Source organism: Lactiplantibacillus sp. 3062, assembly GCF_055413545.1.
This window is the reverse complement of sequence record NZ_JBVAYE010000013.1, coordinates 1-57671: the sequence shown is the minus strand read 5'-3', so window position 1 is coordinate 57671 and position 57671 is coordinate 1. Positions and strand designations below refer to the sequence as shown.

General features: G+C 45.9%; 54 protein-coding genes. 5 read left to right on the top strand and 49 right to left on the bottom strand.

The annotated features are described in order from the left end of the window. Positions 1-112: 112 nt before the first annotated feature. The 13 genes from ACWQAU_RS13770 to ccpA all read right to left on the bottom strand — a co-directional run bounded on the left by ACWQAU_RS13770 (position 113) and on the right by ccpA (position 10495). The gene (locus tag ACWQAU_RS13770) at positions 113-1306 is read right to left on the bottom strand and encodes an acetate/propionate family kinase (protein ID WP_003645437.1); all 1194 of its coding nucleotides are present in this window, start codon (positions 1304-1306) and stop codon (positions 113-115) included. An 11-nt stretch (positions 1307-1317) separates the two neighbouring features. Next, entirely contained in the window at positions 1318-2367 is a 1050-nt protein-coding gene (locus ACWQAU_RS13765) for a class I SAM-dependent methyltransferase (RefSeq protein ID WP_050482361.1), read from the bottom strand. Positions 2368-2539: 172 nt separating this feature from the next. Beyond that, the gene (locus ACWQAU_RS13760) at positions 2540-3028 is read right to left on the bottom strand and encodes a type II secretion system protein (RefSeq protein WP_003641552.1); all 489 of its coding nucleotides are present in this window, start codon (positions 3026-3028) and stop codon (positions 2540-2542) included. Next, positions 3021-3206 (bottom strand): hypothetical protein, encoded by a 186-nt coding sequence (locus ACWQAU_RS13755; protein ID WP_003641551.1) that lies wholly within the window; start codon positions 3204-3206, stop codon positions 3021-3023. Before ACWQAU_RS13755 ends, ACWQAU_RS13760 begins: the two co-directional genes overlap by 8 nt. Continuing rightward, on the bottom strand, positions 3199-3672 hold the full coding sequence (locus tag ACWQAU_RS13750; protein WP_003644628.1) for a type II secretion system protein: 474 nt from the start codon (positions 3670-3672) through the stop codon (positions 3199-3201). Before ACWQAU_RS13750 ends, ACWQAU_RS13755 begins: the two co-directional genes overlap by 8 nt. After that, positions 3662-4018 (bottom strand): competence type IV pilus major pilin ComGC, encoded by a 357-nt coding sequence (gene comGC / locus ACWQAU_RS13745; protein WP_003641549.1) that lies wholly within the window; start codon positions 4016-4018, stop codon positions 3662-3664. The genes ACWQAU_RS13750 and comGC overlap by 11 nt, the downstream gene beginning before the upstream one ends. Then, the gene (locus ACWQAU_RS13740; RefSeq protein ID WP_027821963.1) at positions 4015-5061 is read right to left on the bottom strand and encodes a type II secretion system F family protein; all 1047 of its coding nucleotides are present in this window, start codon (positions 5059-5061) and stop codon (positions 4015-4017) included. Before ACWQAU_RS13740 ends, comGC begins: the two co-directional genes overlap by 4 nt. Then, positions 5000-5974: a competence type IV pilus ATPase ComGA gene (gene comGA / locus ACWQAU_RS13735; RefSeq protein ID WP_011101696.1), complete on the bottom strand. Its 975-nt coding sequence runs from the start codon at positions 5972-5974 to the stop codon at positions 5000-5002. Before comGA ends, ACWQAU_RS13740 begins: the two co-directional genes overlap by 62 nt. 199 nt (positions 5975-6173) lie before the next feature. Further along, the gene (rbsK, locus tag ACWQAU_RS13730; protein WP_003641546.1) at positions 6174-7094 is read right to left on the bottom strand and encodes a ribokinase; all 921 of its coding nucleotides are present in this window, start codon (positions 7092-7094) and stop codon (positions 6174-6176) included. Between the two features lie 136 nt (positions 7095-7230). After that, positions 7231-7959, bottom strand: coding sequence for a YebC/PmpR family DNA-binding transcriptional regulator (locus ACWQAU_RS13725; protein ID WP_003641545.1), 729 nt, complete (start codon positions 7957-7959; stop codon positions 7231-7233). Positions 7960-8176: 217 nt separating this feature from the next. Further along, positions 8177-8497, bottom strand: a complete 321-nt coding sequence (locus ACWQAU_RS13720; protein ID WP_011101697.1) for a DsrE family protein — start codon at positions 8495-8497, stop codon at positions 8177-8179. Next, positions 8490-9362: a sugar phosphate isomerase/epimerase family protein gene (locus ACWQAU_RS13715; RefSeq protein WP_053338977.1), complete on the bottom strand. Its 873-nt coding sequence runs from the start codon at positions 9360-9362 to the stop codon at positions 8490-8492. The genes ACWQAU_RS13720 and ACWQAU_RS13715 overlap by 8 nt, the downstream gene beginning before the upstream one ends. Positions 9363-9484: 122 nt before the next feature. Next, the gene (gene ccpA / locus ACWQAU_RS13710; RefSeq protein WP_027821961.1) at positions 9485-10495 is read right to left on the bottom strand and encodes a catabolite control protein A; all 1011 of its coding nucleotides are present in this window, start codon (positions 10493-10495) and stop codon (positions 9485-9487) included. Positions 10496-10758: 263 nt separating this feature from the next. Here ccpA and ACWQAU_RS13705 point away from each other — a divergent pair, with 263 nt between their 5' ends. Beyond that, entirely contained in the window at positions 10759-11868 is a 1110-nt protein-coding gene (locus ACWQAU_RS13705) for a M24 family metallopeptidase (RefSeq protein WP_003644630.1), read from the top strand. An 85-nt stretch (positions 11869-11953) separates the two neighbouring features. Here the strand turns inward: ACWQAU_RS13705 and ACWQAU_RS13700 are convergent, their stop codons facing one another. The 3 genes from ACWQAU_RS13700 to ACWQAU_RS13690 all read right to left on the bottom strand — a co-directional run bounded on the left by ACWQAU_RS13700 (position 11954) and on the right by ACWQAU_RS13690 (position 13416). Then, positions 11954-12415: a MerR family transcriptional regulator gene (locus ACWQAU_RS13700; RefSeq protein WP_003641539.1), complete on the bottom strand. Its 462-nt coding sequence runs from the start codon at positions 12413-12415 to the stop codon at positions 11954-11956. Positions 12416-12484: 69 nt separating this feature from the next. Continuing rightward, positions 12485-12997: a YtxH domain-containing protein gene (locus tag ACWQAU_RS13695; RefSeq protein WP_003641538.1), complete on the bottom strand. Its 513-nt coding sequence runs from the start codon at positions 12995-12997 to the stop codon at positions 12485-12487. 2 nt (positions 12998-12999) lie between these two features. Beyond that, positions 13000-13416 (bottom strand): DUF948 domain-containing protein, encoded by a 417-nt coding sequence (locus ACWQAU_RS13690; RefSeq protein WP_003641537.1) that lies wholly within the window; start codon positions 13414-13416, stop codon positions 13000-13002. Between the two features lie 188 nt (positions 13417-13604). On the opposite strand from ACWQAU_RS13690, the gene ACWQAU_RS13685 reads away from it, so the two are divergent. Further along, positions 13605-14498: a mechanosensitive ion channel family protein gene (locus tag ACWQAU_RS13685; protein ID WP_003641536.1), complete on the top strand. Its 894-nt coding sequence runs from the start codon at positions 13605-13607 to the stop codon at positions 14496-14498. A 267-nt stretch (positions 14499-14765) separates the two neighbouring features. Here the strand turns inward: ACWQAU_RS13685 and ACWQAU_RS13680 are convergent, their stop codons facing one another. The 6 genes from ACWQAU_RS13680 to racE form a co-directional block, all read right to left on the bottom strand. Continuing rightward, positions 14766-15920 carry an N-acetyldiaminopimelate deacetylase gene (locus tag ACWQAU_RS13680; RefSeq protein ID WP_027821960.1) on the bottom strand — a complete coding sequence of 385 codons (1155 nt, stop codon included), beginning with the start codon at positions 15918-15920 and terminating at the stop codon, positions 14766-14768. A gap of 17 nt (positions 15921-15937) precedes the next feature. Next, positions 15938-16648, bottom strand: a complete 711-nt coding sequence (gene dapD, locus ACWQAU_RS13675; RefSeq protein WP_003641534.1) for a 2,3,4,5-tetrahydropyridine-2,6-dicarboxylate N-acetyltransferase — start codon at positions 16646-16648, stop codon at positions 15938-15940. Between the two features lie 18 nt (positions 16649-16666). Further along, complete coding sequence (gene cbpB, locus ACWQAU_RS13670) at positions 16667-17158, bottom strand: cyclic-di-AMP-binding protein CbpB (protein WP_003641533.1); 492 nt, start codon at positions 17156-17158, stop codon at positions 16667-16669. Positions 17159-17245: 87 nt separating this feature from the next. Next, positions 17246-17764, bottom strand: coding sequence for a metallophosphoesterase (locus tag ACWQAU_RS13665; protein ID WP_003645445.1), 519 nt, complete (start codon positions 17762-17764; stop codon positions 17246-17248). Further along, complete coding sequence (locus tag ACWQAU_RS13660) at positions 17761-18369, bottom strand: XTP/dITP diphosphatase (RefSeq protein WP_003641531.1); 609 nt, start codon at positions 18367-18369, stop codon at positions 17761-17763. The genes ACWQAU_RS13665 and ACWQAU_RS13660 overlap by 4 nt, the downstream gene beginning before the upstream one ends. Continuing rightward, complete coding sequence (gene racE / locus ACWQAU_RS13655) at positions 18362-19183, bottom strand: glutamate racemase (RefSeq protein ID WP_003644631.1); 822 nt, start codon at positions 19181-19183, stop codon at positions 18362-18364. The genes ACWQAU_RS13660 and racE overlap by 8 nt, the downstream gene beginning before the upstream one ends. Before the next feature lie 199 nt (positions 19184-19382). Between racE and ACWQAU_RS13650 the strand changes: the two genes are divergently transcribed. Then, a complete protein-coding gene (locus ACWQAU_RS13650) occupies positions 19383-19904 on the top strand; it encodes a YslB family protein (protein WP_033099034.1) in 522 nt (173 codons plus the stop codon). 167 nt (positions 19905-20071) lie between these two features. Here ACWQAU_RS13650 and trxA read toward each other — a convergent pair whose 3' ends face one another. The 15 genes from trxA to ruvA form a co-directional block, all read right to left on the bottom strand. Continuing rightward, complete coding sequence (gene trxA / locus ACWQAU_RS13645; protein WP_003641528.1) at positions 20072-20383, bottom strand: thioredoxin; 312 nt, start codon at positions 20381-20383, stop codon at positions 20072-20074. Positions 20384-20538: 155 nt separating this feature from the next. Further along, on the bottom strand, positions 20539-22902 hold the full coding sequence (locus tag ACWQAU_RS13640; RefSeq protein WP_027821959.1) for an endonuclease MutS2: 2364 nt from the start codon (positions 22900-22902) through the stop codon (positions 20539-20541). A gap of 59 nt (positions 22903-22961) precedes the next feature. After that, positions 22962-23213: a cell division protein ZapA gene (locus ACWQAU_RS13635; protein ID WP_003645448.1), complete on the bottom strand. Its 252-nt coding sequence runs from the start codon at positions 23211-23213 to the stop codon at positions 22962-22964. Between the two features lie 131 nt (positions 23214-23344). After that, complete coding sequence (locus ACWQAU_RS13630) at positions 23345-23641, bottom strand: DUF1292 domain-containing protein (protein WP_003641525.1); 297 nt, start codon at positions 23639-23641, stop codon at positions 23345-23347. Positions 23642-23653: 12 nt separating this feature from the next. After that, positions 23654-24088, bottom strand: coding sequence for a Holliday junction resolvase RuvX (ruvX, locus tag ACWQAU_RS13625; RefSeq protein ID WP_003641524.1), 435 nt, complete (start codon positions 24086-24088; stop codon positions 23654-23656). Next, positions 24085-24354 (bottom strand): IreB family regulatory phosphoprotein, encoded by a 270-nt coding sequence (locus tag ACWQAU_RS13620; protein ID WP_003641523.1) that lies wholly within the window; start codon positions 24352-24354, stop codon positions 24085-24087. The genes ruvX and ACWQAU_RS13620 overlap by 4 nt, the downstream gene beginning before the upstream one ends. Before the next feature lie 386 nt (positions 24355-24740). Continuing rightward, positions 24741-27383, bottom strand: coding sequence for an alanine--tRNA ligase (alaS, locus tag ACWQAU_RS13615; RefSeq protein ID WP_003641521.1), 2643 nt, complete (start codon positions 27381-27383; stop codon positions 24741-24743). A 327-nt stretch (positions 27384-27710) separates the two neighbouring features. Then, the gene (locus ACWQAU_RS13610) at positions 27711-29054 is read right to left on the bottom strand and encodes a DEAD/DEAH box helicase (protein ID WP_003645450.1); all 1344 of its coding nucleotides are present in this window, start codon (positions 29052-29054) and stop codon (positions 27711-27713) included. A gap of 2 nt (positions 29055-29056) precedes the next feature. After that, positions 29057-30013: a DHH family phosphoesterase gene (locus tag ACWQAU_RS13605; protein ID WP_003641519.1), complete on the bottom strand. Its 957-nt coding sequence runs from the start codon at positions 30011-30013 to the stop codon at positions 29057-29059. Between the two features lie 92 nt (positions 30014-30105). Then, positions 30106-31239 (bottom strand): DNA polymerase IV, encoded by a 1134-nt coding sequence (dinB, locus tag ACWQAU_RS13600; protein WP_003641518.1) that lies wholly within the window; start codon positions 31237-31239, stop codon positions 30106-30108. 129 nt (positions 31240-31368) lie between these two features. Continuing rightward, positions 31369-31752, bottom strand: coding sequence for a preprotein translocase subunit YajC (gene yajC, locus ACWQAU_RS13595; protein WP_003645451.1), 384 nt, complete (start codon positions 31750-31752; stop codon positions 31369-31371). 77 nt (positions 31753-31829) lie between these two features. Continuing rightward, positions 31830-32972, bottom strand: coding sequence for a tRNA guanosine(34) transglycosylase Tgt (gene tgt / locus ACWQAU_RS13590; protein WP_003641516.1), 1143 nt, complete (start codon positions 32970-32972; stop codon positions 31830-31832). A gap of 309 nt (positions 32973-33281) precedes the next feature. After that, positions 33282-34316, bottom strand: a complete 1035-nt coding sequence (queA, locus tag ACWQAU_RS13585; RefSeq protein ID WP_003641515.1) for a tRNA preQ1(34) S-adenosylmethionine ribosyltransferase-isomerase QueA — start codon at positions 34314-34316, stop codon at positions 33282-33284. Between the two features lie 17 nt (positions 34317-34333). Next, positions 34334-35344, bottom strand: a complete 1011-nt coding sequence (ruvB, locus tag ACWQAU_RS13580; RefSeq protein ID WP_003641514.1) for a Holliday junction branch migration DNA helicase RuvB — start codon at positions 35342-35344, stop codon at positions 34334-34336. A 17-nt stretch (positions 35345-35361) separates the two neighbouring features. After that, positions 35362-35973 (bottom strand): Holliday junction branch migration protein RuvA, encoded by a 612-nt coding sequence (gene ruvA, locus ACWQAU_RS13575; protein ID WP_003644635.1) that lies wholly within the window; start codon positions 35971-35973, stop codon positions 35362-35364. Between the two features lie 200 nt (positions 35974-36173). Between ruvA and ACWQAU_RS13570 the strand changes: the two genes are divergently transcribed. After that, a complete protein-coding gene (locus tag ACWQAU_RS13570) occupies positions 36174-36695 on the top strand; it encodes a hypothetical protein (RefSeq protein ID WP_027821958.1) in 522 nt (173 codons plus the stop codon). A 129-nt stretch (positions 36696-36824) separates the two neighbouring features. Here ACWQAU_RS13570 and ACWQAU_RS13565 read toward each other — a convergent pair whose 3' ends face one another. From ACWQAU_RS13565 to yfmF, 12 genes are all read right to left on the bottom strand, one after another. Then, positions 36825-39893 carry a YfhO family protein gene (locus tag ACWQAU_RS13565; protein ID WP_027821957.1) on the bottom strand — a complete coding sequence of 1023 codons (3069 nt, stop codon included), beginning with the start codon at positions 39891-39893 and terminating at the stop codon, positions 36825-36827. Positions 39894-40046: 153 nt separating this feature from the next. Continuing rightward, the gene (locus ACWQAU_RS13560) at positions 40047-40445 is read right to left on the bottom strand and encodes a hypothetical protein (RefSeq protein WP_003641510.1); all 399 of its coding nucleotides are present in this window, start codon (positions 40443-40445) and stop codon (positions 40047-40049) included. Between the two features lie 1047 nt (positions 40446-41492). Further along, positions 41493-43529, bottom strand: a complete 2037-nt coding sequence (gene mutL / locus ACWQAU_RS13555; RefSeq protein ID WP_003644637.1) for a DNA mismatch repair endonuclease MutL — start codon at positions 43527-43529, stop codon at positions 41493-41495. Between the two features lie 167 nt (positions 43530-43696). Further along, the gene (gene mutS / locus ACWQAU_RS13550) at positions 43697-46387 is read right to left on the bottom strand and encodes a DNA mismatch repair protein MutS (RefSeq protein ID WP_003641507.1); all 2691 of its coding nucleotides are present in this window, start codon (positions 46385-46387) and stop codon (positions 43697-43699) included. A gap of 27 nt (positions 46388-46414) precedes the next feature. Continuing rightward, positions 46415-47221 (bottom strand): TIGR00282 family metallophosphoesterase, encoded by an 807-nt coding sequence (locus ACWQAU_RS13545; protein WP_003641506.1) that lies wholly within the window; start codon positions 47219-47221, stop codon positions 46415-46417. Positions 47222-47345: 124 nt separating this feature from the next. After that, a complete protein-coding gene (rny, locus tag ACWQAU_RS13540; RefSeq protein ID WP_003644638.1) occupies positions 47346-48905 on the bottom strand; it encodes a ribonuclease Y in 1560 nt (519 codons plus the stop codon). Positions 48906-49135: 230 nt separating this feature from the next. Then, positions 49136-50278 (bottom strand): recombinase RecA, encoded by a 1143-nt coding sequence (gene recA / locus ACWQAU_RS13535; RefSeq protein ID WP_003641504.1) that lies wholly within the window; start codon positions 50276-50278, stop codon positions 49136-49138. A gap of 91 nt (positions 50279-50369) precedes the next feature. Further along, entirely contained in the window at positions 50370-51632 is a 1263-nt protein-coding gene (locus ACWQAU_RS13530; protein ID WP_003646118.1) for a competence/damage-inducible protein A, read from the bottom strand. A 271-nt stretch (positions 51633-51903) separates the two neighbouring features. Continuing rightward, positions 51904-52488, bottom strand: a complete 585-nt coding sequence (pgsA, locus tag ACWQAU_RS13525) for a CDP-diacylglycerol--glycerol-3-phosphate 3-phosphatidyltransferase (protein WP_003641502.1) — start codon at positions 52486-52488, stop codon at positions 51904-51906. Positions 52489-52510: 22 nt separating this feature from the next. After that, positions 52511-53383 carry a helix-turn-helix domain-containing protein gene (locus ACWQAU_RS13520; RefSeq protein ID WP_003641501.1) on the bottom strand — a complete coding sequence of 291 codons (873 nt, stop codon included), beginning with the start codon at positions 53381-53383 and terminating at the stop codon, positions 52511-52513. Positions 53384-53486: 103 nt separating this feature from the next. Then, positions 53487-54788: an EF-P 5-aminopentanol modification-associated protein YfmH gene (gene yfmH / locus ACWQAU_RS13515; RefSeq protein WP_027821956.1), complete on the bottom strand. Its 1302-nt coding sequence runs from the start codon at positions 54786-54788 to the stop codon at positions 53487-53489. Beyond that, on the bottom strand, positions 54785-56050 hold the full coding sequence (yfmF, locus tag ACWQAU_RS13510; RefSeq protein WP_003644641.1) for an EF-P 5-aminopentanol modification-associated protein YfmF: 1266 nt from the start codon (positions 56048-56050) through the stop codon (positions 54785-54787). Before yfmF ends, yfmH begins: the two co-directional genes overlap by 4 nt. A gap of 209 nt (positions 56051-56259) precedes the next feature. On the opposite strand from yfmF, the gene ACWQAU_RS13505 reads away from it, so the two are divergent. Then, positions 56260-57612, top strand: coding sequence for an aspartate kinase (locus ACWQAU_RS13505; RefSeq protein ID WP_003646116.1), 1353 nt, complete (start codon positions 56260-56262; stop codon positions 57610-57612). Positions 57613-57671 lie beyond the last annotated feature (59 nt).

The following is a 57671-nucleotide window of genomic DNA, read 5'->3' as shown; positions in this document are numbered from 1 at the left end:
GTGAAGGCAACGCATACTAACATGAATAACTTTCACTTCAGCATCTAAAAAAGCACCCGGATTTTCATCCGCGTGCCTCTTTACAACCTTAATCATATTGAAACGATGCTGATCACTGATTCTGAGCCACGCGCTCAACATCGCGGGCAATCATAAGTTCTTCATCAGTAGGAATGAGTAACGTCCGAATCTTCGCATCGGTCGTACTCAGGTCCCGTTCGACACCACTGACTTGATTCTTAGTCGGGTCAATCGCGACGCCAAAGTAGGTCAACCGATCCGCGATTCGTTGTCGCATCCGTGCATCCCGTTCACCGATACCAGCCGTTATCACTAATGCATCCGCACCTTGTAGCTCAGCCAAATAAGCACCGACATACTTAACGATCCGATTGACAAAAATATCAATAGCTAACTGAGCCTGTGAGTCCTCATCATAACGTGCCTCGAGCTCCTGCATATCTGCAGAACCAGCTAGCCCCAGTAAGCCTGACTGCGTATTCAAAATCGTTAACATTTCATCAGGATCGCTAATATTAAGCTTTTTCATGAGATAAGCAACCAGCGACGGATCCACATCGCCCGAGCGCGTTGCCATTGTAATACCAGCTAACGGCGTAAATCCCATCGAGGTATCTAGTGACTGTCCATGATCAATCGCCGTAATCGAACTTCCCGCACCTAAATGCAACGTAATCAGCTTCAACGTTTCGAGCGGTCGGCCCAATAATTTAGCTGCTCGCACCGCGACGTAGCGATGGCTCGTTCCATGAGCGCCAAACTTGCGAGCACCATATCGTTGATAGTAATCATACGGTAACGAGTATAGATAGTTAACCGCCGGCATACTTGCATGAAACGCCGTATCAAAGACAGCGACCGCGGGCACATGTGGTAGTACCCGCTTGAAAGCACGAATACCGACCGCATTAGCCGGATTATGCAATGGCGCATATTCGGCCAGATCCGTAATCTGCTTAAGCACTTGGTCAGTGATTAAAACTGAATCATGGAATTGCTCGCCACCGGCAACGACCCGGTGACCGACCCCAGTAATTTCATCATATGAGTCAATAATTCGCAATTTAATTAACTCATCCAAAACGATATTCACGGCAGCCAAATGGTCCGCGACTACGGCTTTCTCTTGGTAATGATGATCAACGCCATAGCGAATATTGACCGGTGAAGTTTTGAATCCAATTCGTTCAACAGCGCCCTGTGCAATCACCCGTTCCTGTGGCATTTCAAATAACTTAAATTTCAACGTCGAACTACCAGCGTTGATGGCAATGGTCTTCCCCAAACGACACACTCCTAGCGAATAATATTCTGGTCGACCCACGCATCAATTTGAGCAGTAAACGCTTGAAAGGCACGTTGATCCTCAAATGATGGAAAGTCGCCTAGTAATACTTTACCTGCTTGGTGGGCCCGTTGTCCATGTTTCTGTAAAACAACAATTGATTTTCGTGATTTTTCATCAAGAAAAAGGTTAGTCGGCAAGTTCAACAGACCTTGAAGGTAAGCCGCAGTGCTCATCCATTTTAACAGTCCTTGAGACTCTTGCGACTGAAAAATCGTCGTTGGAACAAGGAAAACACCCCAGCCGCCCGGTAACAAATGAGCCATCGCTTGCTCCATCATCAAATGATGAATGTAAGAATGACCATTCGTCGCTTTCGTTTGAAAACCTTGAACACGGTCATCCAATGGGTAGTACCCCACTGGCAAATCACCAATTGCAACGGTCGTTTTCGGCATGACCAGGGGATCAATTGCGTCTTGATGAAACAACTCCACTGCTGATCGTTGGAGATCCATGCTCATCGCGGCGATTGCCAACTGATTATCATCATTATCGACTCCGTAGCCCTGAATCGGACGTGGCCGGTCCGTCTGCAACTGATTTATGATCGTAGTTAATAAGTTACCAGTCCCGACAGCAATATCCAAAATTGACAAATCAGTCGTCGATCCAACTAACTTAGCAATCAAGTATGCCGTTAACAGTCCAATCGAATCTGGTGTCATTTGATGGTTTGGATCAACATGATCATTATGAATCGCCTTTAGTAAGGCCAACTGAAGCGCACGCCGAATTGTTTCGGCGTCCAATTGTTTTAAGTCGATCGTTTGATAGAGCTTTGTTAAAGCTGCCGTCTGTTCCGGATTTGGCTTGCCATCCTCAACATGTACAGATTGGCTTAATAAATTATCGCCAGTCTCAATGAGCGCATCCACGTAAGAAACGGATAGTTGTTGCATCAAAACTTGAACTGATTGATCTAAGACCTGAAAAAGCGTCTCGGTTTCTGCTTGTGCCAGAATACTCACCCTCCCGCAAAATCTGTAATCCTTAACCATATTACTGATTTTACGCGTTAAGTTCAAGTCACGGGGTTCACTCACCAATCAAGGGAGCGAATTATGCTGATAAGGGTGCTCATAGGATTGTAAAATTAAGCGATATAACGTCTGGCGAGACTGAAAATTAACGTATCGTTGGGTTTCAAACGCCCCACCAATTAACAATAAGCTAATCACCGAAAGCAGGATCGTTCCGCGTCGCTTCCTCATCTACCATTGTCCTCCGATCTGGTAACAGTAATTGGGCTTGAAAATGAATCCCCTTATCAGTCGTCATCGTCAGGGTCAAATCATCGGCCACGTGAAATTGCCGAACGCCCTGCATCAGATTGATTTCACCACCACCATAGTGGCGCAATCCGATTCGATGTAGGATATGATAATAAGTCAATAAATACTGTTTGCCGGTGACCGTATTAACCAAATGAACGGCTTTTCCCGGCGTCAGACCACCCTCATCGGAAATATGGTCCACCACAAAATGGTGATCTGGATTTTCAAGCTCGTGAAGCATCAAATACCAATCCACTGTTGGCAAATCCACTTGGGTGCGCCGGGCCAAATTGCGCTGCCCCTGAAAAAGTGTCGTCAGCACTACGGCCACGATTGCTAACGACACAACGGCTTCAATTAACGTAAAACCGCGCCGCCTAATCATGTGCTTGCTCCGGTATCCTGGATAATAGCTGCTGACGTTGCCGGTCTTCATATTGTTTTCTGGCCGTCTGAATCGCCTGCAAGGTCTGGCGTTCATGTGACTGCATCATAATCTCTAAACTTTCAAACCCAATCAAACCACCCATCAATAGCCCCAGAGCGGTAATCGTTTCAATCATCAAAAAACCCATTCGCGTCTTTAACATGTGTGACTTTATAGGCCCCCCACCCCATCAAAGCATTCAGTTTGATTTTCTGCTTCGGCTGTAATTGCGACTTGAAAATAACCACTGCTAGCTGTGGATGCCCATTTTTCTGGATTTGAATATCACGACCGCGCTCTGTTTTTAATGTTGCAGGCAGTGGGAGATGCCACTGTGGGCCACTGATAGGCCGCCCCCGCTTGCCACCCCAAGTCACGACTTCCGTGCCACGAAAGCTCACGACCTGGGGCTGACCCGTCACACTAGCGGTTAAGGTCTGTTGCTGCCACATCGTTTGTAACTCCCGCCAGAAAGCCTGTTCCGCATTCTGTTGGCGTTGCCGTGTGGGAAAACGGTGCACAGCAATCACCGCCACACTAGCCACGATCGCCAAGACCGCTACCGTTTCGATTAAGGTAAATCCCTGTCGCTTAACCACCAACTACTTTTTGTGGTTGCGGCCGTACCGGACTAATGCCCTGTGACTTAGCCTGCTTATATTGACCATCGTTAATATATCCCTTGTTCCGAAGTTCTTCTAACATTGCGTCGTCATCCGTGACGGTCTTACCCGTATCATTCGCATACATTTCAGCCTGATTTTGAACAACTTCAGTCAGGGCTTCTTGTTGGCGACCAGCCGCCTGTTTACGTTGTTGATTCAAATTGGGCACCACGATCAACATCAAGAGACTGATGATCGCCAATACGATCACCATTTCAATTAAGGTAAAACCGCGCTGTGGTGCTGCCGTTTTTTTCATCAAGCGTTTCATTAATAATGTCATTTTAAAATCTCCCCCATTGATTGATACATCGGTAATAACAAACTCAAGTATGTGCCGACAACGACGAGTGCAATAATGCCAAACATGATGGGTTGAATCCAACCAATCATCCGGTTCAACTGTCGAATCAAGCGTTCGTACTGCAAAGTTGCAAAGTATAGTAATTCCTGACTTAACTGTTCTGCCGGACTCTCTTTGCCGACCAGTAGTGCTAACTCATCAGGTAATAATCGGTCCTCCTGGATAATTGTGACTAACGAAGTCCCAGTCAGTAACGCCTGTTCGATAACCTGCCCTTGCTGATAAATCAGCGCCTTAGTTTGAAAGTGCTGACTGACTTCACAAATGCCACGAATCCCTAAACCACCAATCAGCAGCATACCCGCATTAAGGCTTAAATAGTAACCACAGTAGTTTCTGATCAGGGGACCAATCAAGGGGACTTGAGCCAACCACTGATAGCGCCGCCGAATGGGTAATCGGCTAACTTGAAGGCCAACCAGCAATAAGCAAATCACCAAGGTAATGACCGTGATACCGCTAAACCATTGCCAATTCGCGATTGTCCCACTACCATTACCACCATGAGCAAGACTCGGTAAAATCGCAGCTTTGACCGTGCCTAAAGTTCCCAGCAGTAGAATTAACAGCAGACAAGGGTACTGTAACAACCGCCGAATTTGGCGTCCCTGTTCAGCACGCGCTCGCATTAATTGACCTGCCTGCATCAAGGTCCGGCGTAATTCACCATGAGTCTCAGCAATTAAGAACTGGTAATACAAGTCCACCGCAATGTATGGACGCAGCGCCATAGACAAATCATCACCCGCGGCTAAACGCCCCAGCGCGGGCTGCAAGGATTGAAAGGCCGGTCCTTCTACATCCAATGTAAATTGAAAGGCTTGCTGAAACGAGAAGCCGTTGCCTAGCAAGTCGGCTAGCGTTTCAAACAGCTTCGCCTGCATAGCAATCGGAAGCCGTTTACGCTTCCTTAAGTTGATTGGCCGTCGCATGATCGAGACGGCCCGCTGCCAATTGTTCATCAATTAACTCCGCCCACCTTTCAGTCATCATTTGCGACGTTTTGGGCATTGCATGCGGTAACACGACCGTATCGAAAATCGTCGCCACGCTGCCATCCGTCACTGGTACGAGGCGCTGATAGGACATTGCAGTTAAAGCCTGCTCCAAAACAGCGGCTTCCACTCCCAATTGCGTCAACCGGGGAATAATCCCGTAGACACCGCGCGCATGAATAGTACTTAAAACTAAGTGACCACTTAGCGCTGCCTGTACCGCAATCCGAGCCGTTTCGGCATCACGAATCTCACCAATAATAAAGACGTCGGGATGGTGGCGTAACCCAACCTTCAGTAAATCGCCATACGCCATCTGGGCCGGTGCGTTTACTTGTAGTTGTAAAAATTGTGGTTCATAAATTTCAACCGGATCTTCGATCGTCATGACTAGCCGTTGGCCACGAAGCTGCCGCACAAGATCATACATCGTGGAAGTTTTGCCAGAACCCATCGGCCCGGAAAATAAGATCAATCCCGTTCGTCGCATTAATTGACTCAATTGTTGCCGTTGCTGTGGGACCAAATAGCTCAATTTTCGGGCCGGACCTTCATACAATAACCGGACAACCAACGACTCACGGTCCAAAAAGTCGCCAACTGCCGAGATTCGCAAATTTAAAGTTTGCTCTGCCAATGTTAACGTCATCGCCCCTAATTGGGGCCGCCGATGATCACTAATCGCCATGTTACTACGGTATTTGATGTGATTCATCAATTGCTGGGCCAACTCAGTTGTAATCTGAGTAAGTGCCCGCAAACTGCCTGCTGCTTGCACTAACACCTGATACCCTTCTGCCGTGGGTAACCAATAAATATCACTGGCCCGCTGATTCACGGCTGCCTGAATGATTTCGTTCAACTCTGCTTCAATCACCATTTATCATGGTCACGCTCCTTTCAATCATTAGTTTCGTAACAACGACCACTTTCCACGAAAAAAATGACATTTATTTTGGCATCAAAAAAGCTGTTCCAGAAATAACAAATTATTTCCAGAACAGCTCGTCATCGCATATTTTCATTTGCAATCCTAACATACGGCGTTATAAGCGCCCCGATATAAACCAATTAAGGCGTTAGGCCCGCTCAGCCGCTTCAATGGCTTCCTTAGTTGGAATCGATGGTTGCGCACCCAATTTTTGAACAGCTATCGAAGATGCCCGGTTGGCAAACCGTACCGCAGCGGCCAAATTACTAAAGTCTGGCATTAAGACCGAACTGAGTGCACCAATAAAGGTGTCCCCAGCTGCAGTCGTGTCAACGGCCTCAACCTTATAAGCTGGGACGAAGCCGTGCTCAGCACCGCGCATCCAGAAAGCGCCTTTACTCCCAACGGTAATGATCACGTTAGCAACGCCCAGCGCCTGCAACTTCTGTGCGCCCTGAATCATCGATTGCTCATCAGTAATGTGCACGCCAGTCAAGGTTTCCGTCTCAGTTTCGTTAGGAACAATTAAGTCGGTCGTCGCTAGTAATTCTGCGGGCACCGTCGTCGTAGCTGGTGCCGGGTTTAAAATCGTTTTTTGCCCAGCGGCCTGAGCCAATTCAAACCCTCGAATCGTTGCTGCAATCGGCGTTTCAAACTGTGCAATCAAAAAAGTACTAGCGCTAATTGCGGGTTGGGCCCGTTCGACATCTTCGGCCGTAACCTGCTGATTAGTTCCACCATCGATTAAGATACGGTTCTCACTACTACTATCTAACAAGATGAAAGCTGAGCCGGTACTAGCCACATTGCTATGTTGAACATATTGGTCATTAACACCACTATTCGTCAACTGCTGCACCATAAAGGCCCCTTCCTGATCAGTACCAACTTTACCGATAAAAGTCGTTTGGGCACCAGCGCGCGCGGCTGCGATGGCTTGGTTAGCCCCTTTACCCCCACCAGCGACACTCTTACCAGTCAGCGGTAGCGTTTCACCAGGCTTAGGAAAACGCTTGAAACGCAAAATCGAATCAACATTCAAACTACCTAGTACGGTTACTTTATTCATGATTATTCGTCCCTTCAGTATTCAACTGCTCTAATTTTAGCAAACTGGCCTGTTCGACGCACTTGTTTTACTAATATTTTAAGCAATAAAAAACGTGGTTCTTGATTTATCATCAAAGAACCACGTCTTTTCATCATTAATCTGGGTAGTTAGCAGCTTCGTATACTTCTGATACGTCGTCGTTATCTTCCAATTCATCAATCATGTGTTGTAACTTTTCCACTTTATCAGCAGGAACGTCCGTTAGGTTTTCAGGAATCATGGTTAATTCAGCTGTTTCCAACTTGTAACCATTAGCTTCGAGGGCATCACGAACGGCAGCTAATTGTTTAGGATCAGTGTAAATTTCAAACGCTTCGTCGCTTGATTGTAAATCGTCGCCACCAGCATCTAAAACGTCCATCAACATCGTATCTTCGTCGGTATCTAAATCTTCGCGACTGATCACGATGTAACCCTTACGATCAAACATGTAACTAACCGCACCAGTTGCGGCTAAAGCCCCACCATGATGCGTGAACGCTGAACGAACCGCCGCAGCAGTCCGGTTTTTGTTATCAGTTAATGCGTGAACCAGAACGGCGATACCACCAGGGCCGTAGCCTTCGTAAGTAACTTCTTCGTAGTTCTCCGCACCGGAGCCACTACCTTTATCAACCGCCCGTTTAATATTGTCTTTAGGCATGTTGGCAGCTTTGGCCTTATCCATAACTAACCGCAATTGCGCGTTAGAATCTGGATCAGGACCCCCGGCTTTTACAGCCATATAAAGTTCACGGGAAATCTTTTGAAAGACTTTCCCACGTTTAGCATCTTGGGCGTTCTTGCGTCCTTGAATGTTATGCCATTTTGAATGTCCTGACATGTGTGACTCCTTCTTTCATATTTATTTTCAGTTTAGTAGATAAACATACGTAAAGTATGATAGCAAAAAAAGCGAGCGATTTCAAGCACTAGAACCAAGGGCGTCCAAGTTCTGCGATTTTTATTGCAAATCTAATGAACCAGTTTCGTTATTGGACTCTCTTTCAGATTTGAAATTTCAGTTTGCTAATGACAACCACAACCACGAAAAACTGGTGTTATGGCCGTAAATATGCGTAACCCACAGCTTGCAAGTCCACGATTCGCACCACACCAGCGGGAACGACCGTCACACTGGCAGGAAGTTGGGCCGCAGTCATTTGATGACTCACCATGGCATTATGGCAAGCATCAATCTCAACTTGCGGTAACGTCTGTTGTAATGGCTTCCAGGCACCAGTTGCCAGCGTCGTGATAGCGGGCCCGTTGACCACAACCACCACCGTACTAGTTGGCCGGGCTGCCAAAAAATTCTGCACATTGCTTATGGCCGTTGCGACCTTAGCCGGCTCGTCGACATGGACTACTAAGTTAGTCATTCGCTTGTCCTCCCTCGATCGACCGCAGTTCGAGTGCGCGTAGATAGTGATAGCTACTCAACATGTTAGCGCAGGTCGCATCCGTTTCATCCGGCACTTCATAAATCATGGTAGCGTGCGGGTTGAGGACTCGTAACACCCGCTGCCAGTCAATCAGTCCCTGTCCTAAAGGTAAACTATCGTGCCGCGTCCCCATCGAATCAACCAAATGATAATGTTGAATGAGTGGAGCCAGCCGCTTCAAAGCCAACATGGTCAATTCCATATCACCGTGCAGCGCAATGAAGACGTGGCTCAAATCACAAACCAGCGGATAATGATGCTGAATGATACGCTCATCTAACTGGGGATCACCATACATAAAACTTGCCGTTACCCCATTTTCAATCACGACATGTCCACTCGCCTGACGAACCAAATTATCCAACCGCTCAAAGACCACGTCACGTGCAACCTGCAAGGACTCATACTCATCGATCAAGCGCCCACTGTCGGTACCATAGCCACCGTGTACGAGCACCTTGACATCCAATTCCGTCGCCAACGCAAGTAACTGGGCCGTACTCGTTTGTAGGAATTGGTACGCCGCAGCTTCACGATGTGGATCAAGCAATTGATCAAGATGAACGCCTTGATAACTCATAGGGTGATGAATCACAATTTGCTCGGTGACAGTTGTCTTTACAAATTGGACAGCTGTTTTAAGTGTCTGAAATGCTTCCGGTTCAAAGTCCGTGGCACTCGTAAAAAATTCAAATACTTCGGGCCGGTATTGCAAACGATCCATTAATTGTGCGGGTGCTTGGGACGCCTTCAAGCCTAACTTAATTTTTCCGGGCCGTGGCCGCATTATTAGTTGTGTCATCCGTTTAACTCATCCTTTCACGCATTCCAAAACCAAAAAAGGCTTGGAATAAATATTCCAAACCTAGTATAACGCTATCGTTCTAAATTATGCCAACGTCACTAGCTGGCAGACAACCGAACTTAATCATCAGACTTGGTTGAGCCCCGCCGAACAATGCCGTATGGCAAGGTGACCGTCTTCTCGTCAAGTTCTTTATCGTTCATCAACTTAGTTAACATCCGCATGGCAACCGCACCAATATCATATAATGGTTGGGTAATCGAGGTAATGGCTGGACGCGTGATTTGGGTAATAATCGTATCATTACTCGTCACAACTTCCAAGTCATCTGGAACGTTGATCCCGGATTCCATACTTGCGTTGATAAGACCAGCCGCCATTTCGTCGTCCCCAACGAATACCGCAGTAGCGCCACTATCCGCAATGACTGGTTGTAACTTCCGCCCAGCATCATATGAGTAGCCCGCTTCATAAACGAGGGCGTCGTCAAACGGAATCTTAGCCTTGGTTAAGGCCCGTTTGTAACCCGTCAGTCGGTATTCAGCGTTGATTGATTGTGACAATGAGCCTAAAGCCAACGCGATCTTCTTGTGACCACGTGCAATTAAGTTAGTGACCACTTCTTCAACAGCTGCAGCGTAGTCGATATTAACGCTTGGCGTTTCATTGTTCGGATCAACCGTCCCAGCTAAAACAACTGGTGCCTTGGCCCGTTTGAATTCAGCCCGGAGCTTGTCATCAATATGGTTACCCATAAAGATGACCCCGTCAACTTGCTTAGCCATCAACGTATTCAACACGTTGACTTCTTGTTCACCCGCATCATCGGAGTTCGTTAAAATGATATTGTACTTGTACATCATCGCAATATCATCAATCCCGCGTGCTAACGCCGCAAAATAAATGTTGGTCACGTCCGGGATGATTACCCCGACCGTAGTTGAACGCTTACTTGCTAACCCTCGTGCAACTGCGTTAGGCCGGTAATCTAACCGTTCAATGACAGCTAGTACCTTTTTACGCGTTGCGGGTTTAACGTTGGGATTACCATTGACGACTCGTGAAACTGTGGCCATTGAAACCGCCGCTTCGCGTGCCACATCATAAATTGTTACTGTTTGTTTTTCCATATAAAAATAGCCCTTTCTTGCTTGGTATCATATGTTTTCATCCGTTTTCATGCAACATCAACCAATATAGCAAAATTACGCTTCCAATGCAACTTAAGATTGTTATTGAAATCGCTTTCATGAAAATAATACCGTACTTGTTTTCAAAATGCAAGATTTACCACACGAAGATTGTTATTTTGGGCTCATTATTCTCAGCTTTTTATCATCAACAGCGCTATACTAGTATTATTATCTATTATTTTATCTAAGGAGTGTTTGAATTGACAGATTATACGAAACTGCAACAAGTCCGTCAATGGACCCAAGACAATCACGTTGACGTGACCTACATCAGTAACTTTCACACAATTTCATATTTGACTGGTTTTGAGAGCAACCCCTACGAACGGACGCTAGCACTGTTTGTTTTCGCGGATGCGGAACCATTTCTCTTTGCACCCGCTCTCGAAGTTGAAGCAATCAAGGAGATGGGCTGGCCTTACAAAGTTTTCGGCTACCTCGACCATGAAGATCCATACGCGCTAATTGCTGATCACATTCACGCACAATTGACTGATCCTAAAGTTTGGGCCCTTGAAACTGGGAACTTGACGTTAGACCGCTTTACCGCGCTCAAACAGCAATTTCCAGCTGCCCACTTCGATAAGGATCTATCACCTTATATTCAGCAATTACGGCTGGTCAAAACAGCTGATGAACTTGAAAAACTAAACATTGCCGGTAAATGGGCCGACTTTGCTTTTGAACAAGGATTTGCTGCTGTCAAGGCGGGTCGCACCGAACAACAGATTGCTGCCGAATTACAGTATGCCTTAATGAAAAAGGGAATTATGGAAATGAGTTTCGACACTTTAGTCCAAGCTGGTGAACATGCCGCCAACCCCCATGGTGCAACTAACGAAACCCAAGTCAAGCCAAATGAATTAGTGCTATTCGACCTCGGCGTCATGTATGAAGGCTATGCTTCTGATGCTTCCCGGACAATTGCTTATGGCCAACCGAGTGCCAAGCAAAAGGAAATCTTTGACGTCTGTCTGGAAGCCAACTTGACTGCTCAAGCGGCCATTAAACCAGGCATGGCAGCCGAAGATGTCGATAAAATCGCACGCGATATCATCACCAAAGCGGGCTATGGCGAATACTTCATTCACCGGTTAGGTCACGGAATCGGCCAAACTGACCACGAATTTCCTTCGATTATGGCTGGTAACCACATGCCACTCGTTGAAGGCATGTGCTTCTCAGTAGAACCTGGGATCTACATTCCCGGCGTAGCTGGTGTTCGAATCGAAGACTGTGGGGTCGTTACTAAGGAAGGCTTTAAGCCATTTACCCATACGCCAAAAGAATTAAAAGTATTAGATCTTTAATTAAAAACGTCAAGAGGGCCGTCACGACATAATCCGTGACGGCCCTCTTTTTTTACCTAGCGTTGACTGGTACTTGCTTTTAGTGTTATTCCGGTAGCGGATGTTCGGTTTCATAATCAGCCACTTCGGCTAACAGTGCCGCCGTCGTTTTCAATGGCAGCACGTCACAGTCAACCGCGGCTTCACTCCCCGCCTGACTCGCACGCCGATAAACATCAATCTTATGATTGACTTTTTGCAAATTCAACAAGGATTGATGGATTTGCGCTTCAACAGCCTGGCGTTGCTCTTCAAACATTGCTAGCCGTTGATCAATCGTTCCATCCCCATCGGCACACCAACTAATAAATTGTCGAATATCCTCTAACGGCATCCCGGTCTGCTTAAGACAACGAATCAATGCCAGTGAATCCAAGTCTTCATCATTGAAGACCCGGCGGCCCTGCTTATCACGCTTCACAAAGGGCGTTAAGCCCGCCTTATCATAATAGCGCAGTGTATAACTTGAAATACCGGTCTTTTTGGCGACCGCTCCGATTGAATACAATGTGATTCCTCCTCAAAAGCAGATAGGACACCGAGCACTTGCTCAGTGTCCTATCTTATCGCTGTCAGCTTACTTGGCTGGTGACGATTCATCCGTTGTCGATTCATCATCAGACTTCGCAGGTGTTGCGTCCTTAGCAGGTGCTGATTCTGGTACGGGCGCTGAAGTCTTCTCGTCCTCGCCAGCTTTTTGATAAGCAGCTCCACCATCAATGACGATATCTTCATCATCACCTTCATCATCTTCGACCTTAGCTAATTCAGACCGTAAACTATCCGTAGCTTGGTCAAGACTTGAGCCAAAGCTTTCACCCGTTTCCTGCTTAGCGGCTTGATACTGGTCAGCAAAATCGGCCACTTTTCGCTTTGTATCTTCAAATTGTTGCCCAGCTTCAGCCTTGAAGTCTTCAGCAGCATCGTTGGCATAGAACGCATAGTCGATTGCCCGATCCTTAAAATCGGCAATTCCTTGCTGTGCTTTAGCTTTCAATTCAGCCTTTTTATCATCATCCATCTTCATAACGGCGGTAGCAATCGCTGCACCACCTAAAACAACACCTAATAAGAATCCCTTTTTCGACATAATTAAGACTCCTCACTATTATTTTTTGAACGTCGATTACGATAGACATCAAAAGCGGCTTTGCCGACCTTGCTTGCGCTGGAGAACTTGCTCCGCTTCTCATTGTTCTTGCCAATCTTGGCTGTTAAGTCTCGAGTCGCAGCATTTAAGTCAGAGACGCTCTGACCTAAGTCGCCCATCGCTTGAAACGCTGGATCAATTGTTGCAACTTTGCCGTTAACATCCTTTAAGAGTTCATTGGCATTTGCCATGATTTTTTCAGTCTCATGTGACAAGGCGTCAACATCATCCGTAATATTATTTAAACTACGGTTGACTTCCCCCATCGTTTTAGTAATCCGCATTAAAAAAATCCCGATAAAGCATACTAATAATAAGAACGCAATGGCGGCAATGATGCCCGCAATGTGTGTAATCATCCTAAAATTCCTCCTTCAACAGCCATGATATTAAAACTAGCATAGCATTGTCTTTAGTATACCGCAATTAAAAAAGTGCTTACAACATTCACCCAGTCACATTTGGTCGCAATAACTTGATCACGGCTTGGTTGCCCGCGTCAAATCTGATAAACTAGTGAACAGACAACAATAACGAGGGTGAAGATATGTTTAATTCAATTAACCTAGCAGCGGTTGACACACCGACTAAACAAGTTTCGGTGTGGATGAAGTTGGCTAAGAAAATTGACTGGCAACAAATTATTATTAATATTGGCGGCAAGCTACTCGAAATCATTTTATTTATTTTACTATTTTGGGTGATTGATCGGCTAGGAAAACGCCTGATCCACCACTTATTTTTAACGAATGCTAATACCAGTGATACTGCCAATAATCGGATTTCAACGATTTTTACATTATCATTAAATATCTACCATTACGTCATCATGTTTTTTGGCATCTATGCGGTACTTTCAGTGTTAGGTGTTCCCGTGGGGACGTTGATTGCTAGTGCTGGGATTTTCAGTGTGGCGTTAGGTTTAGGCGCCCAAGGCTTCGTCAGTGACATTGTCACCGGGTTCTTCATTCTACTTGAAGATCAGATTGATGTTGGGGATTACGTCAAAATCGAAACCATTGAGGGGACCGTCTCCGCAATCGGTTTACGGACAACTCAAGTTACGAGTCCCGATGGCACGTTGAACTTTATTCCCAATCGCAAGATTTTAATCATTAGCAACCAGTCGCGTAACGATATGCGCGTGCTGATTGACCTCTACATTCTCACAACGACTCCCGTTCAAGATCTGACTAACGTGGTCCGCGAAACTAATGCCGACCTCGTACCTCAGTATCCTGATATCATCGGTGAGCCCGACATTCAAGGCGTCACGACACAAGCCGATGGGACGTTGGTCTTCCGAGTACAATTTTACGTCAAAAATGGCATGCAGTTCGCAATTCAGCGCGACTTTTTGGCCGCCTACTTGAACGCGGCCCGAGCAGCGGGAATTCAACTCCCCTCGCCACGTTTAAATATCGCCCCAACGCACAAGTAAGCTCAACCAACACAAGCCCGCACAGCGGTTGCTCAGAAATGAGCGCCACGGTGCGGGCTTGATCTTTCATCTGACAAATTTCTTCAGGTGGGAACCATGACGCACGTTGTTATTGTCAGGAATAGTTTTAGTTATTCCCATTCGCAACCTAACATGACCAGGCGAAAACTATTGTGCGGTCACAACCAACCATTAATTTCAACAACGCTCGGCATTCTTGAAACTCAAAAACGTACTGACACGTGTTAGCGCAGTACGTTTTGTAATTTATTTGTGTAACGCATTCCGATGAGTCAAAAAGCCGGTCATCGCATTGACCCCACTCATAATGGCAGCCGTGTGCGGCACCATGTTTTCCGAGTGCAACGAATATGGACTGTCGACCCCTAACCAGAACATTGTCCCTGGAATCTGATGAATCAAATAACCAAAGTCTTCCCCAGTCATTGCTGGTTCCGTTTCAATAAAGTTGACATCATCATCCTCCTGCATGTACTTGATAAAATCAGCAGTGATTGCGTCATTGTTCTCAACGGGATAATAACCACCTTGATTGAGCTTCAAATCGATATTGCAGTCATAGGCGAGCGCAATCCCCTCCGTAATCGTCCGAACCCGCCGCTGAATATGCATGTTCATCTCCTGCGTCAACGCTCGGATCGTCCCGTCAATCTGGGCCTCACCGGCAATCACATTGCCAATCGTGCCAGCAGTAAAGTGACCTAATGTCACCACACCACTTTGAATCGGGTCCACGTTGCGCGCTACAATCGTCTGCAGCTGGGAGACTAACGCCGCACCAGCGACGACCATGTCGTTTGCTTGATGTGGGTAAGCCGCGTGTCCACTTTTACCACTTAAGTGTGCGTGGATCTCACAAGTTCCCGCAAATAACGTGCCCATCCGGCAACCGATCGCTCCAGTTGGTAAATTAGGATTGTCATGGAATGCAAAAATCTCATCTGGCATCCAATCACCATCTAGCGCGCCACTTTCGTACAAGCGTTGCCCACCCGAGGCATTTTCCTCAGCCGGCTGGAACATGAAAACCATGTCGGTCGCAGGTCGGTTCTCTGCAAAGTAGCTTAGGATTCCTAGCGCGACTGACATATGAATATCATGGCCACACGCGTGCATGACACCTGGATGGGTCGATGCAAATGGTAAGCCCGTATTTTCAGTAACTGGTAACGCATCGATGTCAGTTCGATAACCGATTCGATAATCATGCTTTAAACCACTGACTTTCACTAAAATCGCCGTATCCAAAGTAGGAATGGTTTTGATTGTCAGCCACTCTTGAGGCATCTTACCAATAATCGACAATAAATAAGCCTGTGTTTCATGTTCTTGTAAGCCGATTTCCGGAATTTGGTGTAAGTGTTGATAAATTGGAATTAGATCGGTTTCCCGTAAGACCATTGTTTATCCCTCCACCATTAAAGATTCCGTAATTCTGCCATTAATTCAGTCTTGCTCTTAGTCTTATCATCAATATCTTTCAACTTACGAGCAGGAACCCCACCGACTACGGTGTTAGGAGCGACGTCTTCAATGACGATCGCACCCGCAGCCACAACGGCACCCTTACCAACATGCACGCCTTCAAGTACGGCCGCATTGGCACCGATCAGCACGTCGTCATCGATTTGAACTGGTTTAGCCGAAGGTGGCTCTACCACGCCAGCTAACACAGTACCAGCGCCAATATGACAGTTCTTACCAACAATTGCGCGACCACCAAGAATGGCACCCATGTCAATCATCGAGCCTTCACCGATTTCGGCACCAATGTTGATCACCGCACCCATCATGATAACGGCATTATCACCAATCAATACTTGGTCACGAATAATCGCACCGGGTTCGATCCGCGCATTGTATTGCTTCAAATCTGCCATTGGTACGGCTGAATTGCGCGCGTCATTTTCTAATTCATAATCTTCGATATTTGCAGCGTTAGCCTTTAAGAACGGTTCAACATCCGCCCAGTCACCGAATAATACCCCAGCGTTGCCACTGAAGAAAGTTTTGATGCCTGCTGGAACGTTTAATTGGTCTAAAGCACCCTTCACGTATACTTTTACGGGTGTTTTCTTTTTCGCACTGCCAATGTAGTTAATAATTGATTGTGCATCTAATTTTGCCATCGGAGACCCTCCAAAAATTTATTTAGCTTTTTCACTAGTGGAAAAATCCTTCTCAATCATATCATATTGTTTGCCGATTTCATGGGTCAGAAAGTTAAAACTCTTCATGAATTCACGACGAGTGACAATTCCTTGAAAAATTTGCTGTTCATCAACGACTGGAACAAACGGATTATCAATCATCAAGTGTAACGTCTCTTCAACGTCATCCACATCATGAACCGTCTTAACTTGTGTCTCCATTACGTCACAGACACGTTTTTGCAGTAATATTTCAGTATTCAGTTGATCAAAACCTAACATTTGTTCAGTAATCAGTGGCAACGATACTAAACCTTCAAAGTGACCACCATGATCAAGTACTGGAATTTTGGAATACTTGACCTTCGTTAGTACTAAAAACGCGTGATACAAATTATTATCAGTTTGAACGTTGGCAACCACGTCCGCCGGAATCAAATAATGGTCGGCGTTACGTGACAATAAGTCCTCAACTGGTTGAATTAACATACAGCGCCTCCTTCACTAAGCCCATCCCTTTATTTTAACCGCAAAAGCACTTTGCACAGCCCTAAAAATCAGTTTTTTTACCACATTTTAATCAGCAAAATGAAATTTTAGTTCTGGCACCGCTTGTAGTTGCCGATCATAATATTGGACGTCGATACCTGCGGCTGACGTTGTCACGATGGCGTAGGTGCCACCGATACGTGCAAATTCACCACGCGGATAAGTAATACTACCAGGATTAAGCACGACCACGCCGCCTCGTCGTTCAACACCCAGTTGATGCGTGTGACCAAAGAAAGCCAGCTTCGCATTGTGCACCTCAGCATTAGCTAATAGATGGTCCAATCCCATGTTCACACCGACTAAGTGACCGTGCGTCATGTAGACTGTCACCTCATCAATAGTTGGATTCACTTCATTTGGAATCACGGCATCGAAATCCATATTTCCTTGAACCGTGAACATCTCTTGAAAAACCGCGTCATCATGCGGTAATTCAGAATCACCACAGTGAAAAAAGGCGTCGACCTGACCGCGGTACTTATCAAGCAATCGAACTAACACGTCACGATCGCCATGGCTATCACTCACTACTAAACATTTCATGCTTTCGCCCACCATTCATCGAATTTAGTCATCAGTTGTCGCAAGGCTGCACCCCGATGACTGATTTGATTTTTTTGTGCTGGCGTCAATTCCGCCAAGGATTTTTGAAACTTACTTGACCAAAATAACGGATCATAACCAAACCCATTGTCACCACGGGGGGCAATCAGAATACGGCCGGCTAACTCACCGTTAACGACAAGTTTCTCACCACTGGGTTTAAGGGCAACCAGGGTCGTATGAAAAGTCGCGGTCCGCTCCGCTTCAGGAACGCCACCAAGGTTGGCTAACAACTTGGCATTATTCGCAGCATCATCATGATCACCAGCATACCGTGCCGAGAACACTCCCGGATCACCGTGCAACGCCTTGACCATCAAGCCGGAATCATCCGCAATTGCCGGTAATCCGGTTGCTTCGACCACAACCGTCGCCTTTTTAGTGGCATTTTCTTCAAACGTGATACCGTTCTCCTTAATTTCAGGAATATTTGGAAAATCAGCCAACGTTTTGATGGTAATATCATACGGTGCCAACATCGCGCTAAACTCGCGCGCCTTATTGGCATTGTTAGTCGCAATGATCAATGTTTGTGGTTTAGTCATTCGCTTCACTCCCTAAATCAATATGTTGTGCGTGAAAGTCCGGTTGGCCCAACCAGTTCCGCGCGATTGCTTCGAATTGATCAGCCGCCCCCGTCGTGTAGTACTCATCCGGATAACGCTTAGTAGAACGATCGTTAGCAATATCCAAGTAATCGAGTACCGCCGAGACATCGTTCACCGTTTCGGCACCAGAATCAATCAAGGTCACCCCAGGCCCCATCACATTTTGAATAAGTGGCCGCAATAATGGATAGTGTGTGCAGCCCAAAACAAGCGTATCAACATCTTGTTTTTTTAGTTGTTTCAACGTTTCCGCAACCACCCGCTTGGCAACCGTTGATTGATACTCATTCGATTCAACCAACGGCACAAACTTTGGGCACGCCTGCGAAACGACCGTCGCAGTAGGATCTTTGGTTAAGATAGCATCTCGATAAGCATTACTACGAATCGTCCCCTCAGTCGCAATCACACCGATTCGATTACGATGAGAAGCTTTTAACGCAGCCCGCGAACCAGGCGCAATCACCCCAATAACGGGAATTGACAACTGCTGCCGCAACGCCGGCAATGCCGCTGCGGTCGCAGTATTACAAGCTATCACGAGCATTTTGATCTGCTTTGCCATTAAGAAATCCGCCATCTGAAAAGAAAAAGTTCGCACTTGTTCAGCTGGTCGCGGACCGTATGGCAAACGCGCCTGATCACCAATAAAATAAACTGTTTCGCGCGGGAGTTGTTTCAAAGCTTGCTTGACGACAGTCAACCCGCCAACCCCCGAATCCATGAAGCCAATTGCATGTTCATTTGCCATTTTAAAATCTCCGTTCACTGAATTCTGAAACTTTATTATGGTCTTTTTTGAAATTGATTTCAAGCCAGACCAATTGCGACGAAATTGTAAAGTTTCCGTTGATAAATTGAAAAAAACCGACACATTAGTGGAAACGGGGTATAATAATGATTATACAGTGGCTAGAGTACCACGATTTTTTGCATGGAAAGGAATTATCATGACGAACGACTTTTATTCTCAATTTGCGGGCAACTCGATCAAAGCTTCCATCCTCAGTGTGGAAATCTTGCGAGATGCCTTAATACCAAAGTTATTGGGTGATGACAGTAGTGGCATCCTTTACTGGGCGGGTAAAGACTTGGCACGCCAGTTTCCTGTCGCTAGTGATGATGATCTTGTTACCTTTTTTGAGCAAACCGGCTGGGGTCACCTTGTCGTGATTACAACGACGGATGATCTAATCACGTATGAATTGACTGGTGAGCCGGTCGCTCGGCGTAGCGCCACGATCAAATCACCAGACTTTATGCTTGAAACTGGCTTTCTAGCTGAGCAGTCGGCGCTCCGCACCAACTGTGTGAGTGAAGCTAAAATTACGTTCCAAAATCGCATGCGACTGCGCATCTCAGTTACGATTGATCACAATCAACCAATCGTCAATCACGATCCCGCAACACCAATCGAAATCGTGCGGCCTCAAGTTGAACTTGATGACGAACAACCTGAAGAAGCACAGTAAAAAGGACGGCCACGTGGTCGCCCTTTTTTGCAACGTTAAATAGTTTTCCTTATATAGTCATTATTAACGGTTGTCCCCGGTCTTAAAAAAGAGCGCAAAAAAACGCGCCGTTCACTTAAGAAGGCGCGTTCGCTAGCGAACCATTAATGAAATAATGGCCCAGCTTATTATAGATATTGAGCTAAAGTTTGTTGGATCTGTTCCTTGGAATGGTAGCCAACTAAGGTATCCACCACTTCGCCATCCTTCTTAACTAATAAGGTTGGAATGCTCATGATACCAAAGTTGCTGGCCGTTTCAGGGTTGGCGTCGACATCCATCTTATTGAACGTCACCTTGTCACCCATCTCGTCAGCTAATTGTTCGACCACTGGTGACTGCATCCGGCAAGGACCACACCATGTCGCCCAGAAGTCAGTTAACGTTACTCCTGAAGCCGTATCCGTTGTAAAAGTTTTATCAGTAGTTGCTGCGACCATTATAATCGGCCTCCTTTAAGCTTTATCTGTTACTAATAGTAAGTATACCAGTAACCGGGTGGAACACAAACAATTTGCCTGCAATCAAAGCGCCGATATCGTGCACAGCCATGAATTCGCGTCATCATTGATCTGCACCTGGCACTCGTCACTGGTTATTTGAACTGCACCTCAGTCGCACCATTGCCGCCATGATTTGGCGCAGCAAAGTGAAACGACTTGACTTGCCGATTAGACTTGAGATAGTTGGTAATGCCTTCTCGTAGAGCACCAGTTCCCTTCCCGTGTACGATTGTGACGGAAGGATACCCGGCCAACAACGCAGCATCAATATAGCGATCAACTTGAGTCATCGCGTCTTCATAACGCACACCCCGCAGGTCCAAGTTCGGCGAAACGTGACTCGCGTGGGCACTCTGAACAGTAGCACGCGCGCGTTTTGGCTCTTCTGGCTTAACGCGTTCCAAGTCACCGTCACTAATCTTCATCTTCAAGATGCCGAGTTGGACTTCCCACTCGTGTTTACCCATCTGACGCATCAACACACCACGTTGACCATACGATTTGACCAGCACGTCATCACCTTCATGAAAATCATGTTGGGCTTTGGCACGCCGTAATACACGGTTTTTCTTGAGCTTAGGCTGTTGCTCCAATGCATTCAACGCGCCCTTCGCATCAATCAACTCGTTTTCTTTGACAGTCGCCGTACCACTCGCTAATTGTTTCTTACGCAAATCACTAATGATAGCATCGGCCTTAGTCTTACTTTGCTCAACAATGGTGTTCGCCTGCACTTTAGCATCTTCGATCAACTGATCTTTACGCTGTTGATACGCATTGAATTCGCTCTTCAACTGCCGGTGCAATTTTTCAGAATCTGCCACTTGGGTTTTCAGATGCAGTTGTTCATCTTCAACCTGTTTGCGCTTCGTCACCAAATCCGCAATCATTGCGTTGAGGTCTTGACTATCCGTATCCGTCAACGACCGAGCTTGATCAACAATCGTTTGCGGGATGCCCAACCGCTGTGCGATATCGAGCGCATTACTTCGACCAGGAATCCCGACCAATAGCCGGTACGTCGGCTTGAGTGTTTCTTCGTCAAACTCCATACTAGCATTGATCGTATCAGGTCGGTTAAACCCATACGCCTTAAGTTCTGGGTAGTGAGTCGTCGCAACGACTTGGGTTCCCTTGGCCCCAATGGCATCCAGAATTGCGATTGCCAGTGCCGCACCTTCTTGCGGATCAGTCCCGGCACCCAATTCATCAACGAGTACTAAACTGTGAGCGTCGATCTGCGCTAAGAAACTTTCAATATTTTCCATATGGGATGAGAACGTACTTAAATTCTGTTCGATCGACTGTTCATCACCAATATCCGCAAAGATTTCATTATAAACGCCAACGCGACTTCCGGCTTCAACAGGAATAAATAATCCCGACTGGGCCATCAATTGTAGTAATCCCAGCGTCTTCAACGTAATCGTCTTCCCACCAGTGTTAGGCCCCGTAATGACCATCGCCTGATAATCAGTACCTAAACTAATATCATTGGCAACGACTTTGTGAGGATCAATCAGGGGGTGGCGTGCTTGCCGTAGATAGACTTCATTTTGGGGTGAAACGGCCGGTTCAGTCGCCTTCATATCATGCGCATAACGCGCCTTGGCATTGATAAAGTCGAAATGTCCAAGAATCGCCGCATTATTAATGATTTCGTCCTGGTAAGGCGCAATTAAGTTGGAGAGTTCCTCCAAGATACGCTGTTCTTCTTGCTTTTCCGCAACTTGATTTTGCCGTAACCGGTCATTCATCGCCATGACAGCCTGGGGTTCGATAAAGAGCGTCTGCCCACTCGCTGATTGATCATGCACGATGCCACCAAACCGACTGCGATTCTCGGCCTTGACCGGGATAACGTAACGGTCGTTTCTAATCGTGATGATTGGGTCGCTTAAATACTTGGCATCATGGCCACGGGTATAATGACCCATTTGGTTACGAATCTCTGTTTCAGTACGACGGATATTGCTCCGAATTCGGCTCAGTTCTGGTGACGCCTCATCCGTGATATGACCGTCACCTTCAATGGCAGTAGCGAGGCGCTTCGTCACATCTGGTAAAGTAACTAATTCTGCAACTTCATCAAACAGGTGTCGAATATCATTCTCAGGTGCATCTTCTAGCAACTCGGCAAAAAAGCGCGTGATTGCGCGCGTTGTCCGTAACACCCGCCCAACTTGCCCGAGTTCACTCCCATTCAGGGTCGCACCGATAGCTAACCGTTTCATATGCGGTTTTATATCCGCTAAACGAGCGACCGGAATGCCACCCTTTAAACGATACACTTCTGCCCCGTCGTTGGTGTCATCTAAGGCCCGTTGAATATCCGCAACGCTGGTCATTGGGTGTAGTTCATTGAGTGCTTGTTGGCCCGTTGCCGAGACTAAGTATGGTGCTAATTGTTGTTTTACTTGTTGGTACTCTAACGTATTCAATACTTTGGAATTCACTGATATCCCTCCGAAGTTCCAATGAATTACGAAAAGCCGCAAAAAAACGGACAATGCAATTACTTGTCGGCATCATCCGTTTGCATTTTCAATAATTCAGCTTGTTTGTCAACCTGATCTGAAATCGCATTGAATGCGAGCAACGTCGCAATCTCCGTATCAGACAAATCGGGGGCTAATTTTTTTAATTGTGCCACTTGCTCATTCATCATCCGCGTCACCGTTTGCATGTGACGGTCAGATGCCGTGCCAATGATCGTGTAAGTACGACCATCAATTTCCGCTTTAAAGCGGCGCTTGTTAGCAGTCATCAACATCCCGCTTCCTTTCAATAACAATTAATATTCTAGCATGGTTATCACAATTATGCGACAGTTAGAACCGTCTCATAATTTCTAAAAAAGCCCGCGGACATGCGCCCACGAGCTTAATCTACTTTCGACTATTGCATGCCACCGTCATCGGCTAAGAAGGTATTCAAAACTTGCTCAACCATATCCCATTCGTCGTCCGACTCGATCAGTTGTAATTCGCCATTGTCGCCATCTTCAGGATTAAAGATGTAGGCTTGAATATCAACTTCATCATCGGCCGCAGCATCAGCTGGATATAATAAAATATAGGAGTGACCGAAATCTTCTGAATCAAACGTGAACAAAATATTAAATAAGGTTTCGTTACCTTCGTCATCAACTAATGTGATCACATCATTGTCTTTACGATCTTGGTTTTGGCTCATGTTAGTTCCTCGCTATTCTTGTGTGAGTTTGCCGTGGCGATCCAAGTAGTTTTGCAAGATTAAACTTGCAGCTAGCTTGTCGATCACCTTTTTGCGTTTCTTACGTGAGGTGTTAGCTTCTTCAACCAACATCCGTTCAGCTTCAACGGTCGTCAGACGTTCATCTTCAAAGTCTACCGGCAAATGAAACCGGGCTGTCAGTAACTCGCCGTAATGTTGCGCCGCCTCAGCCCGTGGTCCCAAGGTATTATTCATATTCTTTGGTAGCCCCAGGACGAAGCCCCCAGCATCCAATTCTTCAACGAGTTCAGCAACCCGGTCGATTCCGAATTCCTCCGCATCCTCATTGATTCGAATAATTTCAACGCCCTGCGCCGTCCATCCAAAAGCATCACTAATGGCAACGCCAACAGTTCTGGAACCTACATCTAACCCCATCAACTTCATGCATCAACATCCTTATCTGCCTTTAAGTAAGACTTGACAAGTTCCTCGATAATCTCATCGCGCTGATGCTTCCGAATTAAGTTCCGAGCATCCTTTAAGCGCGGGATATACGCCGGATCACCGGATAGTAAGTAACCCACGATTTGATTAATCGGATTGTAGCCCTTTTCTTGTAACGCTTCATAAACTGTCGTTAACGTGTCGTGGACATCCTTAACGCTGTCATTATCGAAGTCAAAGTACATTGTTTTGTCTAATGAACTCATATCAAGCACCTCCCGCTAGTTTCCGCTTTTAATCTATTTTACTAAATGCCCATATGAAGTACAATCAATCCACTTTGATGTAACACATTCGTAATAATAACCCGGAGAATGCAGACGTTTTCTGCAAATCCATCCCGATTTACACTGTTTTTTCATATGCTGACATACCCCTGTTTCGAATGTTCGAATAGTTGAAGTTCAAAACAGGCACACCCTTTGTAACCCAATCTTCTACGAGTTAAGCCGGTCACAAGGTGCCATAACATTAAAAAATCAGTACCGTTAGAACGGTCTCGTCCTAACAGCACTGATTTAATTGTTATTTTGATAGCTTTAACATAGCTAACCAACATAAAAAACAGGATGTGCAACCAAAGCAATCAGTCTTATTGTTCGGCAAGCCACTCATGCGCAGCTTTCAGCGCCGCTGGTAGTCCAGCAGGCTTCTTCCCGCCAGCTTGGGCTAAGGTTGGGCGGCCACCGCCGCCACCACCAACTTTTGGTGCAATGGCTTTGATCAAGTCACCAGCTTTGATACCTGCCTTGACCTTGTCATCACTAACAGCAACTAATAAGTTGACCTTTTCGCCAATGACCGTTCCAAGTACCAGTACGTCAGAATACTGCTTGGTCTTCCAAGTATCGGCCAATTGACGGAGTTGATCCATGCCAGAGACTTCAATTTGTTGGGCGATCAACGTCGTACCGTTCACATCGTCAACTTGATCAAAGACTGCCCCAGCCTGCTGTTTGGCTAAGCGACTTTCGAGGCTGGCCCGGTTCTGTTGTTCCGCTTTGAGATCGGCTTGTAACTGACTAACCTTGGCTGGCGTATCAGCTAACTTCGGTGCCTTGACTTGAGCAGCAACTTGCTTCAAGGTTTGTTCTTCGCCGGCAAGCAGTTCGAAAGCTTCCTTCGAAGTAACGGCTTCAATCCGCCGCGTTCCAGCGCCAATCCCTGTTTCGGAAACAATCTTAAATAGCCCCAATTCACTACTGTTCTTAACGTGGGTCCCACCATCGAATTCGATAGAATAATCACCAATTGAAACAACCCGCACAATTTTGCCATACTTTTCAGTGAAAACCGCAATTGCGCCCATCTTGTGACCAGTTTCTTGGTCAGTTTGAATAGCACTGACTGGTAACGCTGCCCAGATCTTATCATTGACGATTTGTTCAACTTTAGCTAACTCTTCGTCAGTCACTTGACCAAAGTGAGTAAAGTCAAACCGTAAATAATCAGGTTCTACAAGTGAACCAGCTTGTTTCGTATGTTCACCGAGAACGTCACGAAGCGCCTGGTCTAACAAGTGGGTGGCGGTATGATTCTTTTCGACTTTGTTGTGGAAAGCCAAGTCAACGTTCAGCGTATAAGTCGCGTCTTTTCGCATTGGTTTCAACACTTCAACGGTGTGTAAATGCTGCTTGTTGGGTGCATTTTGTACGTCAGTCACTTTAGCCACCATTTCACCGGCATCATCTAAGATCACACCACGGTCGGCAACCTGACCACCCATTTCAGCATAAAACGGTGTCTTGCTGAAAATCATCTCAGCTTGACCACTGTCGACGTGATCAACCAGGGTCTCGTCAACAATAATGTCGTTCAAAGTCCCCTGCACATTCGTTAATTCGTCATATCCCACGTATTCACTTGGCGTTTTGATGTCGATCAAGAGACTCCGTTGGACGCCCATGGACTTGGCACTGCTACGTGCATTGCGCGCGCGGTCACGTTGAGCCTTCATTTCAACTTCAAAACCAGCTTCGTCGACATCTAAATCTTCGTCGCCAGCGTATTCCTTAGTTAGTTCGAACGGGAAGCCATAAGTGTCATATAACTTAAATGCATCCTTACCAGCTAGTGTATCGTGACCAGCCTGCTTGGTTTCCGCGATCAAGTTATTTAACAGATTCAACCCATCATTCAAGGTCTCATTGAAGCGACTTTCTTCTGAAGCCACGATCTTTTCGATATACGCACTATTTTTGAGCACGTCGGGATAGTGTGAGGCCATGATTTTACCAACAATCGGTACCAATTGGTCCAAGAAAGCTTCTTTCAAACCTAATTTTTGACCATGTAGGATTGCCCGCCGAATCAACCGCCGAATGACATAGCCACGGCCTTCGTTGGAAGGTAAGGCCCCGTCACTAATAGCAAACGTAATGGCCCGAGCGTGATCAGCAATCACTTTGAAGGACACATCGTCCTGGGCGTTATCACCGTAGTGCTTACCATCACTTAATTCTTCCGTCTTATGAATAATTGGGAGGAATAGGTCAGTTTCAAAATTGGTTTTCGCATTTTGAAAGACCGAAACGACCCGCTCTAGCCCCATCCCCGTATCAATATTCTTACGTGGGAGTGGTTCATAAGTACCTTCAGGAGTGTGGTTAAATTGCGAAAAGACAATGTTCCAAACTTCCAAGTAACGTTCATTTTCGCCACCAGGATAGTTTTCCGGGTCATCATCAGCTAAATTATTGAAAGCTTCGCCACGATCATAAAAAATTTCTGAATCGGGGCCAGATGGGCCTTGACCAATGTCCCAGAAGTTATCTTCGACTTTAATGATGTGGTCTGGTTTCACGCCAGTTGCTTCCCAGAATTTCGCGGCATCCGTGTCCTTGGGATAGACAGTCATGTATAACTTGTCAGGATCCCAGCCAAACCATTTTGGTGAGGTCAAGAGTTCCCAGGCCCAACTGATTGCTTCTTTTTTGAAGTAGTCACCAACTGAGAAATTACCAAGCATTTCAAACAACGTGTGGTGCCGCGCCGTCCGCCCAACATTCTCAATATCATTCGTCCGAATACTCTTCTGTGAACTCGTCATGCGGGGATTATCCGGCACAACGGAGCCATCAAAGTACTTCTTCATCGTTGCAACACCGGAGTTGATCCATAATAACGTTGGGTCATCCACGGGAACTAGTGATGCACTAGGGACAATCGTATGACCTTTTTCATGAAAAAAGTCCAAGTACATTTGCCGAATTTCACTACTACTTAATTTTTTCATTTAATTCTGGCATCCTCTCTATCATTCTTAATTTAAGGCAAAAAAACACCGTTGCTAGCAAAGACGCTGTTAACGCGGTACCACTCTGCTTGCAACGATGTGTTCGTTTACCTCTTAAGCTCATTAACGCTGAGACACGGACTAGTTTGCTAGTCATTACTTCTAGGTAGCATCTACCCCACACCGCACTTTTTCCAGCAACCAAAGTGTTTCTTGACCGATATGTGAGATAGATATGTCCTTACTTTGCAAAGTATAGAAAACTTGCGGCGACTTGTCAATACACCACTCAGTTATTTTGCATTAATCTATCCGGATGCACGTCAATTAAGACTTACGATCCTTGCGTTCCTTGCGGGCAGCCGCTCGTTGTTCGATGCGGCGGTCCATCCGCGCCTTATCGCTGATCTTTTTACGAATGCGGCGTTTGTAACCCGGCTTGATCTTTTTCTTGGACTTTTTGACGTAACCAATCAAGGTTGGGTCCAGTTTTTCCTGTTTTGGCCCCCGTTTAGCCCGACGATTACGGTCATATGAATCCACAATCTCACCATCACGAATCGCCTTCGGTTTGAACTTGATCCCCATTGCTTCAACTGCACTGACCTTGGCTTCTTCGCCTGGGCTATATAACGTAATCGCAGTCCCCGCCATTCCATTCCGGCCGGTCCGGCCAACACGGTGAATGAAGAATTCTAAGTCATTCGGAATATCATCATTGATGACGTGTGAAACACCTTCAATATCAATCCCACGGGCAGCTAGATCAGTGGCAACAACAAATTGATACTTCAATTGTTGGACGTCGCGCATAACCCGCTTTCGTTCACGTGGTTGAATATCTCCATGGATCATTGCGACCGTTAAACCTTGTTGGCGCAAATAATGGGTCAACTCTTGAACTCGTTCCTTCGTGTTAGCAAAAATCAACACGAGATACGGTTCACCAATCGTCAGCAAGCGATAAATAATACTGTTTTTATCGTGACTCTTGGTGGAAATCAGCCAGTTATCAATCGTCGGACTAATCACAGATTCTACTGGAATTTCTTCCATAACTGGATTATTCATGTACTTGCGCAAAAATGGCGTTAATTTTTGTGGCATCGTGGCTGAGAACACCAACATTTGTAAATCAGCAGGCATTCGGCCAGCAATCTGGTCAACTACGTTCAAAAAGCCCAAGTCTAGCGTCATATCGGCTTCATCAACTACTAGCTGAGTCGCACGATGCACATCGAGTGCCTGGGAGCGCATTAAGTCCAGAATCCGTCCTGGGGTCCCAATAATCAACTGTGGTTGGTGCCGATTTAGCTTTTCAATCTGTTCCTGCTTATCAGTCCCACCGACATAGAGTCCAATGTGAATGGCTTTCGGGCTGTGTTGGATCAACTGTTTAGCAGCAGTCTGAATCTGATAAGCTAATTCACGGCTGGGCGTTGTGATAACTGCCTGCACGTAACGTTCATCAGCATTCAGTTGATTGATCATTGGCAGTAAAAACGTATGCGTCTTACCACTCCCAGTTGCTGACTGACCGATGACGCTGCGGCCAGCAGCAATCACTGGAATCAACTTTTCCTGTACCGCAGTCGGTTTGCGGAAATTGATGTCAGTCAGTGCCTGCATCAAGAACGGCTGCAATTTAAAATCTTCAAAACTTGCGGTCATATTTAAACCTCTTTCTCATAATGGCTAGCGACTTGGTCGAGTTCTCGCACTACCGTTTCAATTTCTTGTTGGTCTTTAGCCTTGGCACCGCTCGCTAATGCGTGGCCCCCACCATCATGGTTCTTGGCCACACCGTTGATTGACGGTCCCTTTGAACGTAACCGAATACGGAAGTCACCTTCCTTTTGTTGAACAAAAATCGCCCAGCACTTAACCGTATCAATACGCCCAGGTAATGGGACAACCCCAGCAGTACTAGCATCACCGATTGCAAATGAATCGAGAATCGCATTCGTTAAAATAACGTAAGCTGCACCCGAATCCAACTGTGTCAGATGTTCATAAACGTAGGCCGACAACCGTGCGACTGGTAACGTGATGGTATCTTCAATACGATTAACAGCTTCAGCATCCGCACCGGCTTCCATTAAGGCCGCTGCTGCTCGCATGGTACTAGGCTTGGTCGCAGAGTATAGAAAGCGACCGGTGTCCCCAACGATGCCGGCATACAACAACCGAGCGGCGTTAGCCGTTAGCGTTAACTCCGCCGCAAGGGGTGCGTACCAATTATAAATCATCTCACTCGTACTGGAAGCATCAACGTCGACCCACTGTGGGTCACCGAAAGCGTCATCGTTTGGGTGATGATCGATTTTAACAATTGTCTTACCTTGATTCCAAAGTTCACCATCAATTCGGGGCTGATTAGCGGTATCAAGAATTAATACTAGTGCGTCTTGATAGTCCGCTTCGGTAACCTCATCCATTTGTCCTAACCAGTCAAAACCATGGTACTGTTTTCCAGGTGTCAATACCCGCTTCGCAGGAAAGCTAGCTTTAATGATAGCTGCTAACCCTAACTGGCTTCCGATGGCGTCTGGGTCAGGTCGCTGATGACGATGAATGATGATTGTTTTTGCTTGTTTAATTAAGTCAAAAATTGCTGTTTGGACGGTCATAAATGAACCTTCTTACTCTCATAATTTACTGGTGGCGATTAAACTGTCACAGTACTCCAGTATACCGAAGAATCCGCGTCGCGCCAAATAAATTAATTATCATTTGGATAAAGTGGTAACGTTAAGTTCTCAAACGCCAGTGGTGCCAAGCCAGTTAGCGTGATCCCTAACAGGCGGATGCCAGAGTTAAAATGATCATCGACCACCTCTTCAAAAATCTCTTCGGCGTACTGCTCAAACAAGGCCGCGTCATTAGGTATGAATTCACCGAACGTTCGCCGCTTGGTAATTGTGACAAAGTCACCGTAACGCAACTTGAGAACGAGTGTTTTACCGTGGCGCTGATGCGATTGCATGCTAGCTGCTACCAACTTAGCGATGGCCTTCAAGTGCGTATTAACTTCCGTCGTCGATTGGAGAAACGGTCCAAACGTCCGCTCTTTGCCGATTGATTTCCGTTCACGTAAATACTCGACTGGCCGATCATCACTGCCGCGCACTCGCCGGTATAAAATATAGCCCAACTTGCCAAATTGTTTGATTAGGTCTAATTCAGACTGTGCGTATAAATCCTGTCCAGTCTTGATTCCTAAATCGTGCATTTTAGGTACCGTCTTTTTACCGACACCCCGAAATTTCTCGATGGGTTCACGTAACAAAAATGGTTCTGCATCCTGTGGTAATACGATCGTCACACCCGCTGGTTTTCGATAATCTGATGCTAGTTTGGCAATGAATTTGTTGTAGGAGATTCCCGTTGAACAAGTTAAATGTGTTTGATGCCAAATTTCTTGTTGTAATCGGTGCGCCAGTTCGACCGCACTATGGATGTGTTTCTTATTCGTAGTCACATCCAAGTAAGCCTCATCAAAGGCAATTGGCTCAATCATCTCTGTATACTCATGGAAAATACGATGAATCTGCGCCGAAACTTCGCGGTACAACGGAAAGTTGGGCGTCTTAAATACTGCTGTTGGGCAGAGTTCTAATGCTTTAGCAGCTGGCATCGCCGAGTGAACACCAAATTGGCGGGCAACATAGTTAGCCGTCGTCACAACGCCTCGCCCACCTGTCTGCCGAGGATCATGCGCGATCACTAACGGCTGCGTCTTGTAGGCTGGATGCTCCCGCTCTTCGATCGACGCATAAAACGCGTCCATGTCCACATGAATAATTTTCCGACTCGTATCCACCCGAATAGGCGCTTCAACAATTGACTGTGCCATCCGCCGCCCCTCCAATCCTTAGTACTTTCATTATACACGAACATACGTTCAAAAGCGCGTTTCAAGACCAAAAAATAAGCAAAAAAAATAAGCGGTCATCAGTAATGATCGACCACTTATGGTGTAAACCTATTTTGCTTCAGAATCAGCATTATCGTCGGCGGCTGAGCTTGCCGATTCAACTTCAGAAGTAGCAGCTGATTCAGCCGCTGCCCCAGATTCTGGTGCAACTGTCTTAGCTTGTGCATCTTCGGCTGGAGAAATCTTAGCAACAGCGTTCAAATCAAAAACCAAGTAGATGCCATCACAGTCTAAAGTAACTGTTTTTTCGGTTTCGTTAACTTCATCAACGACCCCGTGCAAGCGACCAATTGTCGTAACCTTGTCACCACGTTTGATTTTGCTTAACATTTGTTGATGTTGTTGTTGTTGTTTCCGTTGTGGACGGATCATGAAGAAGTATAAGAATGCGAACATGACCACGATAAACAGAATTGATGCCATTTGACCCATTTAATATCGCTCCTACTCTAATTAAAAGTTTGACTATCTTTAACTTTAACAAATTACAGTCTGAAATACCAGTAGCACTAAAAGTTTTTCGGGTTTTTATCGTTAAAACCGTACATTTCAAAGAAGTTCTGGCGAAACTCCAGTAAATTATCATCCATAATGGCTTGACGAACTTGCTTCATTAAGTGTAACAAGAAATATAAGTTATGATAACTCGTCAAACGCAAACCAAACGTCTCGTCCGCCTTAATCAAATGACGAATATAAGCACGCGTGAAATTACGACAGGTATAACAATCACAATTATCATCTAACGGGGTGAAATCGTGAGCGTAGGCCGCATTTTTGACAACTAAACGCCCATGGGACGTCATGCAAGTGCCATTACGGGCAATCCGAGTCGGTAAGACACAGTCAAACATATCGACCCCACGAATTGCACCGTCGATCAAGGCATCCGCAGAGCCAACTCCCATCAAGTAACGGGGTTTATTTTCTGGCAATAGTGGCGTCGTGAAGTCTAAAACATGATTCATCTCAGCCTTCGATTCACCCACTGATAAGCCCCCAATCGAGTAGCCTGGAAAGTCCAAGCTAACAAGATCTTTGGCACTCTGTTCACGCAAGTCTTTAAAGCCCGCACCTTGAACAATCCCAAATAAGCCTTGGTAATCAGGGTGTTGATGAACCTTCAACCCCCGCTCTGCCCAGCGACTTGTCCGGGCAACTGACTTGCTAACATAGTCGTAACTTTCAAAGAATGGTGGGCATTCATCCAAACTCATCATGATATCTGGGCCAAGATCATTTTCGATTTGAATAGCCTTTTCAGGAGATAAGAACATCTTTGAGCCATTCAGATGATTCTTAAAGTGGACCCCTTCTTCCGTAATATCACGGTTTTTAGCCAGGGAAAAGACTTGAAACCCACCTGAATCCGTCAAGATTCCCTTTTTCCAATTCATAAACTGATGTAACCCGCCAGCTTCTTTCACGATTTGCTCGCCTGGCCGTAACCACAGATGGTACGTATTCGATAAGATAACACCCGCACCCATCGCGTCTAATTCTTCGGGTGCCAGTGACTTAACACTGGCTTGCGTCCCAACGGGCATAAACATCGGTGTTGGAAAGGTCCCGTGTGGCGTAATCAATTCGCCAAGGCGGGCTCCTGTGTGTTTTTCTTTCTTAATTAATCGGTATTTAATTGCCGGTTCCATATCTGTTCCTCCGTATTAAAATGTTGCTAAACTCAAATAATGATAGCACGAAATCCAGCCGTGAACCAGTCGCGGCAATTGGCGTGGGCACCCACGTGGCTTTAGTCAGTCTGTTAACAAAGCGTTCAAACGTCAAATAGTCGCCTCAAGAATGCATTTTAACTTCTTGAAGCGACTATTGACAATCTTTATTATCTCCAGAGCTAAAACGGCAGCTTGAAATTAGCGATACGCCTCGTATAATACGGCATTTTAATATTCAACCGTCATCCGTTTCAAAATAAGCGATCTCGTTTAAAGCCAGTTATACTAGTGAATAAACATCGCATCGCCAAAACTGAAGAAGCGATACTTTTCATCAATCGCATGTTGATAAGCCTTCAAAATCATATCACGGCCCGTAAAGGCAGCCACTAACATGACCAAGGTCGACTTCGGTAAATGAAAGTTCGTGATGAACGCATCAACGACTTTCCATTGATAACCAGGTTTGATAAAGATATCCGTCCAACCCGAATCCGGCTTGATTTCACCATCAAACTTACTACCAATGGTCTCTAACGTCCGGATTGACGTTGTCCCGGTTGCAATGATGCGCCCACCATTTTGCCGTACTTCATTCAACGTCTTAGCAGCATCTTCGTCCAATCGATAAAATTCACTGTGCATCTTATGATCATCGATATTATCTTCTTCAACTGGCCGGAACGTCCCTAGTCCGACATGCAGCGTCAAGTAAACCAACTTAATACCCTTGTCTTGAACTTTTTGTAAGAGTTCCTTCGTCCAGTGTAAACCAGCTGTTGGCGCAGCTGCCGAGCCATTTTCCTTGGCATAAACAGTCTGATAACGGTCTGGATCATCGAGTTTTTCTTTAATATATGGTGGCAATGGCGTTTCACCCAGGCTCTCCAAAATTTCCATGAAGATCCCATCGTAATGGAACTCGATCATTCGAATGCCATCTTCCTTTTCGGCCGTTACGGTCGCCGTCAACTTACCATCGCCAAATGAAATCACGGTACCGACCTTGGCACGCTTGGCAGGTTTCATGAGTGTCTCCCATTCATCACCTTCCGTATTATGCAATAATAGGACTTCAGCGTGACCACCAGTTTCAGGTTTAACACCATACAAACGAGCTGGCATAACGCGGGAATTATTCATAACGACCGCATCGCCTGGATTGAGTTGATCAATAATATCGTAGAAATGCTTATCTTGCATTTCGCCCGTTTGGCGATCCAATTCCAACAACCGTGAACTATCCCGTTTTTTGATTGGTGTCTGGGCAATCAGTTCATGTGGTAAATCATAATCAAAATCTTCAAGTGTTAAACTCATGTTGTGACCTCTTATCTTTATTTATTTTCTGGGTATGGGAATCCCAAATGCTGATAACCTTTAATTGTAACAACGCGTCCACGTTGTGTTCGCTTCAAGAACCCAATCTGGAGTAAGTACGGTTCGACCACTTCCGCGATTGTATCCGTTTCTTCACCAATATTGGCCGCAATCGTAGCAAGCCCGACCGGACCCCCGTCATAATACTCTAGCATCGTTCGTAAGAGCTTATTGTCAGTCTCATCCAAGCCGGCATCATCTACGCGTAAATATGTCAGTGATCGCGCCACGATGGCCTCATCAATGGCATCTTGATCCGCCACTTCTGCAAAATCACGAATTCGCTTGAACAAGCGATTAGCAATGCGGGGCGTTCCCCGTGAGCGACGCGCAATTTCGTGGGCACCCGATGGTTTGATACTCGTTTGAAAAATATCTGCAGTCCGCTTAACGATATCTTCCAAATCAGCAACTTCATAGTACGCCATATGTTCGACGATTCCAAATCGGTCACGTAACGGAGCTGACAGCATACCAGCTCGGGTGGTCGCGCCAATCAGCGTAAACGGCGGCAGTGGAAAGTGCACGGGATGGGCGGTTGGCCCCTGTCCGACCACGATATCGACAAAAAAATCTTCCATGGCCGAATACAACATTTCTTCAACGATTTTCGGTAACCGGTGAATTTCGTCAATAAATAAGATATCACCCGGCTCCAGTTCATTCAAGAGCGCAACCAAATCACCTGGCTTTTCGATTGCAGGGCCACTGGTCGTGCGGATATTGACCTGCATCTCGTTGGCGATTACCATCGCTAGCGTGGTCTTCCCTAATCCCGGTGGACCATACAGCAAAACGTGATCCAAGGATTCCTCACGCTTGCGGGCCGCTTCAATATACACTCCTAATTCGTGCTTGACCCGGGCCTGACCAATATACTGGGCTAACGTTTGCGGACGGAGCGATTTTTCTAATGACGCCTCTTCGTCATCGGCTTTGTCACCGGATAATAACTTGTCATCGTCCATTTAGTTACCCCTCCCATCTACTTCTTCATCAATAGTCGTAGTCCTTCACTCAACAAGGTGTTCGTATCGGCCCCTTGTGTCTGACTAAACGTCTCCAACTTCTTAGTGACCTTCTTGACATCCGCTTTCGAATAGCCAAGAGCTTCCAGAGCCGCCAACGCGTCCGCTAACGCGCCATCAACAGCAGGAGCATCCACATCGAGCGCAGTTTGACCAGTAACATCAACGTTTAGATCGTTTAATTTACCTTTCAAGTCCAGCACGATTTGCTGAGCTGTCTTCTTGCCCACGCCAGGAAAACTCGTCAGATAAGTCGCATTCTCTTGATTGATGGCTTGGATCAGACCTGCATGGTCGTTGTTGGCCAAAATCGCGAGGGCCGACTTCGGACCAATTCCCGAAACCCCGAGCAACTTTTCGAACAACGCCTTCTCGTCAGCATCAAAAAAGCCAAATAGGCTCATGCCATTTTCGCTGACGGCTTGATGGATATACATCTTAACTGCTGTTGGGCCCACCTGGTAACGGTATGGATTAGCCGTTAGCACTTTATAACCAATGCCGCTGACCTCAATCACCACATAACCGGGGGTTACATCGGTCACTTGACCGAGAAAATATTCGTACACCGAAAAAACTCCTTTAAATAAAACGTATGTTTGCTTGCTAAATTGTACCACATTTTCACAGTGGCTTAACACTGGTGCACCGATAAAAACCAAATTTTAATGTTAAATCAATTTCACCTCGATTGACGGATTTCGTGGCAAGAAATGCTTGCCGCCACGTTAACGTCATGCTATGCTCAAAGTCCTAGGGAGGTCTCACTATGCAACTCAAACCGTTTAAAGCGGTGTTACCGACCACAACTGGTCAAACTAAAATTCAAACAGCTGCGACCAATTGGGACAGCCAGGATACAATGACGACAACCGAAGCCAGCTATTACTGGTACGAACTCACACTCAACGGTGTTCACCAGTGGCGCTTAATTGGCAGCTGGCCGGTGGATCAAACCGTGACGACCATGGTTCCCGGCATGATCAACACAGTCCTTTACCCACAGCAACCCGTTATCGAGATGTTGATTGACGACTGGGTCGGTCATTTTGCCCCGGTCGTCGAGGTGACGGATACCGCGCACGTCACACATCGACTCTGGCAGATTACTGAGTCTGAGGTCAATACCGACATCACAACGGCCATGGCACCCGTTACTCCGCAGAAAACGTGGTTGACAACGGTCAGCACGCCACTCGTCATGTTAGTCTCAACCAGTGAATGGCAAAAATTAGTCACTGCACCGGTCATTCCCGAACAATTAATTGCGTTAGCGACACCTCATAATTAACCAGTCGTGGCTGTTAATTGTGAATTTCGCTATGGCATACATTCGTTTGTGTTCCATCTAACGTTAAATAGGCTTCTTAGGAATCAAAGTTAATTCCTAAGAAGCCTATTTTAATACCGATTTACTCAATTAAGATTGTCTGACACGTTTGTGAAGCCCCCACCAGCAGGCAATCAGTATGCTAATCACACCACCAATAATACTCGACCATATGCCGATTTTTAGTCCTGGTGTGTGATACGTCAATCGAATCTGGTGCCGGCCGGCTGTCAACTTGGCCCCCACAAACCCTTTGTTGACAACTTGGGTCCTAACGGTTTGACCGTCAACTCGTAGCTGCCAACCAGTCGAATACGGAATTGACGTTGTTAACACGGTTGCTGTCTTAGTCAGCGTGGTTCCCGTAATCTGGTTGTTCGTCACTTGTTGATGCTTCAACCCACTCGTCTGTAGTTGCCGCGTCCGTTGACGATAAGTCTTCCCAAGCGGTACAGCGATCAGTTTAGCGGACTTAAAATGCAAACTACGAATGCTCGTAAAGTTCAGCGTAATCAGCTTACGCGCGTACTTGCTATACCCTAAGTTGATTACTGCTGATGTCCGGGGCTCATAATCTGACATATTCGTGGTACCCAACTGACTAAAGCTCGTCAAGTTATCCGTTGTCTGAGCAGTTAAAGAATACCCACTAGCGCTCAAATTGCCCTTCAGACCATCGCGAACATCATCTAGATAATCGACTTTGGTATACGGACGGGCCGTGAACACGTTGGTATTTTGACTCGTTGTCAAGGCGTGCTTGATTGAGGAACGCCGATAACTGATGCCATCTAGCACAAGATAGAGTTCCGTATTTCGATACTTCTTAGGGTGTTGAATGGTCAATTGGTACGGTATCTGGTGCCCCTGCACATCACTGACCATGCTCGTTAACTCGTCAGCATTGTTTTCCTGATTTTTCTGGACTAACTTTTGATTAGCTGCAATCAAGTTCAACACGCGGTTTGACGGTGTCGTCAGGCCAGTTGCCGGCGTCAAACTTTCTCGTTGTTCCGGCGTTAATGTGATCGTATCTGCCGGTAACTTAGTCAACGCGTTGTTCGACGCTCCCGTTGCATGTTGATTGCGGTAAATAATCACCTTGTCCAACGTATCCAAAACATTCGTCGTATCCGCTTGAACCGTATAAGCGACGTTTTTTCCGGTAACGGTTGGCTTGACAGTCTTAACACCACTAACCTGCTGCGTAGTGACCGCACCTTGTAACAAGGCTTGCTCGCGGTCAACTGCGTTCAAGCGATTAAATTGGCGTTGACTAATCTGATGCTGCTGTGTATAAACTAACGGCAACGCATTCTTGGATTTTAACAAGATCGTGCCGGTATGATTACTCATGCCATAAATAAACTTGTCCGCAAAAATCTTCGGTTCGCCAGTTTTCATCTTAACAACCTCATATCCGGCTGGTAAGGCTTGTTTCTTCAACTGGTCCTCACGTGCAAATAAATATTTAACACTTAATAAGTTATACATCGTCGTCCGACCGTCCAACGAACCGAGTGGCGAGTTCATCGCATACTCTGAGTTGCCTAAGGCCTGACTAAATGCCCCCACGTAACCATTTTGAACTGAAAAATACGATCCAACCGTGTGAGTTCCTAACACCATCGGCACATCACTCTCAGCCGAACGCATCGTATAGTAGTTGGGTGCCAAAGCCGTTCGATAAAATTGGCTAGTCGTGGTTAAACTTTTTTGCGCGCCATCAAAATAATTTTTGACCCATTTCATTGCCGCGCCCTGCCGCAACTGCTCAGTACTATTAGAATTAGTATTGATACTCAACCAGCCCAGTCCGTTATTCGCCAGGTTCAGCGTGACAATTCCCAGTAATAACACATAAAATTGCCGATTGGTCAATTTTAAGGATTGTTTGGCCAGCAGGACCCCAATTAACGCTAACAAGATGAGATATGTCGCAATATCATGTTTGCGGATATTGAGATAGAATCCATTGATCAGCCAAATAATGACAAGCAGACCGCCACTAATACCAGCCAACCATTTTAAATCAGCCGCTGTCAGAGCAGTGACTTGGTCCATAAATGCCATCGTCGCATAAGCAAACACGAGGGTTGCCATCAACAACCATCGATTAGAAGGTGTTGAAAAAACGTTGAATACGGCCGCAAATTGAGGCAACAAAATACCCAACATCATCACGACCAGTACCCAATTAAGCACCCAATAGCGTCTGAAATGACGTAGTGTATAAATAATTGCAATAAAGCTAATGCTACTCAGCCCGAGGGTCACCCAGTATTGGACACTGCCACCATTGGTCAACAGTCGATTGGGTAAATTAACGTAATAATTGATGGGATAACTCGTCAAGCCATTCGCAAAGTTAAAACTCGCACGCGTTGCCGTCAACATCGCGAGCAGCGTGGGCACTAGTAAGATGCCTGCCATCGTGACACCAAGACCAACTGCCACTAGTAACCGCCAAAATAACTGTCCAAACGACCGCATCGTTAAATGGTCACGACGACGTGACCAGAAACGCACCAAAGCATAGACTAAACCGCCCAATGCGAGTAAGTAAGCAAAATAGAAGTTACTCAAAATTACAACGGCGGTAATCAGACTGAGTGGTAACCAATGTCGGCCTCGTAAGACCCGTTCAATCGCCCAACACAGTAGCGGAAACCAAATCATTGGTAACAAGAAAAACGGGTGGTGCATCCCAACATAGAACGTATACGCGGTAAATGTATACGTCAAAGCTCCAATCAATTGACTGATACGTTTGAACTTGAACTGCCGACTGAAACCTAGAAAAGCAAGTCCAACGAAGTACAATCGCAGCAAGATCAACGCTTGGTAGGCCCATTCCAAATGAGCGCGCGAAACAAACGCCACTAAATAATTAAACGGATCACCGACCACGTAGTAGGAAAAAGTCGTCAGTTGATCGGCCCCCAAGCCGAGATTCCATGACCAACTGAATAATTGTTGTGGGTGGTGCTGTAAGATCCGCTGAAATTCCAATAAAATCGGGAAGTGTTGGGCGATGCCATCCACTTCCCAAATCAATGTCCGGCCGGCTAAGAAAAGCCCACTGTAAGTAATCGTCGCAATAACCACAAACATCGCCGTATACCAGACGACTAGTGGTATCTTCCGTACTGTCTTCAAATCAGGTGCCCCTATCTTGTAATTACGTCGACAACGCAATCCCCATATTTTGCCATCTCAAACAATGTTTCTATTTTACCATGAACAATTTCGTCTCGTGATGTTCAGTTTGAATCTTAATAAATTCGTGATTCACAGCTGTCCCATCAACAACTAACGCCAATCCCAGTTATCTAAAGTTTCAATCTTAGTAGTCGCCGGATAACTCCCAAACAACTGTACTAAAGGTTGTAAGCCACTCACAGCATTATCACGTTGTAAGTTGATCGTAGCGATTGCCGCTTGATCATGACGGTTAGGATCGAGCTCAAAAGCAGCAACTTGCTCATATAAATTCAGCGTAATCAATTTGGCGTCCCGCGCACTTGGATGCGCATTTAATTCCCACAGCGTCTTGCGCCCGGCCACGAACGCGGGCGTGGCCTCTGGTAAATCTGCCAAAAAACAATATGCCGAATAAACCTGGCGATAATAAAGTTTGGTCATATCCAAAACAATCAACTCCCAATCATGTTGAGTGGTCCAAGCACCCGATACGCGCTCACCACTCATTTTAATCAATGATAGCTAACTATTTAAACCAATTCAATCTGAAATTTTACAACTCAAATTAGTGTCACAAACGCCACTTCCCCAATCTTAAAGTTGTTTTTTAGACCGCAATACTGGCGACAATAAAAGTGTCCCTAGGTTTTTTAACCCAGGGACTACTCAACATTGCTATTTTTATTCGATAACACATTCGGTTCGTAATTATTCAGTATCAGTCATGATTAAAACGTGCCATTTCTTAAGTTCAAAAGCAACCAGCTTAAGACCGCTGGAAAAAGTTCGGACTAGCGTAGACTTGCTTGGTGTGTGCGCCTTACACCGACTTCCAGGCATTTCTGCCAATTGCCGGAACGTGGTGGGCACAGATTTGAGCCGAAAAATCACGTCTCAAATACTGGCCTTTCACTAACCAAGCACAAGACGCTTGCTAAGTGAAATTTCACCACTGAGCATTGGCCGAAACGCCTTCCAGTCGGGACAGTATTCGAATGGCAGACGGTGAGGTACCCAACTTTTGATGAATTGGTCGTTGCTTTTCATAAACGGTAATTTTGTCAATCAACTGTCAGACTAAAAATAATATTGAGATGGCTCACTAATCCTGAATCGGTATAGTAGGATTTAATCTCTTGACAGAGTGCTTAATGCACCTAGCGCTTTGTTTAAACTTCCAGCATCAAAATAGTCAGCGACTAATTGTACCAAATTAGGTGGTCGTTCATCAGCCATTCGAGCAGTTTCCCGACCGGAGGGGCTGGGTGGACAATGCTCAGTAGCCAAATTATTCTTAGCTTGAAGTGGTCTGCTTCCGGCTTAGAATAAGACTCGTATTTGAGATGACGCGGGTTATGCGTTAGCTCAAATCGACGTCGGCTGCGTTCCAGCAATTGTCACCCAGCCCCGGAGGTCGGCATAGGACGCACACCGGCTGACGAACAACAATCTAAACTTGGCACGTTTTAATCATAATTCATGAAATATTTACTTGCACAATGCGGATCGATTACGAATCATACTAAAGTAACGAGTACGCCGCCAATAATCACTTTAATCACGTGCTTCATGACTATCCTGAATTCGTTTGAACATCCGTTCCATGTCTGAATTCGTGAAGTGTACCGTCACCGGGCGGCCATGTGGGCAATTGAACGGATTCTCGCAGGTCGGTAACTTGGCTAATAACGCGCGGGCCTGCTGATCATCCAAATGGTGATTGGCCTTGATTGCCCGTTTACAGGACATCATGATAGCTGACTTTTCCCGAAATTGGGCGACCGTCAACTTATCATCCTGTAAGAGCCAATCAATCATTTCACGAATCGTATCTTCTTCTTGCCCAGCTTTGAACCAGGTCGGATGGGCATGAACAATGAAGCTGTTGCCGCCGAATGATTCCAGATGAATCCCTAATTCTGCTAGTAACGGCAATTTTTCCTTGATCTTTAAAACATCGCTCGTCGGATAATCTAAAATAATCGGAACCAATAAATTTTGTTGATCCGCACTAACCTCACCTATCGCTTGGCGATAATATTCATAGTTGATTCGCTCCTGGGCCGCATGCTGATCCAAAATGTACATACCATCATCCGCCTCAGCTAACAGATAAGTCCCGTGCATCTGACCAAGATAGCGTAACTGTGGAAAACGTTCCGTATCCGGCGCTTCACTAGTCGGCGCGCTTGCAGCCGTGCTGGTTTCTAACGGTTCAGCAGTTTCACCAAAGGGTAAAGCGCCTGATTCTGACTGGTAACGCTGGTCAAATGCTTGAACTGGAGTAGCTGTCAGTTCGTCGCGATGGCTAATCATAATCGGCGGGTTGGCAGAACTTGCCGCTGATTCTGACGGAACAACCGCACTAACTGCTGCACGGTTTACCGCTGATGGCTGTGCTGAAGTAGTACTTACCATGGTCGTTGCCGAGCTGGGCTGCATGGTTGCCGCTGCCAGCGAGGCTGCAAACTGCTCAGTCGATGCCGGCGTTGTCTTATCCGCTACTTGATACTGTGACGAAACGGCGTTCAAATCCATCGCCAGCTGGTCTGTATTTAGATGTTCACGCCGATGGCTGCCAAGATTGGTCAATGCTGACGGAATCAAGTTCACATCCACTAACCGGTCCGTAATCGTGGTGCTGACCAGTTTGGCTAATTCTGGTTCCTTACTCAAACGGACTTCTTGTTTCGTGGGATGAACATTGACGTCCACCAATAAAGGATCCATTGTTAAAGCGATCACCGCGATTGGATAACGGCCGACCATCAACTTAGAACCGTAACCTTTGATGACGGCTTTGGTCAATTGCTGGTTCTTGATAGCACGACCATTAATCAGAACAGTAATATACTGGCGACTGGCCCGCGTCAGCTCAGGTAAAGCCACAAAGCCACTCAATTTAAAATCAGTGGTCGATCCTTGAATGGCAACCATCTTGCGCGCATTTTGGACACCGTAAATACCAGCAATGACTTGTTGTAAGTCACCGCGACCAGCCGTTTTTAATAGCTCTTTCGCATTATGAACTAACCGAAATGCCACCGCTGGATAGCTAAGTGCGATGCGGTTAACCACGTCTAAAATATTCGCTAATTCCGTTTGGGGGGACTTCAAATATTTTAGTCGCGCAGGTGTATTAAAAAACAAATCGGTGACGGTAATGTCCGTCCCTTGCCGCAACGGAGCGGGCGATTGTTGTAATAGCTTACCGCCGCGATAATGAATACTCGTCCCAGTGGCGCCGGTACTCGTATTCATCACCACGTCCGCTACTGACGCAATACTTGGCAACGCCTCACCGCGAAAACCTAAAGAATGGACGCGAAACAAATCTTCACGTGATGTGATCTTACTCGTCGCATGCCGTTTAAAAGCGGTCAGGACTTCAGCGTCATCAATACCGTCACCGTCATCGATAACCCGAATTGACTGAACACCCGACTCTTGCACCAAAATATCAACCTGCGTCGCGTGCGCATCAACAGCATTTTCAACCAGTTCTTTAACGACCGAGGCGGGCCGCTCCACAACTTCGCCGGCAGCAATCTGGTCGGCCAGCACAGAAGATAACTCATGAATTTTTCCCATTTCCATCGGTCCTTTCACATAAAATAATTAAGCTCGTGTCCTGCACGAACATTTTCGATTACCACAACTAGCAATAACTGACTAGTGTCGACCTACCTGTCCGTCAGACGCACCAATAGCTCATCATAACAGCTTATTGCGCTCATTTATGATGAGTTAAAATGCGCCTACTTGCCTAATTTTTGTTGCCATTTATACAGCTGGTTCATTACATCCATCGGAGTCATCGCCATCAAGTTCAACGTCTTCAGCTGTTGTAAAACCTTTTCACCCTTCGCATCCGTCACCGCCGGCTCAGCAAATAACGACAGCTGTTCATCACCGGCTTCAGCGACCGGAGCTTCGGCAACCGGGGTCTCCGATTCTACTGGCTGTGACTCATCGGCGGCCTCAACCGGCATTGAAGCCGCTGTGTTAGGTGCCACGCTATTAGCAGCATCACTAGCAGCAATCGAAGCCGCTGTCGTCGATACCGTACTCGTTTGATTTTCCAAACTCGTTAAAATCTTATTGGCCCGTTCCAATAAACTCGTTGGCATCCCAGCCAACTTGGCAACGTGCACCCCGTAGGACTTATCGGCGGCCCCGGGCTCAACTTTATGCAAGAAGACGAGCTCGCCATCCTGTTCAGTCGCACCCACATGCACGTTTCGTAACCCGGATAATTCTTGATCTAACGCGGTCAACTCATGATAATGCGTCGAGAACAGTGTCTTGGCATGAATATGGTTATGCACAAACTCAATAATTGCTTGGGCAAGCGCCATGCCATCGTAAGTCGCCGTCCCCCGGCCAATCTCGTCAAACAACACTAGACTATTGGCTGTCGCATGTTGCAAGGCATTATTGGCTTCCTGCATCTCCACCATAAACGTACTTTGACCGGAAATTAAGTCATCCGTGGCACCGATACGTGTAAAAATTTGGTCAAAAATTGGAAGTTGCGCTGATTTAGCCGGTACAAAACAACCAATTTGCGCCATGATGACCGTCAATGCTAATTGACGCATGTACGTACTTTTACCGGACATGTTAGGACCAGTAATCAAAAGGACCGTCTCATCAGGTGACATTGTCACGTTATTTGGGACGTAACTCTGGTTGCCCATCACTTTTTCAACGACCGGATGACGACCATCAACGATCTTCAAATCATGTGATTTAGTTAATTTCGGTCGAACAAAGTGGTAATCTTCACTAACGACGGCGAAACTTTGCAAGACATCAATTGCTGCGACCGCCTTCGCCAATGTTTGTAGCCGCTGAATTGCCTTTTTAACCGTTTCACGAACCTTTGTGAAGAGTTGATACTCAAGATCCGTAGAATGGCTCTCAGCTTCTAAAATTAGGCTTTCATGCGATTTCAGTTCAGGAGTACTAAAGCGTTCAGCATTCGTTAACGTTTGCTTACGTTCATAGCGGTCCTTCGGTAATTGGGCCAAGTTGGCCTTCGTGACTTCAATATAATAGCCGAAGACCCGGTTAAACCCTATCTTAAGATTCTTGATACCGGTTGTCGCCCGTTCCTGGGCTTCCAACTCAGCAATCCATTTTTTCCCATTATTCATAGCATCCCGATATTGATCGAGTTGCTCGTTATAACCATCCTTGATCACACCACCGTCCGTTACTGACAAAGGCGCGTCTTCAACGATTGCCGCGTCAATCAAATCCGCAACGTCTTCGACTGGATCCAGCTGATTAACTTCATCATTAAATACCTGCGTATCTAATTCCGATAAGATATACCGAATCTTTGGAATCTGACGCAAGGATGTCTTGAGTTGCACTAAGTCACGCCCATTCACGCTACCAAAAGCCACCCGGCCAGCTAAACGCTCCAAGTCATAAACTTTAGTCAACTCTTCTTGTAAGTTACTACGTTCAAAATAATGATCTAATAACGTCGCAACCTTATTTTGACGCGTTTCAATATCGGCCTTCACAATCAATGGCCGGTCGATCCACTGCTTTAATAGTCGTCCGCCCATCGCCGTCTTAGTTTCATCTAATAGCCACAGGAGAGTTCCCTGCTTTTTACCAGTTCGGATGGACTTCATTAATTCCAGATTATACTTGGAATTATGATCGAGTTTCAGGAAGTATGACGGCTCATAAGCGATCGCCTTTTGTAAGTGCGCGAGGCTCCGCTTTTGAGTCACCGTAATATACATCAATAACCGTTCCACGACCTGTTGTTCCAAATCGACCGTCAAGTCCTGAGTCAAGTAGCTCAATTCAGCCTGGGGGGTGACGTTATTCTGCTCTGAAATTAGAATTCCTAGCGTCTTAATTTGATCGCGCAAATCGCTAGCAACAGAGTCGTCAACCACAATTTCTTTAGTTTGCAAGCTGGTCAACTCGTTAATTAGGGTATCGTTAGTCGTTAAGACACTCGTTTTTAGTTCCCCAGTCGACAAGTCGGCGTACGCAAAACCATATTGTTGATCACGCTGAATCAGCGCAGTCAAGTAATTGTTCGTCTTAGCTTGTTCCGCGCCCCGTTCCAACGTCGTACCAGGTGTCACGAGCTGAATCACTTCGCGTTTGACCATGCCCTTGGCTAATTTGGGATCTTCCATCTGTTCACAAATAGCGACTTTGTAACCTTTATCTACTAAAATATCAATATAATTTTGCACGGCTCGATGGGGAACCCCACACATCGGTATAGGGTTTTCCGCCGAATGATTCCGCGTCGTTAAGGTCAACTCTAATAACTGAGCACCTTTAATCGCGTCATCAAAAAACATTTCATAAAAATCACCAAGTCGGTAAAATAAAAACGCATCGGGATATTGATTTTTAACTGCAAAATATTGACGCATCATCGGTGTATCTTTTGTTTTCTGTGGCACGCTTAATCCTACTTTCTATCGTAAATCTTAGTCATCAAAATATGGGTGGTCCGGATTAATCAAAATCCGGGCAATCTTTTTCGCCCGACCACTCTGACCATCAACGTCGATCACACAACCCGACAACACTGCCGGACTATCCTCTTGCACGTTGAAACGGGTCGGCATTTGTTCCAAGAAACGCTGAATAACATTCTCACGGGTCATTCCTAAAATACCATTATACGGACCCGTAAAACCAACGTCACTTAAAAAGGCCGTCCCATTTGGCAATACGCGTTCATCACTCGTCTGCACATGGGTATGGGTGCCAACTACCGCACTCACCTGACCATCCAAATACCACGCCATGGCTTCTTTTTCACTTGTCGTTTCAGCGTGAAAGTCGATGAAGATGTTAGGTGTCTCTTCCCGCAATTGCTCGACCAATGGTTGGACAGTCGTAAAAGGATCCGCTAAATTTTGCCCCATAAAGACGTTTCCTTGAAGATTAATCACGGCCAACTTCACCGTATTGACCTTCACGATCGTATAACCAACCCCCGGAGTCGTCGCTGGCGGAAAATTCAACGGTCGAATCAACTTCTTAGCACCATTAATAAAATCAAAAATTTCATTATTATCCCAGGTGTGGTTGCCCATCGTAATGACATCAGCCCCCGCAGTCAAGATGTCCTTATACACTTCCTGATTAATGCCGCGGCCGCGGGTGGCATTTTCCCCATTAACAATAGTAACTTGTGGCTTGTAGCGCCGTTTTAACTTAGGTAAGTACGTGGTGACCGCCGTTTGGCCGACATTGCCCATGACATCCCCAACAAATAGAATTCGCATAGATTGCTCCCTTGTTTTAACGTTATACCAATTATTTTAGCATTATTTAGCCTTGAAAACGTGATTGAATTCTGCTGGCAACTAAAAAAATGAGCTTAGGTCAAGACCTAAACTCATTTCCCGGTTATTTAGCGTAATCCACTGCTCGAACTTCCCGAATAACCGTAACCTTAATATGACCGGGATATTCAAGTTCATTTTCAATCTGCTTTTTGACATCGTGCGCCAAAACCGTTGCCTGTAAATCAGAAATCTCGTTTGGCTTAACGATGACTCGAATTTCACGACCAGCTTGAATCGCATAGCTCTTCTTGACGCCATCCTCATTATTAGCGATCGCTTCCAGCTTCTCGAGCCGATGAATATAATTCTCCAGCGACTCACTCCGAGCACCTGGCCGGGCGGCTGAAATTGAATCAGACGTCGCAACCAACACCGCGATAATCGACTTAGCTTCCACATCACCATGATGGGAGGCAATCGTGTTAATCACGACGGGGCTCTCTTTGTACTTCGTTGTTAATTCCACGCCAATTTCAACGTGGGAACCTTCGACCTCATGATCGACGGCCTTACCAATATCGTGTAATAATCCTGCGCGTTTCGCGAGTGTAACATCTTCACCAAGTTCAGCGGCTAAAACGCCCGCTAACTTCGCAACTTCAATTGAGTGATTCAAAACATTTTGACCATAACTGGTCCGATAATTCAGCCGACCAACAAGCTTGATCAAGTCAGGATGCATCCCGTGCAATCCTAAATCAAAGACAGCTTGTTCACCAGTTTCACGGATCTTTTCGTCCATTTCCTTACGCGCTTTTTCAACCATTTCTTCAATTCGAGCTGGATGAATCCGCCCATCTTGAATCAGCTTTTCAAGCGCGATCTTTGCGATTTCACGACGAATCGGATCGTAACCACTTAAAACGACGGCTTCTGGCGTGTCATCAATAATTAAATCAATTCCCGTCAGCGTTTCCAACGTTCGGATGTTACGACCTTCCCGACCAATAATCCGGCCTTTCATGTCGTCATTCGGCAAAGAAACGACCGAAACCGTGGTTTCAGAAACCATATCGGCAGCACTTTGCTGAATCGCTTGGACAATTAAGTTTTTGGCTTCTTTTTCAGACTGCGCTTTCACTTCGTCCGTATTTTCTTTAATTAACACGGCCCGTTCATGCGTTAATTGTTCGCGCGTTTGGGTCAAAATCTGATCGCGAGCTTGTTCTTGCGATAAGGCGGCGACCCGTTCTAACTCAGCTTGACGTTGCGTGATTAGTGAAGCTGCACTTTGTTGCTGTTGTTCAACGCGTTTTTGCTCATTGGCAATCTTATCTTCTTTTTTACCTAAAGCATCCTCGCGCTTTTCAAAAGTATTCTCTTTGTGATCTAAAGTTTCTTCACGTTGAAGCAACCGGTCTTCTTGCTTTTGAACTTCATTCCGACGTTGCTTTAACTCCGTTTCAACTTCAGCCCGGTAGCGATGACTCTCTTCCTTAGCTTCAAGGACTTTTTCTTTCTTATGAGTCTCCGCTGCCCGTTTGGCCTCAGAAATAATACCTTCGGCTGTGTTCCTGGCAACGTCCAATTCTTTTTCATGGACGTTCTTGCGTACATAGTAACCAATCCCATAACCGACAACAATTGCGATGACTGCGAGGATTATACCGAAAACATTCATGTTTCCACCTCCGCACCACCAAAATCCAGTTAACATAAAATCAACTACAAATTTTCAGATGTTATATTTTGATTATTTACACACTTGTTATTCTAATGTTAGAAACGAATAGTGTCAACTTAAAGTCTTATGGCAACCGCTCTCTGCAGGCTACTTTTGTCGTGCAAACAAGCTAAGTATGTACAAAAAACGCCCAAAATAAATATTTTGGGCGTTGCATAACAAACTGTCTATTTTTCGGTTGGTTGGTCGCCGAGATCGAGAGCAGTTTCCGCTGGTGTCGCTTTAGTGGACTTACTTTGACCCTTACTGCCATTCTTAGCAGTTCCCTTATCCTTAGCTTCTTTGGCCTGATCATCAGTTTCAGACGTTTCTTCACCAGTTGCATCCATACCATATGCATCACGAACCTTTTGGCGAATCTCCGTCATGACATCAGGATGCTCGTCCAAATACTTCTTGGCATTTTCACGGCCTTGACCAATGCGATCGTCACCATATGAATACCAAGAACCACTCTTCTTAACAATATCCTTTTCAGCAGCCATATCAACAATTTCACCAGTTTGTGAGATACCTTGACCATACATGATATCCACTTCGGCACGCTTAAATGGCGGTGCAACCTTGTTCTTAACGACTTTGATCCGGACACGGTTACCAATAATATTGGTTCCTTCCTTGATCTGTTCTGCCCGCCGTACTTCCAAACGAATCGTGGCGTAAAATTTCAAGGCCCGACCACCAGGAGTCGTTTCAGGATTACCAAACATCACACCAACTTTTTCACGAATTTGATTGATAAATAACGCGATTGTCTTGGTTTTGTTCAATGTCCCTGATAACTTCCGGAGCGCTTGTGACATCAGCCGCGCTTGTAACCCAACGTGTGCGTCACCCATTTCACCTTCAATTTCGGCACGTGGCACTAAGGCCGCCACCGAGTCAACAACTAAAATATCGACCGCACCACTGGAAACTAAGGCATCTGCAATTTCAAGCCCTTGTTCACCAGTATCTGGTTGCGAAAGTAACAGGTCATCAATGTTGACCCCTAGGTGTTCCGCATAAACGGGGTCTAGTGCGTTTTCAGCATCGATATAGGCCGCCGTACCACCCTGCTTTTGAACTTCAGCAACCGCATGTAGTGCCACGGTCGTTTTACCTGAACTTTCAGGACCGTAGATTTCCACGATCCGACCACGTGGGTAGCCGCCGACACCCAACGCGTCATCTAAGGCCAACGATCCACTTGAAATCGTTGAAATAGTCGTCTGGGCAGCGTCACCCATCCGCATAATCGCCCCTTTACCGAAATTCTTTTCGATCTTTTTCAGGGCAGTATCTAGTGCTGCTTTCCGTGCATCAGCCAAATTATTTCCTCCTTTGGTGCTCGTTTCTAACTCTTAATATCATAGCTGTTCAAAGTTAGAATTGCAAGCAAAAAGCGAACAAAAGTTCGTATTATTTTTTTAAGTCCGTATCTTCATTCAATGCATGTCTCAATAGGTCTAACCCGGCCATCACACTGCGTTCCCGAATTTGTTGTCGATTACCAGCAAAATGGTACTGCTTGGCCTTCACGGGTCGATCACGGTAAGCAAGACCAATCCATACCGTTCCAGCCGGTTGACCTTCCAAGGTTCCTGGACCGGCAACGCCTGTAAAACTGATACCAACATCAGTATTTAGCTGCTGCTTAGCACCACTCGCCATGGCCTTAGCGGTCGCTTCTGAAACCACGCCCTCAGCGTCAATAATTGCTTGTGGAACGTTCACTAGCTGATGTTTGGCCTCATTCGCATACGTTACAAAGCCGCCCGGAAAGATTGCGGAGACCCCGGACACACTGCCGATGGTACTCTGAAACAGCCCAGCTGTTAAGCTTTCCGCGGCTGTAATACTCAGCTTAGCCGCAATCATTTGATTAATAACAGTAGTAACTAACGAGTTATCGTCTCCATAACCGTAAAAGTACGGCCCAATGGTAGCCTTGATCTGGTGGTCAACTTTGTCGATCATTCCCCTTGCAGCCGTTTCCGTCATAGCTTGGGCACTTAATCTGAGGGTAACCTCGTTAGTCTTGGCATAGGGTGCAATCGTAACCGCCTGCTGTTCATCAATCAAGGGTTGCAACCGGGTCGCCAATTCAGACTCACTGATGCCATAAAAACGCATCACTCGCGAATAGATTTGGGCTTGTTCCCCATATGCAGCTGCCAATTTCGGTTTTGCCTCAGAATCAAACATTACGGCTAACTCACGGGGTGGACCTGGCAATAACAAGAAATCAGCACTATTTTCTGACTGATAAAACGCACCAACAGCCATTCCGTTATGATTAGTCAATGGTTGCGCGCCTGCCGGATACAATGCCTGTAATCGGTTGTTGGCCGTCATTACTTTGTCATTAGTGGCAAACCAGGCCGTAATTTTTTGCATTGCTGCCTGATCTTCAACCAAGGCAACATTCAAATAATGCGCGAGCGTCTGCTTCGTCAAGTCATCCTTGGTCGGCCCCAAACCACCCGTTAAAATAACTAAGTCATTCCGCTGGGCCGCAATTTCAATGACGGTCGACAAACGTTGCCGATTATCACCAACCACCGTTTGATAATAGCTATCAATTCCTAATTCGGCCAATCCACGTGCGATGTACGTACTATTCGTGTTCGTAATCTGACCCAGTAAAATCTCGGTACCAACCGCGATTATTTCTGCTTGCATGCCATATATGCCTCCCCGTAATCCTATCGATTACACTCAGTGTGGGCGCGATGATTAGCGTCCTACATTAAGTATATACGAAAATGACGATCGACCCCATTAAAAAGATTAGCATTTTCAAATACCTTCATTTGACATAACCTGCCAACGCGACTCATCGTTAAAATTATCGACTGACAGGAGTCATGATTAATTAATAAGGGCAACACGTTAATGGTATACAAAAACGTCTCACCGAATGCAAGACTCGGTGAGACGCTCATGATTAATTTTATTTGAAGCCATCTGCAAACACGTCACGATTCTGAACAAAATAATCAATGCCAGAATAAATAACGAAGAATAAGCAGATATATAACATAATTGCCGCAAATGGAATGTGGATTGCCGCAAATAAGACATTGTTCAGCAGCAGGAAGATGATGGCAATCATTTGTGTCGTTGTCTTAATCTTCCCGGGCATAGCAGCAGCCATCACTTTACCATTATTTTCAACAATCAATAATCGTAACCCCGTTACCGCGAGTTCACGACACATGATAATGGCAACGACCCAATCAGGGGCCGCATTTAACCGAACTAAGATGATGAACGCGGTCATTACTAACATCTTATCTGCCAGTGGATCCGCAAACTTCCCAAAATTCGTAACCAAGTGTTGACCCCGGGCAATCTTGCCGTCCGCTAAGTCAGTTAATGACGCAACCGCAAAAATGACAGTTGCAACCACTTGGGTGACTGGAATTGTTGTTCCAGCCCACACAACCTGTCCCCAACTAAGGGGTAACACCATAATAAGAATGAAAACTGGAATCAGAATAATCCGAAACACCGTTAATTTATTAGGTAAATTCAAAGCACCCGCCTCCTCCGCAACGTTATTTGATGGTCAAGGTAATCGTCCGAACTTGTGACGTACTGTTCTTCGGATTAAAATTGAACGCCTTACCATTGATTGTTACGGTCGTGGCAGTTGCGTTCCCAAACTGGAACTTAACCGTCGTAGCATTACTTGGTAACGTTAATGTATGTGAGCCATCCGCCTTTAGCGTTCCTTGCCAAGTCTGAGTACCGTTAGTCGTAACGGAAGTCCAAGCAGCCTTAGTAGACTTGATGACCACTTTGTTCTTATCCGCACCATTCGTCAAAGTATAAGCCGTATCGCTACTGCCGTTAGCCTTGATTGTTTGTTCCTTGGCAGAAGACGCTTTAGAACTAGACTTTGCTGATGAACTAGCTTTCGACGAACTCGATTGCTTCTTAGAACTCGAAACTTGTACAGAAGAACTGTCCGCACTCGTGCTAGAGCTTGAACCAGCGTGCGTGCGAACCGCCATAAACCAAATAAATAACAAAATCAAAACCACAATGGCAGTGACGATGATCGTTGGTAAATAGTTACGTACGCGACTCGCTGGTGAAGCAGGTTGTTCGCGACTAGCAACCCGGGTAGGTTGAACTTCATCAACATTTTCAACGATGGTTTCAGTATGAACACTCGGTAATTGGTCTCGATATTCTTCTAACAACGCGTTACCATCTAAATCGACAGTTTCCGCATATTGCTTAACAAACGCCCGAACGTAAAAATCACCGGGAAGTTTATCGAACTGTTCATCTTCGATTGCAATCAAATAGCGTTTCTGAATCTTGGTGATTTGTTGCAAATCATCAATTGTGAGGCCTTTCGCTGTCCGGGCAGCCTTTAAGCGCGCCCCAATCGTTGTTGTTTCTTCGTTATTTTCACTCATTGACTTTTTCTCCACCCTAAGTCTATTTTCAAAATCTTACGGTTAATAGTATATCACAGCAACTAAATTTAGCAGCCCCATGACCATTAAATTTCAGATTTCCTTAACTCTTTGCTTGTGGTCGAATCTGGTATTCACTGATTGCCTGAGAAGTCAATAATTGTTCAGCAACCGTCTGCAAGTCTGCAAGGGTCAACTGAGCAATTATACCCGGTTCATCAAAGATTGTCGCCGTCCCGAATAGCCGTTGATCATACCGGTTCGCGATTGCCTCCAAGGAGTTCGCCATGAAGACGACCCGCCCAATCATTTCCTTCTTGACTAATGCGAGTGCTGCTTCCTGACCAACTACAGCCGTCCGCCAGTTTTCTAGCACATCAATGATGGCTGCATCAAACTGGGCTGGATCATCCGTTTCACCACTAAAAGTGACAAAATTAAATCCAGACTGTAATTCGAAATCATAACCAAACGTATCATCGATGATACCCTGATCATATAATCGCAAATAATCTGCTGACGTATCGCCAAACAATAATTCTAATAAAACGTTAACCGCTGCACGGTACTTCAAAGCAGCAGCCCCCGCTTCAATCGGCAGCAAGCCTTTGACACCAACGATTGATTTGGCCCGATTGACTGGCATATCAATCGTCCGATAAGGAATAATGTCATGTCCATCCGTTGCGGTTTCAGGAATCTTACGTTCAATCGGTTGAAAGGCAGCAAATTTTTTAGTTGCTTGATTAGTCGTAATCCACCCTAACACTTCGTCTGGATCAAAATTACCAACCACAAATAACGTCATGTTCTCAGGATGATAGAACGTCCGATAAGCGGCGTACAAGTCATCAGCCGTTATCTTAGCAATCGACTCAGTCGTCCCCGCAATATCATATTGTAGTGGGTGGTTCGGATATAGATTACCAATCATTCCGAAATACAGGCGCCAACTTGGATCATCATCGTACATCTCAATCTCTTGCCCAATAATGCCCTTCTCCTTGTCAACTGTCGCTGGCGTAAAATACGGATCTTGAACAAAATCTAAGAGGGTCATGAGGTTGTCCTGCAGGTGCCGGGTAGCTGAGAACAAATAGCTCGTCTTCGTGAAGCTAGTGAAGGCGTTCGCGCTCGCCCCGTACTGACCAAAAATTTGAAACGCATCATGGTCAGCCTTCTCAAACATTTTATGTTCCAGAAAGTGGGCAATTCCATCTGGGAAGCGTTGCATTTCAGTACTTCCGGCTGGAACAAAGGTATTGTCGATCGAGCCATAGTTCGTTGTAAACGTTGCGTACGTTTTGTGATAACCGGCCTTAGGTAACAACGTCACCGTCAGCCCATTATCCAACTGAGCTTGATAACAACTTTCTTTAAATTGATCATATTTTTTTACTTTCATGCGGTTACCCCACTCAAGAAGAACCCATTATTAAGGGTCACCATCTTCGCGACTGCAATGATCTGTTCACGCGTCACACTTTGAATCTGCCGTAGCCATTCAGTATCCGTAACGCGTTGTTGCGTTAAATCATCGATCAAGGCTTGCACAGCGAATGTCCGTTGACTATCCAAACTGGACTCAAAATCGTTGATCAAGCCCAGCTTCAGCTGTTCAACTAAATCATCCGTAAAATCACCGGCTTGAATCGCCGTTAATTGGGCCGCAATAATTGCTAACACTTGGTCATGATTTTTGCCATCAATCCCAGCTTGCACCTTAAGCACCCCACGGAAAGTATCCAATGAGCTGCTGGCATAGTAAGCCAGACTCGCCTTTTCACGTACATTCATAAACAATTTAGACAGCGGTGACCCACCAAATAGTTCGTTGAAAACCAAGGCCGCGTAATAATGATTGCCACGATAAAAGACTGGCAAATCATAACCTAAATTTAGCTTTGCTTGGCTGAGTGCCTGTTGTTCACTCACTTCGACGTACTGGTTTGTATTATGATGTTGATAAAATGGCCGTGGGCGCCCCGCCAGTCGATCCTCAAAACCAGCTTGTTGCCACTGAGCTAAAACGGCCGCCTCATCAACGTCACCCGTCACGATAATATCGATTTGATCATTTTGGATCATCATTTGATAATAGTCGTACAAACCTTCCGCAGTGAGGGCTGCCAAATCACTCGCCGTACCGTAACTTGGCACTTGTTGCGCAGGTTCGTCCGCAAACAACGCCGTATTTAACTGCTGTGCAGCATAATATTGCTTATCATCAGCGACCGACATAATCGCCGCTTCCAAATTCTTTTTTTGGCGGTCAAACGTCGCTTGATCAAACTGACCGTCCGCCACTAGCGGCTGTAAAACGACTTGTTGTAAAAACTGGATGGCCTGATTTGTCAGTGGCTGATCCGTTGCCAAATACCGTTCATTCGCAACGGTGATGGCTAATTGCAAGTTATGCGTTGGTCCCTTACGACTAACACCCGCACCAAACGCAGCACCATACATGGCAGCCAATGCGTTGGCTAACGCTCGCTGATCTGGATAATCACGAGAACTTGTTTCTAATAAATTCGATAGTAGCGACCGCTGAGTAATTGTTTCACGTGCAAGCGGTGCCCGAAAATTGATAATAATCTGGTTGGTTTTAAATTGATGACTCTGAACCGTCGTCAATTGGACCCCTTTTGCTAACTGAGTTTGCAACATGTTTCCTCCTTGCATATGTAATAAATAATAAGCGAAAGGCCGGATTGACGCAACTTTCCGTCCTATTGTTTTTTTTATTTTCAGATTATGGTCGCCAAAATGATTATTTTCACGATTAAATTAAATTCTCGTGAGTGGCAATTAACATTGCCAAGTCGCGATTTGTCTGCTATTCTTTTCATTATTGATAAAATTAAGGAGCGGTTAATGTGAAAGTAATTAAATTTGGTGGCAGTTCCCTTGCTAGTAGTCAGCAACTGCAAAAAGTCCTCGCGATCGTTGAGGCTGATCAAAAACGTAAATATGTGATTGTATCGGCACCTGGTAAACGGTTCGATGGCGACACCAAAGTCACTGATTTACTTATTCAATATGCCCGTCAAACGATCCATCATCAAGATACGCAAGCCGTTACCGCAGCTATCATTGACCGTTATGCAGAAATCGGTCACGGGTTTAACGTTCCCGAAGCACAATTGACTCCGATTTTTGAAACGATTCGCAACTTACCAAAACAATCATACGCCGACAACACCTACTTGATGGCAGCTTTCAAAGCGCACGGCGAACGTCTCAATGCGCAACTGGTCGCCGCTGTTTTTCAACAAAGCGGCCTCAACGCTCGCTACCTTGACCCTAAAGATGCGGGAATGGTCGTTACGGACGTTCCTGATGACGCTCAGATTATCAAGAGTAGTTATGACCAGCTCGCTAAGTGGGCCAACAGCGAACAAATCCTAGTTATCCCCGGATTTTTCGCCTACAATCGTAACGGCCAAATTTGTACCTTTTCACGCGGTGGCTCCGACATTACTGGCGCGATCATCGCTCGGGGTGTCCATGCTGAACGTTATGAAAACTTTACCGATGTCGATGCAATTTACGCGGTCAATCCTAGTTTGGTCGCAAAACCAGCGGCCATTAGTGAAATGACGTTTACTGAGATGCGCGAACTTTCTTACGCTGGCTTTTCTGTCTTTCACGACGAAGCGTTGATTCCAGCAATCGAAGGCAACATTACCGTCAACGTCAAGAATACGAACCATCCCGAGGCTCCGGGAACTTTGATTCAGTCAACTCGCGAACCCAATCCCCACTACCCGGTGACTGGGATTGCCAGTTCTTCTAGTTTTTGTTCACTATACTTACGTAAGTATCTGCTCAACAAAGAAGTTGGGCTGGGCCGTAAAATTCTAACGATTTTAGAAAATCATCATATTAGTTATGAACACATGCCATCTGGGATCGATGATTTGACCATCATCTTTGATGAACATCAGTTGACGCCCGAATTAGAGAAAACGTTAGTTGCAGAAATCTCAGCGGCCATCAATCCCGATGAAATTTACTTTACGCACGACTACTCAATCTTAATGCTCGTTGGCGAAAACATGCGCAACCGCGTCGGCATCATGTCACGTGCCGCCACCGCATTAGCCAACGACAATATTAAATTAATCATGGTCAATCAAGGCGCATCCGAAATTTCTATTATGTTCGGTGTACACGACAATGATGCCGATCAAGCCGTTATTGCGTTATATAAAGAATTTTTCGATTAACCCATACGAGGCTGTGACATAAGTCTCTAGAAACAAAGCAGGTCTGGAAAAATCTTCGA

Bases quoted from the DNA above. Each gene is read 5' to 3' on its own strand.
- ACWQAU_RS13530 (WP_003646118.1), bottom strand. From the start codon at position 51,632: ATGCAAGCAGAAATAATCGCGGTTGGTACCGAGATTTTACTGGGTCAG.
- ACWQAU_RS13765 (WP_050482361.1), bottom strand. From the start codon at position 2,367: ATGGTTAAGGATTACAGATTTTGCGGGAGGGTGAGTATTCTGGCACAA.
- ACWQAU_RS13755 (WP_003641551.1), bottom strand. From the start codon at position 3,206: ATGATTGAAACGATTACCGCTCTGGGGCTATTGATGGGTGGTTTGATT.
- ACWQAU_RS13570 (WP_027821958.1), top strand. From the start codon at position 36,174: ATGCAACTCAAACCGTTTAAAGCGGTGTTACCGACCACAACTGGTCAA.
- ACWQAU_RS13715 (WP_053338977.1), bottom strand. From the start codon at position 9,362: ATGACACAACTAATAATGCGGCCACGGCCCGGAAAAATTAAGTTAGGC.
- dinB (WP_003641518.1), bottom strand. From the start codon at position 31,239: ATGGCACAGTCAATTGTTGAAGCGCCTATTCGGGTGGATACGAGTCGG.
- ACWQAU_RS13520 (WP_003641501.1), bottom strand. From the start codon at position 53,383: ATGAGTGAAAATAACGAAGAAACAACAACGATTGGGGCGCGCTTAAAG.
- ACWQAU_RS13680 (WP_027821960.1), bottom strand. From the start codon at position 15,920: ATGGTCTTACGGGAAACCGATCTAATTCCAATTTATCAACACTTACAC.
- ACWQAU_RS13690 (WP_003641537.1), bottom strand. From the start codon at position 13,416: ATGATTACACACATTGCGGGCATCATTGCCGCCATTGCGTTCTTATTA.
- ACWQAU_RS13620 (WP_003641523.1), bottom strand. From the start codon at position 24,354: ATGAGTTCATTAGACAAAACAATGTACTTTGACTTCGATAATGACAGC.
- ruvX (WP_003641524.1), bottom strand. From the start codon at position 24,088: ATGAAGTTGATGGGGTTAGATGTAGGTTCCAGAACTGTTGGCGTTGCC.
- racE (WP_003644631.1), bottom strand. From the start codon at position 19,183: ATGGCAAATGAACATGCAATTGGCTTCATGGATTCGGGGGTTGGCGGG.
- dapD (WP_003641534.1), bottom strand. From the start codon at position 16,648: ATGGCAAAATTAGATGCACAATCAATTATTAACTACATTGGCAGTGCG.
- ACWQAU_RS13720 (WP_011101697.1), bottom strand. From the start codon at position 8,497: ATGACTAACTTAGTAGTCCATGTCGACGAGCCGGCTAAGGTCGCAACG.
- ACWQAU_RS13695 (WP_003641538.1), bottom strand. From the start codon at position 12,997: ATGTCGAAAAAGGGATTCTTATTAGGTGTTGTTTTAGGTGGTGCAGCG.
- yfmF (WP_003644641.1), bottom strand. From the start codon at position 56,050: ATGTTGCAAACTCAGTTAGCAAAAGGGGTCCAATTGACGACGGTTCAG.
- rbsK (WP_003641546.1), bottom strand. From the start codon at position 7,094: ATGAATAAAGTAACCGTACTAGGTAGTTTGAATGTTGATTCGATTTTG.
- ACWQAU_RS13650 (WP_033099034.1), top strand. From the start codon at position 19,383: ATGACGAACGACTTTTATTCTCAATTTGCGGGCAACTCGATCAAAGCT.
- ACWQAU_RS13635 (WP_003645448.1), bottom strand. From the start codon at position 23,213: ATGACTGCTAACAAGCGCCGCTTTAAAGCGGAAATTGATGGTCGTACT.
- cbpB (WP_003641533.1), bottom strand. From the start codon at position 17,158: ATGTTAATTCAACCAGTTGAGGACTTATTGTCACGTAACGCCGACCAT.
- ruvB (WP_003641514.1), bottom strand. From the start codon at position 35,344: ATGGACGATGACAAGTTATTATCCGGTGACAAAGCCGATGACGAAGAG.
- trxA (WP_003641528.1), bottom strand. From the start codon at position 20,383: ATGGTCGCAGCAACTACTGATAAAACTTTTACAACGGATACGGCTTCA.
- queA (WP_003641515.1), bottom strand. From the start codon at position 34,316: ATGAGTTTAACACTTGAAGATTTTGATTATGATTTACCACATGAACTG.
- comGC (WP_003641549.1), bottom strand. From the start codon at position 4,018: ATGACATTATTAATGAAACGCTTGATGAAAAAAACGGCAGCACCACAG.
- ACWQAU_RS13685 (WP_003641536.1), top strand. From the start codon at position 13,605: ATGTTTAATTCAATTAACCTAGCAGCGGTTGACACACCGACTAAACAA.
- comGA (WP_011101696.1), bottom strand. From the start codon at position 5,974: ATGGTGATTGAAGCAGAGTTGAACGAAATCATTCAGGCAGCCGTGAAT.
- ACWQAU_RS13760 (WP_003641552.1), bottom strand. From the start codon at position 3,028: ATGATTAGGCGGCGCGGTTTTACGTTAATTGAAGCCGTTGTGTCGTTA.
- ACWQAU_RS13560 (WP_003641510.1), bottom strand. From the start codon at position 40,445: ATGAGTGGTGAGCGCGTATCGGGTGCTTGGACCACTCAACATGATTGG.
- ACWQAU_RS13605 (WP_003641519.1), bottom strand. From the start codon at position 30,013: ATGACCGTCCAAACAGCAATTTTTGACTTAATTAAACAAGCAAAAACA.
- rny (WP_003644638.1), bottom strand. From the start codon at position 48,905: ATGAATGTTTTCGGTATAATCCTCGCAGTCATCGCAATTGTTGTCGGT.
- ccpA (WP_027821961.1), bottom strand. From the start codon at position 10,495: ATGGAAAAACAAACAGTAACAATTTATGATGTGGCACGCGAAGCGGCG.
- ACWQAU_RS13725 (WP_003641545.1), bottom strand. From the start codon at position 7,959: ATGTCAGGACATTCAAAATGGCATAACATTCAAGGACGCAAGAACGCC.
- ACWQAU_RS13665 (WP_003645445.1), bottom strand. From the start codon at position 17,764: ATGAAATGTTTAGTAGTGAGTGATAGCCATGGCGATCGTGACGTGTTA.
- alaS (WP_003641521.1), bottom strand. From the start codon at position 27,383: ATGAAAAAATTAAGTAGTAGTGAAATTCGGCAAATGTACTTGGACTTT.
- ACWQAU_RS13610 (WP_003645450.1), bottom strand. From the start codon at position 29,054: ATGACCGCAAGTTTTGAAGATTTTAAATTGCAGCCGTTCTTGATGCAG.
- yajC (WP_003645451.1), bottom strand. From the start codon at position 31,752: ATGGGTCAAATGGCATCAATTCTGTTTATCGTGGTCATGTTCGCATTC.
- ACWQAU_RS13660 (WP_003641531.1), bottom strand. From the start codon at position 18,369: ATGACTAAACCACAAACATTGATCATTGCGACTAACAATGCCAATAAG.
- ACWQAU_RS13630 (WP_003641525.1), bottom strand. From the start codon at position 23,641: ATGAGCCAAAACCAAGATCGTAAAGACAATGATGTGATCACATTAGTT.
- tgt (WP_003641516.1), bottom strand. From the start codon at position 32,972: ATGGAACCGGCAATTAAATACCGATTAATTAAGAAAGAAAAACACACA.
- mutL (WP_003644637.1), bottom strand. From the start codon at position 43,529: ATGGGAAAAATTCATGAGTTATCTTCTGTGCTGGCCGACCAGATTGCT.
- ACWQAU_RS13545 (WP_003641506.1), bottom strand. From the start codon at position 47,221: ATGCGAATTCTATTTGTTGGGGATGTCATGGGCAATGTCGGCCAAACG.
- yfmH (WP_027821956.1), bottom strand. From the start codon at position 54,788: ATGAAAGTAAAAAAATATGATCAATTTAAAGAAAGTTGTTATCAAGCT.
- ACWQAU_RS13740 (WP_027821963.1), bottom strand. From the start codon at position 5,061: ATGAACAATTGGCAGCGGGCCGTCTCGATCATGCGACGGCCAATCAAC.